General features: G+C 73.1%; 48 protein-coding genes (1 of these 48 running past the window's edge). 29 read left to right on the plus strand and 19 right to left on the minus strand.

Translation table 11 applies throughout. The annotated features are described in order from the left end of the window. A partial coding sequence (locus AC5L36_RS09115; protein WP_441214499.1) for an RICIN domain-containing protein occupies positions 1-589 on the minus strand: 589 nt, incomplete at its 3' end. A 244-nt stretch (positions 590-833) separates the two neighbouring features. On the opposite strand from AC5L36_RS09115, the gene AC5L36_RS09120 reads away from it, so the two are divergent. Continuing rightward, positions 834-1,490: a response regulator transcription factor gene (locus AC5L36_RS09120; protein ID WP_441214500.1), complete on the plus strand. Its 657-nt coding sequence runs from the start codon at positions 834-836 to the stop codon at positions 1,488-1,490. A 24-nt stretch (positions 1,491-1,514) separates the two neighbouring features. Further along, positions 1,515-2,942, plus strand: a complete 1,428-nt coding sequence (locus tag AC5L36_RS09125) for a sensor histidine kinase (protein WP_441214501.1) — start codon at positions 1,515-1,517, stop codon at positions 2,940-2,942. Here the strand turns inward: AC5L36_RS09125 and AC5L36_RS09130 are convergent. Further along, positions 2,932-3,843 (minus strand): TAXI family TRAP transporter solute-binding subunit, encoded by a 912-nt coding sequence (locus AC5L36_RS09130; protein WP_441214502.1) that lies wholly within the window; start codon positions 3,841-3,843, stop codon positions 2,932-2,934. The genes AC5L36_RS09125 and AC5L36_RS09130 overlap by 11 nt on opposite strands. Positions 3,844-4,023: 180 nt before the next feature. Here AC5L36_RS09130 and AC5L36_RS09135 point away from each other — a divergent pair, with 180 nt between their 5' ends. Beyond that, the gene (locus AC5L36_RS09135; RefSeq protein ID WP_441214503.1) at positions 4,024-4,686 is read left to right on the plus strand and encodes a hypothetical protein; all 663 of its coding nucleotides are present in this window, start codon (positions 4,024-4,026) and stop codon (positions 4,684-4,686) included. 373 nt (positions 4,687-5,059) lie between these two features. Beyond that, positions 5,060-5,380 (plus strand): antibiotic biosynthesis monooxygenase family protein, encoded by a 321-nt coding sequence (locus tag AC5L36_RS09140; RefSeq protein ID WP_441214504.1) that lies wholly within the window; start codon positions 5,060-5,062, stop codon positions 5,378-5,380. On the opposite strand, the gene AC5L36_RS09145 is transcribed toward AC5L36_RS09140, so the two are convergent. Genes AC5L36_RS09145 through AC5L36_RS09155 form a run of 3 tightly spaced genes read right to left on the minus strand, consistent with a single transcriptional unit; the run spans position 5,367 to position 7,398 of the window. Beyond that, positions 5,367-6,035, minus strand: a complete 669-nt coding sequence (locus AC5L36_RS09145; RefSeq protein WP_441214505.1) for a class I SAM-dependent methyltransferase — start codon at positions 6,033-6,035, stop codon at positions 5,367-5,369. The genes AC5L36_RS09140 and AC5L36_RS09145 overlap by 14 nt on opposite strands. Positions 6,036-6,080: 45 nt before the next feature. After that, complete coding sequence (locus AC5L36_RS09150) at positions 6,081-6,548, minus strand: ATP-binding protein (protein ID WP_441214506.1); 468 nt, start codon at positions 6,546-6,548, stop codon at positions 6,081-6,083. Continuing rightward, positions 6,535-7,398, minus strand: coding sequence for an MEDS domain-containing protein (locus tag AC5L36_RS09155; protein ID WP_441214507.1), 864 nt, complete (start codon positions 7,396-7,398; stop codon positions 6,535-6,537). Before AC5L36_RS09155 ends, AC5L36_RS09150 begins: the two co-directional genes overlap by 14 nt. A 166-nt stretch (positions 7,399-7,564) precedes the next feature. Here AC5L36_RS09155 and AC5L36_RS09160 point away from each other — a divergent pair, with 166 nt between their 5' ends. From AC5L36_RS09160 to AC5L36_RS09175, 4 genes are read left to right on the plus strand one after another with little or no spacing between them, the layout of a single operon-like run. Further along, positions 7,565-10,732, plus strand: a complete 3,168-nt coding sequence (locus AC5L36_RS09160) for a winged helix-turn-helix domain-containing protein (RefSeq protein ID WP_441214508.1) — start codon at positions 7,565-7,567, stop codon at positions 10,730-10,732. Between the two features lie 53 nt (positions 10,733-10,785). Continuing rightward, positions 10,786-11,472 carry an SDR family NAD(P)-dependent oxidoreductase gene (locus AC5L36_RS09165; protein WP_441214509.1) on the plus strand — a complete coding sequence of 229 codons (687 nt, stop codon included), beginning with the start codon at positions 10,786-10,788 and terminating at the stop codon, positions 11,470-11,472. Next, positions 11,469-13,151 (plus strand): MFS transporter, encoded by a 1,683-nt coding sequence (locus tag AC5L36_RS09170; protein ID WP_441214510.1) that lies wholly within the window; start codon positions 11,469-11,471, stop codon positions 13,149-13,151. The genes AC5L36_RS09165 and AC5L36_RS09170 overlap by 4 nt, the downstream gene beginning before the upstream one ends. Before the next feature lie 35 nt (positions 13,152-13,186). Then, on the plus strand, positions 13,187-13,738 hold the full coding sequence (locus tag AC5L36_RS09175; protein ID WP_441214511.1) for a DsbA family protein: 552 nt from the start codon (positions 13,187-13,189) through the stop codon (positions 13,736-13,738). A 245-nt stretch (positions 13,739-13,983) separates the two neighbouring features. Here AC5L36_RS09175 and AC5L36_RS09180 read toward each other — a convergent pair whose 3' ends face one another. The 3 genes from AC5L36_RS09180 to AC5L36_RS09190 all read right to left on the minus strand — a co-directional run bounded on the left by AC5L36_RS09180 (position 13,984) and on the right by AC5L36_RS09190 (position 18,240). Beyond that, a complete protein-coding gene (locus AC5L36_RS09180; RefSeq protein ID WP_441214512.1) occupies positions 13,984-14,541 on the minus strand; it encodes a hypothetical protein in 558 nt (185 codons plus the stop codon). Positions 14,542-14,567: 26 nt separating this feature from the next. Continuing rightward, positions 14,568-15,710: a S1 family peptidase gene (locus AC5L36_RS09185; protein ID WP_441214513.1), complete on the minus strand. Its 1,143-nt coding sequence runs from the start codon at positions 15,708-15,710 to the stop codon at positions 14,568-14,570. Positions 15,711-15,903: 193 nt separating this feature from the next. Continuing rightward, a complete protein-coding gene (locus AC5L36_RS09190; RefSeq protein ID WP_441214514.1) occupies positions 15,904-18,240 on the minus strand; it encodes a tetratricopeptide repeat protein in 2,337 nt (778 codons plus the stop codon). Positions 18,241-18,369: 129 nt separating this feature from the next. Between AC5L36_RS09190 and AC5L36_RS09195 the strand changes: the two genes are divergently transcribed. Further along, on the plus strand, positions 18,370-20,085 hold the full coding sequence (locus AC5L36_RS09195; RefSeq protein WP_441214515.1) for an IlvD/Edd family dehydratase: 1,716 nt from the start codon (positions 18,370-18,372) through the stop codon (positions 20,083-20,085). Between the two features lie 81 nt (positions 20,086-20,166). On the opposite strand, the gene AC5L36_RS09200 is transcribed toward AC5L36_RS09195, so the two are convergent. Both AC5L36_RS09200 and AC5L36_RS09205 read right to left on the minus strand, forming a co-directional pair. Next, the gene (locus AC5L36_RS09200; RefSeq protein WP_441214516.1) at positions 20,167-21,033 is read right to left on the minus strand and encodes a hypothetical protein; all 867 of its coding nucleotides are present in this window, start codon (positions 21,031-21,033) and stop codon (positions 20,167-20,169) included. Between the two features lie 85 nt (positions 21,034-21,118). Continuing rightward, entirely contained in the window at positions 21,119-22,090 is a 972-nt protein-coding gene (locus AC5L36_RS09205; RefSeq protein ID WP_441214517.1) for an acetylxylan esterase, read from the minus strand. A 76-nt stretch (positions 22,091-22,166) separates the two neighbouring features. Between AC5L36_RS09205 and AC5L36_RS09210 the strand changes: the two genes are divergently transcribed. From AC5L36_RS09210 to AC5L36_RS09220, 3 genes are all read left to right on the plus strand, one after another. Further along, on the plus strand, positions 22,167-22,937 hold the full coding sequence (locus tag AC5L36_RS09210; RefSeq protein ID WP_441214518.1) for a helix-turn-helix domain-containing protein: 771 nt from the start codon (positions 22,167-22,169) through the stop codon (positions 22,935-22,937). 130 nt (positions 22,938-23,067) lie between these two features. Next, positions 23,068-23,451 carry a VOC family protein gene (locus tag AC5L36_RS09215; RefSeq protein ID WP_441214519.1) on the plus strand — a complete coding sequence of 128 codons (384 nt, stop codon included), beginning with the start codon at positions 23,068-23,070 and terminating at the stop codon, positions 23,449-23,451. 53 nt (positions 23,452-23,504) lie between these two features. Continuing rightward, positions 23,505-24,467, plus strand: coding sequence for an AraC family transcriptional regulator (locus AC5L36_RS09220; RefSeq protein ID WP_441214520.1), 963 nt, complete (start codon positions 23,505-23,507; stop codon positions 24,465-24,467). Between the two features lie 108 nt (positions 24,468-24,575). Here the strand turns inward: AC5L36_RS09220 and AC5L36_RS09225 are convergent, their stop codons facing one another. Then, a complete protein-coding gene (locus AC5L36_RS09225) occupies positions 24,576-25,271 on the minus strand; it encodes an alpha/beta fold hydrolase (protein ID WP_441214521.1) in 696 nt (231 codons plus the stop codon). 1 nt (position 25,272) lies between these two features. Then, positions 25,273-25,761 carry a pyridoxamine 5'-phosphate oxidase family protein gene (locus AC5L36_RS09230; protein ID WP_441214522.1) on the minus strand — a complete coding sequence of 163 codons (489 nt, stop codon included), beginning with the start codon at positions 25,759-25,761 and terminating at the stop codon, positions 25,273-25,275. A gap of 57 nt (positions 25,762-25,818) precedes the next feature. Between AC5L36_RS09230 and AC5L36_RS09235 the strand changes: the two genes are divergently transcribed. From AC5L36_RS09235 to AC5L36_RS09250, 4 genes are all read left to right on the plus strand, one after another. After that, a complete protein-coding gene (locus AC5L36_RS09235) occupies positions 25,819-26,481 on the plus strand; it encodes a winged helix-turn-helix transcriptional regulator (protein WP_441214523.1) in 663 nt (220 codons plus the stop codon). A gap of 121 nt (positions 26,482-26,602) precedes the next feature. Next, positions 26,603-27,151: a hypothetical protein gene (locus AC5L36_RS09240; protein ID WP_441214524.1), complete on the plus strand. Its 549-nt coding sequence runs from the start codon at positions 26,603-26,605 to the stop codon at positions 27,149-27,151. 239 nt (positions 27,152-27,390) lie between these two features. After that, positions 27,391-28,401 (plus strand): MarR family transcriptional regulator, encoded by a 1,011-nt coding sequence (locus tag AC5L36_RS09245; protein ID WP_441214525.1) that lies wholly within the window; start codon positions 27,391-27,393, stop codon positions 28,399-28,401. Between the two features lie 9 nt (positions 28,402-28,410). Beyond that, positions 28,411-28,887 carry a peroxiredoxin gene (locus AC5L36_RS09250; protein WP_441214526.1) on the plus strand — a complete coding sequence of 159 codons (477 nt, stop codon included), beginning with the start codon at positions 28,411-28,413 and terminating at the stop codon, positions 28,885-28,887. Between the two features lie 25 nt (positions 28,888-28,912). Here AC5L36_RS09250 and dgoD read toward each other — a convergent pair whose 3' ends face one another. Genes dgoD through AC5L36_RS09265 form a run of 3 tightly spaced genes read right to left on the minus strand, consistent with a single transcriptional unit; the run spans position 28,913 to position 31,517 of the window. Beyond that, entirely contained in the window at positions 28,913-30,058 is a 1,146-nt protein-coding gene (gene dgoD / locus AC5L36_RS09255) for a galactonate dehydratase (RefSeq protein ID WP_441214527.1), read from the minus strand. After that, the gene (locus AC5L36_RS09260; RefSeq protein WP_441214528.1) at positions 30,055-30,759 is read right to left on the minus strand and encodes a FadR/GntR family transcriptional regulator; all 705 of its coding nucleotides are present in this window, start codon (positions 30,757-30,759) and stop codon (positions 30,055-30,057) included. The genes dgoD and AC5L36_RS09260 overlap by 4 nt, the downstream gene beginning before the upstream one ends. A gap of 17 nt (positions 30,760-30,776) precedes the next feature. Then, entirely contained in the window at positions 30,777-31,517 is a 741-nt protein-coding gene (locus AC5L36_RS09265; RefSeq protein WP_441214529.1) for an SDR family NAD(P)-dependent oxidoreductase, read from the minus strand. A 123-nt stretch (positions 31,518-31,640) separates the two neighbouring features. Here AC5L36_RS09265 and AC5L36_RS09270 point away from each other — a divergent pair, with 123 nt between their 5' ends. Genes AC5L36_RS09270 through AC5L36_RS09290 form a run of 5 tightly spaced genes read left to right on the plus strand, consistent with a single transcriptional unit; the run spans position 31,641 to position 37,999 of the window. Next, positions 31,641-32,921, plus strand: a complete 1,281-nt coding sequence (locus tag AC5L36_RS09270; protein WP_441214530.1) for an ABC transporter substrate-binding protein — start codon at positions 31,641-31,643, stop codon at positions 32,919-32,921. Further along, the gene (locus AC5L36_RS09275) at positions 32,918-33,814 is read left to right on the plus strand and encodes a carbohydrate ABC transporter permease (protein WP_441214531.1); all 897 of its coding nucleotides are present in this window, start codon (positions 32,918-32,920) and stop codon (positions 33,812-33,814) included. Before AC5L36_RS09270 ends, AC5L36_RS09275 begins: the two co-directional genes overlap by 4 nt. Next, positions 33,811-34,701 carry a carbohydrate ABC transporter permease gene (locus AC5L36_RS09280; protein WP_441214532.1) on the plus strand — a complete coding sequence of 297 codons (891 nt, stop codon included), beginning with the start codon at positions 33,811-33,813 and terminating at the stop codon, positions 34,699-34,701. The genes AC5L36_RS09275 and AC5L36_RS09280 overlap by 4 nt, the downstream gene beginning before the upstream one ends. Further along, positions 34,698-35,942: a cellulase-like family protein gene (locus tag AC5L36_RS09285; RefSeq protein WP_441214533.1), complete on the plus strand. Its 1,245-nt coding sequence runs from the start codon at positions 34,698-34,700 to the stop codon at positions 35,940-35,942. The genes AC5L36_RS09280 and AC5L36_RS09285 overlap by 4 nt, the downstream gene beginning before the upstream one ends. Continuing rightward, on the plus strand, positions 35,939-37,999 hold the full coding sequence (locus tag AC5L36_RS09290) for an alpha-galactosidase (protein ID WP_441214534.1): 2,061 nt from the start codon (positions 35,939-35,941) through the stop codon (positions 37,997-37,999). Before AC5L36_RS09285 ends, AC5L36_RS09290 begins: the two co-directional genes overlap by 4 nt. On the opposite strand, the gene AC5L36_RS09295 is transcribed toward AC5L36_RS09290, so the two are convergent. After that, complete coding sequence (locus AC5L36_RS09295) at positions 37,992-39,485, minus strand: serine/threonine-protein kinase (protein ID WP_441214535.1); 1,494 nt, start codon at positions 39,483-39,485, stop codon at positions 37,992-37,994. The genes AC5L36_RS09290 and AC5L36_RS09295 overlap by 8 nt on opposite strands. A 282-nt stretch (positions 39,486-39,767) precedes the next feature. Here AC5L36_RS09295 and AC5L36_RS09300 point away from each other — a divergent pair, with 282 nt between their 5' ends. The 6 genes from AC5L36_RS09300 to AC5L36_RS09325 all read left to right on the plus strand — a co-directional run bounded on the left by AC5L36_RS09300 (position 39,768) and on the right by AC5L36_RS09325 (position 51,175). Further along, positions 39,768-40,880 carry a serine hydrolase domain-containing protein gene (locus tag AC5L36_RS09300; RefSeq protein WP_441214945.1) on the plus strand — a complete coding sequence of 371 codons (1,113 nt, stop codon included), beginning with the start codon at positions 39,768-39,770 and terminating at the stop codon, positions 40,878-40,880. A 526-nt stretch (positions 40,881-41,406) separates the two neighbouring features. Further along, entirely contained in the window at positions 41,407-42,417 is a 1,011-nt protein-coding gene (locus tag AC5L36_RS09305; RefSeq protein ID WP_441214536.1) for a trypsin-like serine peptidase, read from the plus strand. A gap of 11 nt (positions 42,418-42,428) precedes the next feature. Continuing rightward, positions 42,429-44,441, plus strand: a complete 2,013-nt coding sequence (locus AC5L36_RS09310) for a serine protease (RefSeq protein WP_441214537.1) — start codon at positions 42,429-42,431, stop codon at positions 44,439-44,441. After that, on the plus strand, positions 44,431-47,511 hold the full coding sequence (locus AC5L36_RS09315) for an AAA family ATPase (RefSeq protein WP_441214538.1): 3,081 nt from the start codon (positions 44,431-44,433) through the stop codon (positions 47,509-47,511). Before AC5L36_RS09310 ends, AC5L36_RS09315 begins: the two co-directional genes overlap by 11 nt. A 40-nt stretch (positions 47,512-47,551) precedes the next feature. Beyond that, positions 47,552-49,294 (plus strand): cellulase family glycosylhydrolase, encoded by a 1,743-nt coding sequence (locus AC5L36_RS09320; RefSeq protein ID WP_441214539.1) that lies wholly within the window; start codon positions 47,552-47,554, stop codon positions 49,292-49,294. 723 nt (positions 49,295-50,017) lie between these two features. Then, positions 50,018-51,175, plus strand: coding sequence for an HNH endonuclease signature motif containing protein (locus AC5L36_RS09325; RefSeq protein WP_441214540.1), 1,158 nt, complete (start codon positions 50,018-50,020; stop codon positions 51,173-51,175). Between the two features lie 93 nt (positions 51,176-51,268). Here AC5L36_RS09325 and AC5L36_RS09330 read toward each other — a convergent pair whose 3' ends face one another. Next, on the minus strand, positions 51,269-51,958 hold the full coding sequence (locus AC5L36_RS09330) for a helix-turn-helix transcriptional regulator (protein WP_441214541.1): 690 nt from the start codon (positions 51,956-51,958) through the stop codon (positions 51,269-51,271). A gap of 247 nt (positions 51,959-52,205) precedes the next feature. Between AC5L36_RS09330 and AC5L36_RS09335 the strand changes: the two genes are divergently transcribed. Both AC5L36_RS09335 and AC5L36_RS09340 read left to right on the plus strand, forming a co-directional pair. Then, positions 52,206-52,622 carry an SSI family serine proteinase inhibitor gene (locus tag AC5L36_RS09335; RefSeq protein ID WP_441214542.1) on the plus strand — a complete coding sequence of 139 codons (417 nt, stop codon included), beginning with the start codon at positions 52,206-52,208 and terminating at the stop codon, positions 52,620-52,622. A gap of 246 nt (positions 52,623-52,868) precedes the next feature. Continuing rightward, positions 52,869-54,740 (plus strand): LamG-like jellyroll fold domain-containing protein, encoded by a 1,872-nt coding sequence (locus AC5L36_RS09340; protein WP_441214543.1) that lies wholly within the window; start codon positions 52,869-52,871, stop codon positions 54,738-54,740. Between the two features lie 66 nt (positions 54,741-54,806). On the opposite strand, the gene AC5L36_RS09345 is transcribed toward AC5L36_RS09340, so the two are convergent. Together AC5L36_RS09345 and AC5L36_RS09350 are read right to left on the minus strand one after the other, a co-directional pair. Further along, positions 54,807-55,976, minus strand: a complete 1,170-nt coding sequence (locus AC5L36_RS09345) for an alginate lyase family protein (RefSeq protein WP_441214544.1) — start codon at positions 55,974-55,976, stop codon at positions 54,807-54,809. A gap of 69 nt (positions 55,977-56,045) precedes the next feature. After that, positions 56,046-57,671 carry the 3' portion of an NACHT domain-containing protein gene (locus tag AC5L36_RS09350; RefSeq protein WP_441214545.1) on the minus strand. 1,032 nt of this gene lie beyond the right edge of the window, so only the last 1,626 of its 2,658 coding nucleotides appear in the window; the start codon falls outside the window, past its right edge — the gene reads right to left on this strand; its stop codon occupies positions 56,046-56,048.

Here is a 57,671-nt window from a genome sequence, read left to right on the forward strand (position 1 = left end):
TCGCCAAATAGTAATAACCGTTGTAATACTGCATCCACGGATCCGGACCACGCATCTTGATCGGGTTGGTGAACGTGCGCCCGCCCGTACCCCCGTCGGTGTACCCGGCCAGCCGCCACAGGCGCGCGGCGGTCGTGTCGCACGGCAGCTGGACGAGCCGGTTGTCCGACGCCGGCGCGACACACTTGTTGGAGTGCACCGCGATCACCTGGAAGGCGCCGGACGTCTGCGTCAGCCTGAACCGCTGGTTGTTGTTGCTGTGGCAGGCGTACTGGATGATCGTGGCGTTGTCCGCCGTGGAGGCGCCGAAGACGTCGACGCAGCTGCCGGACGTGAGCGTGTGGATGTTGTACGTCGCGGCCACGCCGGCCACCGGTGTGAACGTGAACGTCTGCCGCGCGCCGGCGCCGCACGCGGCCTGCGCGAGCTGGAGCGCGCTGGTCGAGGCGCCGCCGGGCACCTCGGCGCAGGTGGCCGCGCTGTGGTTGACGATCGTGGTGGTGAACGTGACCTCGGCGGACGCGGGGGCGGCCGGCACGACGATCCCGGTGACCAGGACCGCGAGGAAGATGACAGGCAAGCGGGGCACTCGACATCACATCCCATCCAGGATGGTGGATTGCCCGGCTAGTCGGCTGCACTGTATCCGATGCGGCGCCACCCGCGATAGTGGCCCGGCGTTACCTTCCCGTTACCGGACGGCCCGAGACCGGGACGTAGAGGTCGGCTAGCGTGGCGCTCGAGACGCAGGTCGGTACGCACCGCTCCGAAACATCCATGAGCTACATTCCGGCCGGATCGGATGGCGCATGACGGGCGATGGGCGGAAGCCGATGCGGATACTGCTCGTGGAGGACGACCGCCGGGTCACGGCGGTGATGACGTCGATGCTCCAGCGGCGCGGATACGAGGTGGAGCACGCCGCGACCGCCACCGCCGCGCTGGCCGCGGCGCCGTGCGACCTGGTGCTGCTCGACCTCAACCTGCCCGACGGCGACGGCGTCGACGTGTGCCGCACGCTGCGCGCGCGCAGCGAGCACCTCGGCATCATCGCGGTGACCGCGCGGGCCGAGGAGCGCGACCGGGTCACCGGGCTGCGGGTGGGCGCCGACGACTACGTGGTCAAGCCGTTCTCGATGGCCGAGCTCCAGGCCCGGATCGAGGCGCTACTGCGCCGCGCGGCCCGCCACGTCCCGCCGCGCGAGGTGGTCGAGGTCGGCCCGCTGCGGATCGACCACGCGGCCCGCACCGTGCTGCTGCGTGACCGGGCGGTCAGCCTGACCCGCAAGGAGTTCGACATCCTCGCCTCGCTGGCGCGCCAGCCCGGCGTGGCGGTCACCCGCGAGCGGATCCTGCTCGACGTCTGGCAGACCACCTGGTCCGGCCGCCACACGCTGGAGGTGCACGTGGCGTCGCTGCGGGCCAAGCTCGACGAGCCCAACCTCGTGCAGACCGTCCGTGGCGTCGGCTACCGTCTGCGCACCGACTAGAAGGACCGACGAAAAGGGAGGAAAGTGCGCCGGCGACTGGTCAGCACCTACGTACTGCTCCTCTGCATGGTCCTGCTCGCCCTCGAGGTGCCGCTCGCGGTGTCGCTCACCAACCGGGAGACGCAGCGTGTGCTGGCCGACCGCCTCGCCGACGCCACCCGCTTCGCCGCGCTGGCCGCGCCCGCCCTGCGCGGCAACGAGTTCGACACCGTCAAGGCCGAGCTGCGCCGCTACTACGACCTGTACGGCATCGGTTCCGTCCTGCTCGACCAGGACGCGCAGGTGAAGAGCGTCTTCGGTGGGCCGCTGCCCGGAGCGGAGCGGATGGACCCGGCGATCCGGGGCGCGCTCGCCGGCCGCCAGATGGGCTCGCCGACGACGCTGTGGCCGTGGCAGGCGCAGCCGCTGATCGTGGCCGTGCCGGTCAACGACGGCGGCGCCGTGCTCGGCACCGTCGTCACGATCTCACCGACCAGCCGCAACCGGCGCGTGGTGATCTCGTCGTGGCTGGAGCTGGGCCTGTTGGGCCTGCTCGCGGTCGTCGCCTGCGTGGTCACCGCGCTGCGCATGGCCGGCTGGGTGCTGCGGCCGGTCACCCGCCTCGACGCCGTCGCGCACGAGATCGCGGCCGGCGACAGCGGTGCGCGGGTGCAGCCCGAGCACGGCCCGCCCGAGTTGCGGCGGATGTCCGCCAGCTTCAACGAGATGGCCGACGCGGTCGCCGAGGCCCTGGAAAGGCAGCGCTCGTTCGTCGCGCACGCCAGCCACCAGCTGCGCAACCCGCTCACCGTGCTGCGCCTGCGCGTGGAAGACCTGGGCACCAAGCTCGTCGACGACGACTACGCCCGCGCCGACCACGAGATCGCGCTGGCCGAGACCGACCGCCTCGCCGACGTGCTCGACGGCCTCCTCGCGCTGGCCCGCGCCGAGCGCGGGCAGCGGCAGGTCGTGGTCGTCGACGCGGTCGAGGTCGCCCGCAACCGGTGGCTGGCCTGGCGCCCGATGATCGAACGTCGCGGCATCGACCTGGTCACCCTCGTCCCGGACCAGCCGTTGTACGCCCGCCACGTGGCCACCGCGCTCGACCAGTCGCTCGACGCGTTGATCGACAACGCGCTGAAGTTCACGCCGAGGGGCGGGCGGGTCGAGATCGAGGTCGCCGCGCACGACGGCGGCGTCCAGGTGACCGTGCGCGACAACGGCAGCGGCATGACCGAGGAGCAGTGCCGCCTCGCCACCGAACGCTTCTGGCGCGCGCCCGACGCGCAAAACGTGGAAGGCGCCGGCCTCGGCCTGCCGATCGTGATGGTGCTCGTGGAGGCGTCGGGCGGGCGGTTCACGCTCGGGCCGGCCGAGCCGAGCGGGCTGGAGGCGCGGATGTGGTTTCCGGCCGGGCCGGCGCCCGCTCCCGCACCCACGCCGGCGCCGGACGCGGCGAGCCTTACGGTTTGACCGACTTGAAGTACTCCGCGGCGCCCGGATGCAGCGGCACCGGGAGCGTGGCGACCGCCGAGCGGACGTCGAGGTTTTCCGCGGCGGGGTGCGCGGCGGCGAGCACGTCGCGCCGCTCCAGCAGCATCCGCGCCAGGTCGAACGCGAGGTCGTCGGCCATCTTGCTGGGCACGACGAGAAAGTTGGGCACCGCGATCGTGGCGACCGACTTGAGGTGGTACGCCGAGGCGGGCACGTCGCGCACCACGTACACGTCGCTGTACCTCTCGCGCATCAGCGCGACCGCCTTGGCGAGGTCGATGATCCGCTTGCCGTTGAGCTGCTTGATGCCGGCGACCGGCAGCCCGCCGGAGAAGAAGAACGCGTCGATGTCGCCGGCGGTCAGGGCGGTCAGCGAGTTGTCGAGGTTGAGCTTCTCCTGCCGCAGCACGCCGGGCGCGCTCAGCCCGGCGACCGCGAGCAGCCGCCCCACGGTCACCTCGGTGCCGGAGCCGGCCGCGCCCACCGACACCCGCTTGCCGCGCAGGTCGCGGAGCGCGTGGATGGCACTGTCCGCGCGCACCACAAGGTGGAGCAGGTCGTCGTACACCCGGGCGAGCGCGGCGATCCGCGGGTCGGGCGTGGCGCCGGCGACGAGGATGTCGGCCTGCGTGAAGCCGATCTCCGCCTTGCCGTTGATGATGAGCTGGACGTTTTCCGCCGACGCCGCGGTGACCAACGCGGTCGCGTCGGTGGAGGGCAGCTCCTGCGCGATGACGCCCGCGTACGCGGTGCCCACCGCGTAGTACACCGCCGTGCGGCTGCCGGTCGCGATGCGGACGTGACGCCGCTCCGGAGAGCCTCCCACGCAGCCGGCGAGCACGGCGGCCGGCAGGCCAGACAACAGAGCGCGGCGCGCCACGCGGCGACGCCGGAGCGGTGTCGTCTGGGAGGTCACCCCGTGTCCCGTCCCTCTCGACAGTGCGGCCTTGTGCGCTCGGCCCGGTCCGCGCAAGTTTCCCTCAAGTCCTCCCCGCCGGTGTACCGGCCGAACGGGCGGATCAGCCACGGTGATTGCGGCAAGCGGAAGAAGGGGACCACGATGACCGACGAACCGGCCCGCGCCGTCCTCCCCGCCCACGTGCTCTCCACCGCCTTCGAGGCCACCAGCCTCATCCAGTGCACCGAGACCAGCCGCACATCCGGCCGCCGCCGCCCCGAGTGGCGCGGCACACCGGCGATGGCGCCGCTGGGGTTGCCCGCACTGGCCGAGTTCGACGGCGGGGAGGCGGCCGCCCGCCTGGCCACGCTCCTCGGCGACCTCGGCTTCCCCGCCACCCTCGAGGTCACGATCGGCGGCGGCCGGCGCCGCTACCAGGTGCACCGCGTGGCCGTCCGCCCCGACCAGCGCGACGACGCCATCCGCCTGCTGGCCACCGCCTGGCGCCAGGGCCGCCGCACGCTGCTGGGCACCGACCCGATCGGCTCCTCCTCCCCCCGCAACGCCCAGCGCGCCACCCTCGCCCGCGCCGCGTGGCGCGCCGCCCTGCTGGCCGGCGGCCGTCGCCTGCGGACCGACTCGCTCGGCGTCCGCCTCGGCGACCAGGAGATGGCCGCCGTGCTGGTCCGCGCCGCCCGCCTGCTCGGCGTGACCGCCGGCGTCATGACCCGCCCCGGCTGCCTGCTCGTCACAGTATCCAATATGGACGAACGCACCCGCGTCCTGCGCACGCTGCACACCCCGCGCGTCCCGGCCCTCCTCTGACGCTTTCTCTCCGAACAGATTTGCCCACGTCCGCGTCAGCTGTAGACCGTATGCTCCCGCGGGCACCGCTCCCGGCCGGCGGCTCGCAGCGCTCGCCGAAACCCCCGGCCGTCCACTGCCGGCTCCGCGGCACAAACCCTCCTCGCGACAGGTTTCCCTTGATCGAGGTAACGAAGGCGGGTGACGCTGGCGATCGTGGTACACAACTGACCCTGGAGGGGCAGTAAACGTCCACGATCTGTTCGCCGGGCGGCGCCATATACGATTCCACAATGGACGGGCGGCGCGGCGCAGCGCATAGCCGGGGCCGGGTCCCGGGCCGGACCGCGGCCCCGACCTTGGCTTGCGCGGCCGGCTCGGCCAGACTCCAACCATGATCGTGCGCACCTGGTCCGCCCGTGCCACCCCGGCCGGCGCCGCGGACTACCACGCCTACTTCGAGGGCACGCTGCTCCCCGAGCTACGCGCCCTGGCCGGTTTCGCCGGCGCGTACCTGCTCTCCCGCACGGACGGCGCGACGGTCGAGCTGACCGCACACACCTTGTGGGAGTCGCTCGCCTCGATCCAGGCCTTCGCCGGTGACGACATCACCCGCGCGGTCGTCGAGCCCGAGGCCCGCGCCGTCCTGCTGGACATCGACGAGACCGTCACCCACCGCGACGTCCTGGTGGACGCCCGCGCTACCCGGGCTTGACCGCGAGCAGGCCGAGCACGTCGGCCACTCCCCCGGGCCCGCTCTCGGCCGCGCGGACGAAGCGCAACCCCGCGGCCGTCACCGCGTTGAGGAGGTCGGCCAGCGGGACGTGCCAGGCGCCGACCCGGGCGCGCACGCCCGACGGGTCCCAGGCCTCGGTCGTGTAGGAGCGGTCGGCGTAGCGCTCGTCGACGAAGACGCGCGGGCGGTCGCTCCAGTCGGCGAACGCGCCCACGAAGCACGGGTGCACTCCCACGTGGACGAACCGCCCGCCGGGCCGCAACACCCGCGCCACCTCGCGTACCACCGCGGGGTAGTCGGGCAGGTCGGTGTGCGCGAGCACGCAGGCGACCGCGGGCAGTGACCCGGTCGCGACCGGGAGGGCGGCCGCGTCGGCGTGGGCGACCGGGAGGCGGGCGGTGGCGTGGCGGAGCTGGCCGCGGGAGAGGTCGACGCCGAGCGGGGTCCAGCCGAGGGCGCCGATCGTGGCCGCGCGCACGCCGGTGCCGCAGCACAGGTCGAGGCAGGCGCCGGCGCCGGCGCCGAGCAGGTCGGCGAGCAGCTCGCCGCTGCGCCGCGTGTACGGCGCGGCCTTGCCGGAGACGTAGTCCTCGTACCAGTCGGCGTAGGCGTCGTACGCGGCGATCAGCGGCATCCCCGGATCGTATGGCCGGGCGCGGCCGGCCGGCAGGCCTGAACGCTACGAGCGAACGAGCAGCGCCGCGGTGATCGTCGCGCCCTTGGGGCCGGTGCGGACGTCCACCTGATGCGACATCTGCCGCACCACCCACAGGCCGCGCCCGCCGTACGCGGTGATCGGCACCAGCTCGCGGTCCAGCTCGCTCTCGTCCAGGCCCGGTCCGGCGTCGCTGACCTCGCAGTGGATCAGCTCGCCGGCGCGCCAGAGGCGCAGGCGGCCGGCGCCGCCGCCGTGGCGGATCGCGTTGCTGGCCAGCTCGTTCGCGACCATGACGAGCTCCTCGACCACCTCGTCGCCGGCGCCGAGGTCGGCGGCGTGCGCGGCGACGGCGGCGCGCAGGGAGTAGAGGCCGTTGGTGTCGAAGGGCTGGTCGAGCGCGACGTCGCCGTTCGGGGCGGCGGTGAGGGGCGCGCCGTCGGCCTGGGCCGCGTCGTCCGTCGGGAAGGGACCGTGGTCACGGTCGGCCATCAGCCAGCCTTACCCGAATCGCGGGCTGATCAGTCACGCCAACCAGATCCAGCACCTTGTGTACCGCCCGGCGGCACACGACGGCCATCAGGCGGCCCGGCTGGAGGCTGAGCGCCGCCTGACCGATCGACGCCGCGGCGGCCGCGTCCATGAAGGTCAGCTGCGTGAGGTTGACGTGGATGTCGCCGCCGAGCCGCAGCGCCTCGGCGAGGGCCTGGTTGAGCTCGGGCACCCGCCGGTAGTCGATCTCGCCGGCCAGCCGGATGCCGGGCGGCGCGTGCTGCCGGCAGATGCGCAGCAGCGGGTCCTCGTAGTACACGGCGGCGGCGACCGCCCGCGAGTGCGCCTTCGCCGCGAACGCCAGCGTCACCTGGTCGAAGCTCTGCCGGTCGTACTGGCAGACGGCGGTCAGCCGCCCGTCGCCGAACAGGCCGGCCACCCGCGTCTCGAAGACCAGCAGCTCGTCGACGGCCGCGACCGGGCGGGTGGCCCAGCACATGTCAGCGGTGACCCGCAGCCCGGCGAACCCGTCGCGGTGGGCCGCCGCCAGCTCGCCGGAGAGCATCTCGATCATATTGGTGGCCGAGACCCGCCCGCCGGACAGCCACGCGGCGTCGTTGTCCCGGATCGCGAGCTGGCCGCCGTTGGTGGTCTTGACGTCCCGTTCGGCCAGCTCGCCGGCGAAGTCGGGCTCGGTCGACGGTTCGGTGAAGCAGATGACCCGCTGGCCGGCGCCGAGGCCGTCGCGGACGAACGCGGCGACGATGTCGAGGCGCTCCTCCGCGTCCGAATAGGTCAGACACGCGTGGTCGCCCGGACGTAGATCATCAACAGATGCAGCAGCCGCCATCGCGCCTCACCCTAGACGACCTTGTCCGGACCCGCGGGCTGGCCGGAGAGTTGCCGCCGAGGGAGCCGAACGCACAAACGGGGTGATTCGCGGATGGCGGACAAAAACCATAAGCCCGCCCTGGTACGCGAAACGGTCCCCTAGCGTCATCACGGGGGTGCGACGGATGCATGAATGGCACGTCGGGACCGAGCAGCACGCCATCCCCCTGCTGGCGTCGAAGCTATCGGTCCCACCGCCGCCGGAAGTCCCGCTCGCCCGCCCGCGCCTGACCCGGCTGATCGATGCCGGGGCGCGCGGGCCGGTGACGCTGGTGGCCGCTCCGGCGGGGTGGGGAAAGACAGTACTGCTGGGCGCGTGGGCGCGGACCCACCCGGACCAGCCAGTGGCCTGGTACACGGTCGAGGCGGGTGACGGCCCGAGATTCTGGGCCTACGTGGGCGCGGCGCTGGCCCGCGGCGGCCTCGCCGTGCCCGAGGACGCCGACGTGGAACGCCTCGCCGCGGCCATCGCACGGCTGCCACGGCCGGCCGTGCTGCTCGTCGACGACCTGCACCTGGCCGGCGACGAGACCGTGGCGAACGGCCTCGACTACCTGGTGCGGCACGCCGACCGGCGCCTGCACCTGGTCGCCGCCTCGCGCACCGAGCCGCCGCTCGGGCTGCACCGGTGGCGCCTCGAGGGCGGGCTCACCGAGGTCTCCGCGCACGACCTGGCGTTCACCCGGGAGGAGACGGCCGAGCTGCTCTCCCGCCACCGGGTGCCGGCGAGCGCGCGGCGGGTGGAGGACCTGCACCTGCGTACCGAGGGATGGCCGGCGGGGTTGCGCTTCGCGGCCCGCTCGCTCTACGCGCACCCGGACCCGGACAGGTTCATCGCCGGGTACGGCGGGGAGCACCCGAGCGTGGCCGGTTACCTGGTCGACGAGGTGCTCGCCGGGCAGCCCGCCGACGCGCGGGACGTGCTGCTGCGCACCTCGATCGCCGAGCCGGTGAGCGGCGAGCTGGCCGACGCGCTGACCGGGCGGGAGGACGCCGCTCAAGTGCTGGCCGAGCTGGAGCGCACGAACGGCTTCGTGGTCCCGGTCAAGGGCCGGCCGGGCGCGTACCGCTACCACCGGATGTTCGGCGAGCTGCTCCGCGCCGAGCTGCGCCGCCGCTCGCCGGACCAGCTCACCGACCTGCACCGGCGGGCCGCCGCCTGGCACGCCGACCGGCACATGCCGCCGGACGCGCTGCGGCACGCGCTCGCCGGCCGCGACTGGACCCGGGCGACCGAGCTACTGGTGCTGCACTGGCCGGAGCTGATCCCGTACGGCGCGGAGAACGACCAGCCGCCCGCGCCACCGATCCCACCGCCGCCGGCCAGCGCGCTGCGTGCGGACCCGGCGCTGGCGCTGGCGTACGCGGCCGCGTTCCTCGACGCGCAGGACCGCGCGTCGGCGACCGCCTTCATGCGGCTGGCGCAGCGCCACCGCGACCGCATGCCACAGGGGCAACGGGCCAGGTACGCGCTGGTCGCGGCCGCGTTGCGGCTGGCCGAGGCCCAGCTCTACGGCGACCAGGCGGCCGTCATGCCGGCCGCCCGCCAGCTCCTCGACCTGTCCGCGACCGCCGCCGTGGGCCGGCCGGTCGCCGCCGCGGCGACCGGCGCCCGGCCGGCGGGCACAGGCGCGGTGGTCGCACGCAACGGTGGCCAGGGCACAACGCCGGCCACCGCCGGGACCGGTGCCGCACCGCTGAGCCGAAGCATCGGCCCGGCCGGTGCCCCGTCGCCGAGCCGGACCACCGGCGCGGCCGGCAGCTCACCGCTGAGCCAGAGCGCCGGCGGTTTGCCGGGCCGCGACGCCGGGCCCGCGGCTGGCTCGCCGGTGGACCGCAACGCCGGGCCGGTCGACGGCTCGCCGCTGGGGCGCAACGCCGGCCCGCTCGCGCCGGGCGCCACCGGCGAGCGCAACGCCGGACCGGTCGCCCCGGGCGCCACCGGCGAGCGCAACGCCGGCCCGCTCGCGCGCGACCCCCAAAAGGGCAGCCCTGTGGGGCGTGAATTCCCAGAAGGGGTCCCGGCTACCCCTCCAGGCGGTGAGAGGGCTGCCCTCTTGGCGACGGAGCTGTCGCCGTTCGGGCGGGGCGGCGAGGGCCCAGCGAACGCCGGGGAGCGTGCCTTTCGGGCCGCCGACCCGGCCACCCGCGCGGTCGCGCTCGCCGCGGTCGGCGTGTCCGAGCTGGAGACCGGCGACCTGACGGCGGCCGGGTTGGCGCTCGCCGCCGGCCTGGCCGAGGCGCGCACCGCCGGCCTCACCCGTCCCGCCTCCGCCTGCGCCGGGCGCCTCGCGGTCGTCCACGCCATCCGCGGCGAGCTGCGGGAAGCCACCGAGGCCGCGCGAGCGTACCCGGGAGGCTCTCCGGCGGACCGCGCCCACGCGCACCTGGCGCTCGCGCTCGTGGCCCTGCACCGCGACCAGCTCGCGGAGACCGCCGCGCACCTGGACCGCGCCGCGCCGCCCGGCCCCACCGGTGGCGGTGTGCCCGAGGGGGACCGTGCCGGCGCCGCGTTCCCGGCGCTGGTGGCGGTGGCCCGCGCGGGCCTGCTGGAGGCCCGCGGCGACCTGGCCGGGGCGCACCGCGCGCTCTCCGCCGCGCGGGCCGACCGGGAGCTGCCGCCGCTGGTCGAACGCTGGCTGGCCGTCGCCGAGGCCGACCTGCACACCGCGCGTGGCGACGCCTCCGGCGCGCGCACGCTGCTCGGGGCGTCGGCGAAAGAGGCATCCGGCGCGGTCGCCCTCGCACGGGCCTACCTGCGCGCCGGCGACGCGGCCGCCGCCATGCGCGCGCTGCCGGCGTGGGACGACCTGGAGGTCGACGTGCCGCTCGCGGTCCGGGTGGACGCGGGCCTGCTCGCCGCCATCGCCGCCCGCCGCGACGGCGACCACCGCCGGGCCGCGCGCGACCTGGAGACGGTGCTGGGGTGGGCCGGGCCGGATGGGTTCCGGCGGGCCTTCACGCGGGCTGGGACGGACGCGCGCGACCTGCTCGCCGCCCACCTCGACGCGGGCACCGCGTACTGGCCGCTCGTCGCCGACCTGGTGGCCGCCATGCCACCGCCGGCGGCGGCCGACCCGCCGCCGTCACCGGAGACGGGCGAGACGCTCACCGAACGGGAGCTGACCGTCCTGCGCTACCTGCAAAGCATGCTGTCCACTGTGGAGATAGCGGGCGAGCTGTCGCTGTCGGTCAACACCGTCAAGACGCACGTGCGCAACATCTACCGCAAGCTCTCCGCGACCCGCCGCCGCGAGGCGGTGCGCAGAGGCCGGGAGCTGCGGCTGATCTGAGTCACCCGCGCCGCGTGATCCGGGCTCACCCGCACGGCACCCACTCTGGGCCGGTGAAGACGTTCGTAGTGATCGGCGGCACGAGCGGGCTCGGGCTCGAAGTGGCCCGCCTCCTCGCGGCCGAGCACCGGGTCGTGGTCATGGGCGACCGGGTCGACGAGGTGAAGAATGTCGCCGCCGACCTCGGCTGCGACGGGATGACCTGCGACGTGTCGCGGGCCGACCAGGTGGAGCGCGCGTTCGACGAGATCGCGATGCGCGGGGCCGTGCACGGCCTGGCGCACTGCGCCGCGATGTGGGTCGGCGGTGGCCTGAACGACCTGGCGCCCGAGACGATCCGCCGCGCGGTGGAGGTCAACGTGCTGGGCCCCACCTACGTGCTCCGCGAGGCGCTGCGCCACATGCGGGCCCAGGGGCACGGCAACGTGGTGTACGTCGGCGCGATCGCGGTCGACGCGGCCCGCCCCGGCATCCCCGTGTACCGGGCCACCAAGAGCTACGGCAAGAGCCTGGTGGAGTCGCTCGCCCAGGCCACCGGCAGCAACCGGGTGAAGCTGATGCAGGTGCACCCGGGCCCGATGCCCACCCGCCTACAGGAACGCGTGGGCGACTCGTTCCTCGACACGGTCTACACCCCGCCGGCCGCGGTGGCGCGGGAGATCGTGCGGCTGCTCCTGCTCGCGCCGGAGGACCCGTACGTCTCCGACCTGAGGGTGCTCCAGGCCGACGGCAGGTGGTGAGCGCCGAGGGCCAGGCACAGGCGTGGGCGCCGCTGCGCATCGCGGCGTACCGCAACCTGTGGCTGGCGTTGCTCGCCGCCAACATCGGCACCTGGATGCAGACGGTGGGTGCCCAGTGGCTGCTGGTCACCCACTCGCACGCGGAGACGCTCGTCGCGGCCGTGCAGACGGCCAGCATGCTGCCGATCCTGCTCTTCGCGCTGCCCGCCGGCGTGCTCGCGGACGCGTTCGACCGGCGGCACCTGCTGATCGCCGTGCAGGGCTTCCTGGCCGCGGTCGGCGTGCTGATGACGGTGCTCACCGCCGTCGGCCACATGCGGCCGCCGCTGCTGCTCACGCTGACGTTCGCCCTGGGTACCGGCCAGGCGCTGACGCTGCCGGCGTGGGCGGCGGTGATCCCCCAGCTGGTGCCCCGCGAACAGATCCGGTCCGCGTCGGCGCTCGGCGCTATCAGCGTGAACGTGGCCCGCGCGATCGGCCCCGCCGTCGCCGGCGTGCTCGTCGCCGAGGCCGGGGTGTCGGTGGTCTTCGGCATCAACGCGGCGACGTTCGTGCTCTTCGCCGCCACGCTGCTGCACTGGCGGCCGGAGAGCGCGCGGCCGACCGAGTCGCCGGAACGCTTCACCGCCGCGCTGAAGGCCGGCGGCCGCTACGTGCGCTACTCCCCCACGCTCCGCCGCCTGCTGATGCGGATCGTGCTGTTCATCCTGCCCGGCAGCGCGCTGTGGGCCTTGCTGCCGCTGGTGGCCAGCGAGCGGATCGGCACCGGTCCGCACGGGTACGGCGTGCTGCTCGCCGCGCTCGGCGTCGGCGCGATCGCGGGCGGCGTCGCGCTGCCCCGGCTCCGCGCGCGGATGTCGGCGAGCAAGCTGCTGGGCATCGCCGGCATCCTCTTCGGACTCGTGCTGCTCGACGTGGCCGCCCTCAACGACCTGGCCGCCGTCGCGGTCGCCCTCACCCCGGCCGGCGCGGCGTGGGTGATCGTCCTGGCCAACCTGAACGCCGAGATCCAGCTCTTCCTGCCCAACTGGGTACGCGCCCGCGGGCTCGCCGTGTACCAGGTGGTGTTCGCCGGCGGGCAGGCGATCGGCGCGCTGGCCTGGGGCGGCATCGCGCAGGTGGTGGGGCTGGAGGTGACGTTCCTGCTCGCGGCGGCGCTGATGTTCTTCGACGCGGTGGCGCTGACCATGTGGCCGCTGCCCGACCTGCGCGAGGTCGACCGCGAACCGGCCGTCATCTGGCCCGAGGTGTCGCTGGCCGTCCATCCCGACCCGCAGGCCGGTCCGGTGCTGGTCACCTCCGCGTACCACGTGCGGCCGGAGCGGGAGAAGGAGTTCATGGAGGCGATGCGCCTGGTGCGCGGCACCCGGCTGCGTACCGGCGCGCTGAGATGGGGCCTGTTCCGGGTGGGCGAGGAGCCGCAGCGGTTCGTCGAGGTGTACCAGCTCGCCACCTGGGACGAGCACGTGCGCCAGCACGACAACCGCTTCACCAGCGCCGACAAGGAGTCCGAGGACCGCGCCAAGGAGATCGCCGACGAGGGCCCGGACGCGCAGCACCTGCTGCCCGCCGACACGAGGGCGGGCGACCCGGGAGCCGGCGCCGTCGACGTGGGCGCGACGCCGACCGACGCCGGCGGCCCCGGGGTGAGCGCCGATACGGTCACCCGGCGGGCGTGACGCGGCGTCACCCGGCCACTGGCGATCATGCCGACATGAATGATCCTTTCCGCTTGACGATGAGCCGGCTCCGCGGGCCGGTCACCGAGGAGGACCATCTCCTCGGCAGCTCGTACGCCCCGGTCACCCTCGTCGAGTACGGGGACTACCAGTGCCCCGGCTCGGCCGTCGCGCACACGGTGGTCCGGGAGGTCCTGCGCCAGCGCCCCACCAAGGTGGCCTACGTCTACCGGCACTTCCCGCTGACGGACGTGCACCCGTACTCGGAGATCGCCGCCGAGGCCGCCGAGGCCGCCGCCGCCCGCGGCCGCTTCTGGCAGATGCACGACTGGCTCTTCGCCCACCAGGACCAGCTCAAGCCGCTCCAGCTGGCGCTCGCCGTCGACCGTCTGGGCCTGGACATCGAGCGGGTCGGCCGGGCCATGGGCGGCCACCACTACCTGGCCCGCATCCGCCGCGACTTCGGCAGCGGCGTACGCAGCGGCGTGGCCGGCACGCCCACCTTCTTCGTCAACGGCATCCGCCACGACGCCCCGCACTCGCTCGAAGCCCTGCTGTCCGCGGTCGACGACGCGATCGACACCTAGCCGATCTATCCACACCTTCGTGAATCTTCGCCGCTTGCGGCGCCGGGCAAGAGAGCCGAGTGGGGTCGTGAAGCGCGGAGGGTGAGGCCGCGGGAGCAGCGGTCCGGACCACCGCGGACATCGCGGTAGCTCAAATTTCCATACAGATCGTCTAGGGCCGACACGGGGCCGGCGGTCGCCGCCAGCCCCGCCCCCGTCCAGTCGTTCCGGCCTGGTCCCAGGTTGGGCCTAGTTCCAGGTTCGGCCTAGCGGAAGAACGTGCACTGGAAGGCCATGTCGTCGACCCGCACCGGACCGCTGCCACCGAGCAGGGAGATCCGCATGAACACCTGGGTCGGACCGTCCCGGTAGGTCGCCACGTCGTGCCGGCGCCAGGCGGTGTCCGTGACCCGGACCGTGCGCAGCGCGAGGTACGTCCAGCTCACCGGGTCGATCACCTCGACGTTGAGCACCGCCGGCCCGCCCAGCGGCCGGACGAAGAAGCCGCCGCCGCACGTGGTGGAGTGCCCGGCGGTGCGGGGCCGTACGGTGAGCAGCTTGCCGACGCCGGACCAGCCGCCCGCCGAGGTGGTGAGGATCGCGTTGTTCTGGCCGTTGTGCGCCGTCCCCGCGCCGATCTCGAAGGCGCCGCTCCCGGCACCGGAACGGTGGAACTCCCACACCGCCGCCGGGTCACCCTCGAACCCGTCGGTGTGCTGGAAGAGGTCGGCGTACGCCGGGCTCGCGGCCACGCCGAGCGTCACCGCCGTGGTCGCCACGGCCGCGACGGCGAGGCGGACGAACTTCGCGTAGGTGGATCTCATGCCGGTCTCCTTCTCGTTCGTGGCCGTCACGGCGCGCCGTAGATGACTACCTGGTACGTGTTGATGGGCTCGGACACCGGCTGGTGCCAGGTCTTGGGGCTGGAGTTGCACACGCTGCCGTTCCGGTTGGCGTGCGAGTTCAGCCCGTACCCGATGTGGCTGGCGAACAGCGGCCCGCCGCTGTCGCCGCCGAGCGTGCAGATGTTGGTCTCGATCATCTGGCGCACGGTGCCGCCGGCGCCGTTGACCGTCACGTTGGTCTTGAGGACGCGACCGCACCGCAGCCCGGTCGTCCGGCCGGAGTTGCAGACCGAGAGCCCGCTCACCGCCGTGGCCCAGCCGTGGATGCCTTGGCTGCCCGGCCAGAGGTTGAACACGCCGGTCGGCCAGACCGACGGGCCGTTCATCCAGATCAGCCCGAAGTCGTTCTCCGGGTAGTGGCTCTCCAGCGTCGGCCCGACGTCGGACCCGTCGGGCAGCGTCCAATGTGGGAAGCCCTGCGTGCAGTGCCCGGCGGTGATGATGTAGTTGAAGCTGCCGTCGGTGGCGGTGAAGCCGGCCGAGCAGCTGCCCAGCGGGTCCCCGCTGGAGATGCCGACGTTGGGCTGGATCGCGCCGTCCTCGGTCTCGAAGCGCACGGCCGAGCCGAAGCGCCGCGCGGCCGTCCGCTGCGCGGCGTTCTTCGCCCCCGCCGCGGGCAGGCCCACCACGACCTGGTTGGCCTGCGGGTCGATACCCCAGGACGTGTTCGGCTCGCTCGGCGCGGCTTCCAGCGTCCGCTGGATCGCCTCGAGCTGACGCTGGCCGCGCGTGACGATCCGCGCCTTCGCGCCGGCTGCGGTCACCTTCGCGGCGGCCGCGGCGTCGGTGACCGTGACGACGACGGTGCCGCCGGCCAGGTACGCGCCGCCGCTCTTCGCGCCCAGCGCGGTGGTCAGCCGGTTGGCGAGGTCGACGCTGGCGTTCTCGGCACGCAGCAGCTTCTCCGCGGCGTCCCGGCTGATGCCGCGCTGCCGGGCGATCGCGCCGGCGACGTCCGCGCCGCCGGCCGCCCGGTCTGTGGTGACGGCCGTGCCGCTCGTCGGTGCCGGCTGGTCGCCCGGCTTCGCAGTCGCGGCGGTCGGGACGAAGGCGACCGGTGCCACGACGGCGATCGCCGCCGCGAGCACGGTTCGCCGGCTTGGCCTTCTCGCGCGCGGGTGTCTTGCACGTTCTGACATTCCCGTTCCCTTCACCAGAGGACTGGTGCAAACGGGTCCGGAGCCTGATGGCCGGACCGAGCGGCCATCGTCGCAATCGAACGAGGCCGATGGGCCGGACGTCGGACACGGTCGGAATCCGCTGGACGTCGCTGGACACGCCTCAATCCCCGTCGGCCAGCTCCTTGACCTTCGCCCGGACCTCGGCGGCCTCGGAGCGGCCGAGGTCCTCGAAGATGGCCACGGCCGCACGCCAGGCCGCCAGGGCGGCCGGCCGGTCGGCCATGGCCAGGCGGGTGTCGCCGACGTGGACCAGGGTGTCCGCCTCGTAGTAGCGGTCACCCAGCTCGCGGAACGTCTCCAGTGCGCGGTCGTAGCAGGCCAGCGCCTCGCGGTGCTCGCCGAGGTGGTGGTGGGCGTACCCGACGCTGTCCCACGCCGTCGCCTCGCCGAGCCGGTCGCCCACCTCGGCGAGCAGGGTCACCGCCTGCCGGCAGTTGTCCAGCGCCCGCGCGTAGTCGCCGACCAGCGCGTGGTACCAGCCGACCGAGTTGTACGCGTACGCCTTGCCCGGCTGGTCGTCGGTGCGCAGCAGCAGGTCGCGGCTGCGGCGGGCGTGCTCCAGCGCGTCGGCGTAGCGGCCCTGCCGTTCGAACATCAGGCACATGCCGCGGTGCGCGCGGGACAGGCCGACGTCGTCGGCGAGGGCGCCGTAGAGCTCCAGCGCCCGCTCGAAGTGCGCCTGGCTGTCCGCGTAGCGGTCGAGGCTGGCGTACGCGTACGCCACCTCCCGGTGCAGCCGTGCCCGCCACAGCGGATCGGCCAGCCGGTACGCGGCCGGCAGCGCGGCCTCCTGGAGGGCGGCCCAGTCGGTCCAGTACACGCGCAGCCGGCAGAACGCGCCGAGCACCCAGGCGAGCTGGCACGCGAGCTCGTCCAGCCCGGTGTCCAGGGCCAGCGCCACGGCGTCCCGCAGCGCCGGGTACTCCGCCGTCAGCCAGGACACGGCCGCCCGCGCGTCGGGAAGCTCCTGCGTGGCGGCGCCCGGCTCCGGGTCCCACGCCGGGAGCAGCTCGCGGCTGGGGTCGATCAGCGCGTTGGCCGCCCACACCGCGCGGACGCAGAAGTCCAGCAGCCGGCGCACGGCGGCGCGCCGCGGCTCCTCGCCGTCGAGGGTGCGGCTCTGCTCCATCGCGTACGCGCGCAGCAGGTCGTGCAGCCGGTACCGACCGGGCGCGTGCTCCACGACCAGGTGCGCGTGGGCCAGCTCCGCCAGCCGCCGCCGCGCGTCGTCGGGTGGCTCGCCGGCGAGGCTGGCCGCGGCCGGTACGCCGATCTCCTGTCCGGGGTGCAGGCCGAGCAGCCGGAACATCCGCGCCGTCGCGGGCCGCAGCGCGCGGTACGACCAGGAGAAGACGGCGCGCACGTCGGCCGCGTCGTCGCCCGCGTTGAGCGTGTCCAGGCGCCGGTCCGCCTCGGCCAGGTCGTCGGCGAGGGCGGCGAGCGTGAGGCGCCGGTCGGTGACCGCGTGGGCGGCGGTGATCGCCAGCGCCAGCGGCAGCCCGGCACACCGCTCGATGATCTTCTCGGTGGCGCCCGGCTCGGCCGTCAGCCGCTCGGTGCCCAGCCGCCGCCCCAGCAGGTCCCACGCCTCGACCGGGGTCAGCACGCCGACCGCGACCGGGTACGCGCCGGCGGTGGCGACCAGCGCCGCGAGCTGGGTGCGGCTGGTCACCACCGCGGCGCACGACGCGCCCGGCAGCAGCGGCCGCACCTGCGCCGCGTCCCGCGCGTTGTCGAGCACGACGAGCATCCGCCGCTGCGCGAGCAGGGCACGGTACAGCGCCGCCTGCTCGTCGGGGTCGGCCGGGACCTGGTGGGCCGGCACGTCCATCGCGTTGAGGAAGCCGCGCACCGCGTCGGCGGGCCTCATCGGGGACGCCACCGGATCGAACCCGCGCAGGTCCACGTAGAGCTGCCCGCCGGGGAACTCGTGCGCCACCCGGTGCGCCCAGTGCACCACCAGCGCGGTCTTGCCCACGCCGGCCGAACCGGAGACGGTGGCCAGCCGCGCCGCCCGCCCGCTCTCGGGCAGCAGCGCGTCCAGCTCGCCGAGCTGGGCGACCCGGCCGGCGAACCCGTACACCTCCGCGGGCAGCAGGTTGACCGGGGCCGGCGGCGGTGTGGCGGTCACGGCCGGCGCGGGCGGTGCCTTGACCTGCCGCCGCTCCGCGACCCGGTCCCGGGCCGTGGCCAGGGCACCCTGCTCGACGGCGTTGGCACCGAGCAGCGCGGTCAGGATGTCGAAGCGGTCGGTCGGCGGCAGGATCTTCCCGGTGAAGTAGGCCCCGATGATGCTCACCGACCAGCCGGTCTTCGCGGCCAGCTCGCGGTAGGTGAGCTCGGGCTGCCCCTGGCGGCGGGCCTCCCGCCGGCGAAGCTGGCGTAACGCCCGGGCCAGGTCTTCCAGGGTGGCGATCCCACCGTGAGCAGCACTCATGATTGCCTATCTGTACGAGCATCCGTCCGCAACAAATGATAGAAGTCCGCGCATAGGACGCCGCTGTCCATGATGGACACATTTGACCGCCCCGTCCGCCGGCGCACCCGGCGCGCGTAGGCTCGGGTCGTGACGGATCTTCGCAGCGCCCAGTGGTACGGCGGTGACGACCGCAACGCCTACATCCACCGCGCCTGGATGCGGCGCGGGCTGCCGGACGGCGCCTTCTCCGGGCGGCCGCACATCGCGATCGCCAACACCGCCTCCGACCTCACCCCCTGCAACATGCACCTGAACGACGTGGCGGAGAGCGTCAAGGCGGGCGTGTGGGAGGCCGGCGGGGTCCCGCTCAACCTACCGGTCATCTCGATCGGTGAGACGCAGGTGCGGCCCACGGCCATGCTGTGGCGCAACCTCGCCGCGATGGCCATCGAGGAGATGCTGCGCGCCAACCCGATCGACGGCGTGGTGCTGCTCGGCGGCTGCGACAAGACCATCCCCGCGCTGCTGATGGCCGCCGCCTCGGTCGACCTGCCCGCCGTGGTCGTGCCCGGCGGCCCGATGCTCACCGGCCACTTCCGCGGCACCCCGCTCGGCTGTGGCACCGACGTGTGGCGCCTGTCCGAGGAGGTACGGGCCGGCACCCTGTCGCAGGAGGCGTTCATGCGCTCGGAGTCCGCGATGATCCGCAGCCGCGGCCACTGCAACACGATGGGCACCGCCTCCACGATGGCGAGCATGGCCGAGGCGCTCGGCATGACCCTGCCCGGCATCGCCGGCACGCCCGCGCCCGACAGCCGGCTGCTCGCCCTCTCCCACGAGACCGGCAGGCTCGCCGTGGAGCTCGTCGCGGCCGGCCGCCGCCCGAGCGACATCCTGACAAAAGCCTCGTTCCACAACGCGATCGTCACGCTCGCCGCGATCGGCGGCTCCACCAACGCCGTGGTACACCTGCTCGCCATCGCCGGCCGCGCCGGCGTCGACCTGACCCTGGACGACTTCGACGAGGTCGGTTCCGGCGTACCCCTGCTGGTCGACCTCCAGCCCGCCGGCCGCCACCTCATGGACGACCTCTACCGCGCCGGCGGCCTCCACGCCGTCCTCAACGAGGTCGGCGACCTGCTCGACCCCGACGCCATCACGGTCACCGGCCGCCCGCTGGTCACGCATCTGGCCGGCGCCGAGATCTGGGACGAAGAGGTCATCCGCCGCCGCAACAAGCCATTGCTGGACGACGCCGGCATCGCGGTCCTGCGCGGCAATCTCGCCCCCGACGGCGCCGTCATCAAACCCGCCGCCGCCTCACCCGAACTCCTGCGGCACCGCGGCCGCGCGGTCGTCTTCGAAAGCGTCGAAGACCTGCACGCCCGCCTCGACTCCCCCGACCTCGACGTCTCCGCCGACTCGGTGCTGATCCTGCGCGGCTGCGGCCCCAAGGGCTACCCCGGCATGCCGGAGGTCGGCAACCTCCCGCTGCCCGCCAAGCTGCTCGCCAAGGGCGTCCGCGACATGGTCCGCGTCAGCGACGCCCGGATGAGCGGCACCGCCTACGGCACGGTGGTGCTGCACGCCGCCCCCGAGGCGGCTGTCGGCGGCCCGCTGGCCCTGGTGCGGACGGGCGACCCGATCGTGCTCGACGTGCCCTCCCGCCGGCTCGACATCGACCTGCCGATCGAGGAGCTGGCCACCCGCGAGCCCACCGAGGCGAGCACCGCCGCGTACGCGTCGCCGACCCGCGGCTGGGAACGCCTCTACGTCGATCACGTCATGCAGGCCGACAAGGGCGCCGACCTGGACTTCCTCACCGGCGCCAGCGGCCACTCCGTATCCCGCGAGTCCCATTAGGACGGTCGACCGGGACGCGACGCCACGGGCTCGCCCGGGTGAGCGGACTCGTCACCCGGGCGAGCTCCGGTAGGGCACCGGTCAGGACGCGCAGATCCCGTGGGCGGCGGAGAACCACCCGGCCGTGGTCGAGTCGTTCTCGAACGCCTTGACCGTCGCGGTGAGCAGCACCAACGACGCCGGGGTCATGTCCTCGATCACGACCTGCCCGGTCGCACCGCTGGAGACGACGCCGGGGCCGTGCAGCTTGGTGCCGGTCGGGCAGCCGACGTCCTCCTCCTTCGGCGAGGTGGAGTCGTTGGCGAAGTCGGACTGGGTCTGCGCCACGTGCGTCGCGGCCTGCGGTCCGCAGATCGCGAAGGCCTCGACACCCCACACCAGACCGTTGTTGTTGTCGGTCACGGCGCGCACGTTCCAGGCGAGCAGGTTGGAGTTACCGAACGACCAGGTCATGAACACCTGGCCGTAGCCGAGCGGGAAGATGAAGCCGCCGCCGTACACCTTCCGCCCACCCGTGCACGGGACCGTCGCGCTCTTGTCCGTGCTGCTCGAGTTGGGGACGATCACCCGTTCCCGCTTCAGGTTCGAGTTCGGCGGGCCGCAGATCGCCTCGGCGGTCACGCTCCAGCTGCTGGTGATGCCGCTGTCGGTCTCGTTCGCCTCGACGAACACCTCGGTGAGGGCCTCGTTGGGCAGAAGCGTGTTGACCGCCACCTTGCCCAGGCCGTCCGTGACCCGGTACGAGGCGCCGTACACCTGCTCGCCGAAGTCGCAGCGGGCGGTGGCGTTCTTGAAGTTGGTCGAGCTGTACGCGCTGGTGCCTTGCTCGAACTCGGGCGAGGCGACCGCCTGGCTCGGCGTCGGCAGCAGCGCGACGGCGGCGACGCCGGCGACCAGTGCCGTCGTGGCCCCGAGAATTCTCCGGCCCACCCGTCGTCGAATGTTCATAGGTAGATCCCTTCGTCGGTGACGCGAACGTCACCGGCGAGGATGCCGAGGCGCCTTCATGGAACCCGCACCGAAATCTTCATCGCTACGGCTTCAGCAGCGATCCCAGGTAGGCGATCTGCTCGGCCTTCTGGAAGTTCTGGCCGCCCTCGTGCCCGTTGTACGACCAGATGCGGATGTCCTTCTCCGCGGCCCAGTGGTTGTACGCGGCGTACACTGTGGACGGTGGGCAGACGTCGTCCATCAGCGCGACCGAGAAGAGCGCCGGCGCCGTCGCGTGCGCGGCGAAGTTGACGCCGTCGAAGTAGCGCAGCGTCTCGAAGACCCGCTCGACGTGGTCGCGGTGCGTCTTGCAGTACGTGGTGAGCTCGAAGTACGGCGCCTTGTCGGTGATCTCGGTGGCCCGGCGGTAGTGGCACAGGAACGGCACGTCCGGCATCACCGCGGCCAGCCCCTCGACCAGGCCGCCCACGGCGAGGGCGATGCCGCCGCCCTGGCTGCCGCCGGCCACGGCGACGCGGGTCGGGTCGACGAGGGGGTGTTCGCGGGCGGTCTCGACGGCGCGCACCGCGTCGGTGAAGAGGCGGCGGTAGTAGTACTTCTCCGGGTCGAGGATGCCGCTGGTCATGAAGCCCGGCGTCTGCGGCCCGCCGGCTCCCTCCGGGTCCGGCGTGTCGCCCGGCAGCCAGCCGCCGCTGCCCTGGCCGCGGGTGTCCATGACCAGGTGCGCGTAGCCGGCGGAGCTCCAGGCCAGCCAGTCGAGCGGGAGGCCGCGGCCGCCGCCGTACCCGATGTACTCGACCACGCAGGGCAGCGGGCCCTCGGCGCCGCGCGGCGCGAGGAACCAGCCCTTGATCGGGTGCCCTCCGTAGCCGCTGAACGTCACGTCGTGGACGTCCACCGTGGACAGGCCGCTGTCGTGCGGCGTGAACGTGGGCGGCGTGGCGGCGGCGCGCGCGGCGTCGAGCGTGCCGTCCCAGAACGCGCGGTAGTCGGCGGGCTCGTCGCGCTCCGGGCGGTAGGCGCGCAGCTGGTCGAGGGGCAGGTCGACGAACACCTGGGCACTCCTTAATGATCATCCGTGGGTCGTTTCACCCTAACCGCGGGTGCCCGCTCCTCGATAGAGTCGAGGCGTGCGGCCGGCGCTGGCACCCTTCATCGCCTCGATGGGATACCTCGAGGGGCGGTTTCCGCACGGCCGCGAGCGCGTGCTGCCCACCGGCACGGTGCAGCTGCTGGTCAACCTCGACCGCGACGCCCTCCACTCCGCCCCCGACGGCCTGCCGCCGGTCCGCACAGGTGGCGCCGCCCTCCAGGGGGCGACGGCACGCCCGGCCGTGGTCGACACCGCCGACCAGCGGGCGATCGTGTGGGTGGCGTTCCGCCCGGGTGGGGCGGCGCCGTTCTTCCCCGGGCTGGCGGAGGCGTGCGACCAGCTCGTTCCGCTCGACGCGCTGTGGGGTCGCCGCGCGGCGGCGCTGCGCGAGCGGCTGCTCGCCGCCGGTTCCCCGGACGAGATGCGGGAGGTGGTCGAGGCCGCACTGCTCGCCGCGGCCGACCCACCGCAACCCGACCCCGCACTCACCGCGGCGGTGGCCGCCCTCCACGGCGGCGCGTCCGTCGCGGAGGCCGCGGACCGCCTGGGCTGGACCACCAAGAGGCTCGTGCGCCTGTTCAGCGCACGGGTCGGTCTCGCTCCCAAGAGATTCGCCCGGGTACGTCGCTTCCAACGCCTTCTGTCCGCAGCCACCGGACGCCCGGACGGCGACTGGGCACGCCTCGCCGCCGACTGCGGCTACCACGACCAGGCACACATGATCCACGACTTCCGCGCACTAGCCGGCCAGAGCCCGACGCAGTGGACCCCCCGTTCGTCCGCCGAGCCCAACCACGTCCCCCTCTAGAGTCCTTTCAGGCCCCCGCGGGCTTGCGGCGCGGACCTGGCAGCGCGGGTCGGGGATCTCGGCGAGCGCCAGCGCGCCGCCGGCCCGTTTTTACAAGGCGAGGCCCCAAGGCCTTGGACATGATCGGGGCATGAGTGACATGTACCCGCGCCTGGTGGTGATCGGCGCCGCCAAGGCCATCGACTTTTACGTTTCCGCGCTCGGGGCGACCGAAATCGCCCGCTACACCGACGAGGCCACCGGCCGCATCCACCACGCGGCGCTGGAGCTGGCCGGCGTGACGTTCGCGGTCAAGGACGAGGGCGACGGCGACCCGGCCCCGCCCACGCTCGGCGGCAGTCCGGTCGTGATGGCGCTGTACGTCGACGACGCCGACGCCGTCGGGCGGCGCATGGAGGAGCATGGCGCCACCGTGGTGTTCCCGATCGCGGACCAGCCCTACGGCGAGCGGGGCGGGCGCCTCGCCGACCCGTTCGGCCACCTCTGGATGATCGCCCAACACGTTGGGACATAAGCGGGACCGGCTGTCCTACGCCACCCCGGCCGGCAGCCGGCATACTCCGAAAGATGCCGGCACTGAAGTCCTACGCCAGCGGGAGTGTCGACGAGTCCCGCGAGGTGGTGAAGGAGCATTTCTACGCCATCGCCATGGACGTGCACGGCCCCGCCGAGAGGTTCGCGTTCGGTATGGACGTGGTCCGGTTCGGGCCGCTGACCATGGCGGATCTGCGCTTCGGCGCGGAAATCGGGTTGGAGATCGACCGGATGCCCACGTACCACATGGACCTGCCCCTGGCCGGCCACGCGGTGACCCGCCAGGGCGGCATCGAGGTCGTCGTCTCGCCGGAGCACGCGAACCTGTACCGCCCGGAGGCGGGGCCGGTCGACGTGCCGGGGATCAGCGCCGACTGCCGACTGCTCAGCACGAAGATCGAGCCGGCCGGCCTGGAGGCGGAGCTGGAGGGGCTGCTCGGCCACCCGGTGCGCGCGCCGCTGCGGATCTCGCGCGGTTTCGACCTGACCGGGGGCCCGGGGCGCAGCCTTGCCCGCCTGGTGCGGCTGGTCGGCGCCGAGCTGCACGACGACGGCGGCCTGATCCACCACCCGCTGGTCGCCGGCCGGCTGTGGCACGGCATCCTGACCGGGTTGCTGCTGGCGGCCGACCACCCGTACCGCGACGAGCTTGCCGGCGGCGCCGCGCCCAGCCGCCCCCGCCACGTCAAGCGGGCGATCGACGTGATGGAGGCCGACCCGGGCCTGCCGGTCACCGTCCAGGACCTCGCGCGGATCTCCGGCGTGGGCGTGCGCGCGTTGCAGGAGGGCTTCCGCCGCAACGTGGGCGTGTCGCCGATGGCCTACCTGCGGCGGTTGCGCCTGGCCCGCGCGCACGAGGAGCTCCGCGCCGCCAGCCGCGGCCAGGCGACGGTGGCGAGCGTCGCCAGCCGGTGGGGCTTCGTGCACCTGGGCCGCTTCGCCGCCGCCTACCGCCGCACCTACGGCGTCTCCCCCGCGACGACGCTCGACCGCTAGTTTGTCCCGCGCCCGAACCTTCACCGGGTCAGGGGCGGCCTTGCGCCGCCGCTCATCAGGGCCGGCGAAGCCGGCCAACGTTTGTGGCCACCGCACTAGCGGGCGTGATCAGGCCAGGCCGGCCTCGGTGCGATAGCGCTCCAGCCGCTCCGCCAGCTCGGCCGGGCGGCTGAGCGCCACAAGATGGCCGCCCGGCATCACGTCGATCTCGATGCCGAGCCGCTCGCGGGCCTGCCGCCGCTGGAACTCCAGCGGAAACAGCCGGTCGTCGCGTGCCTGGAGGAGCCGCGTCGGCACGTCCGGCCACGCGTCCAGCGGCCACGGCTTTTCGAACGGCGTCCCCGACTGCGACGGCTCACCCCGCGCGAGCACCGCCGCCGTCACCTCGGCCGGCACGTCGTGGAAGAACCACGTCTCCAGGTCGAACTCCGCCGACCGCCCCTCCCGCGCCGCCATCTCCGCGGACGCCGCGGCCTGCCCGGTGTTTTCCCACCACTCGCCGCCGGACTCGCCCGGCCGCGGGATCATCGCGTTGAGCAGGACCATCAGATCCACCGGAACGCGCGCGGCCACCAGTGGCGCGCTCAGCCCGCCCATCGACTGGCCGACGAGCACGATTCCTCCGGTGCGGCCGCCGATCGCCTCGACCACCACGTCCGCGTACTCCTCCAGGCCGGCGGCGTCGTCCCCGGCGGGCAGGTCGACGGCGACCACGTCGTGGCCGCCGCCGCGCAGCAGCGGCGCGACGCGGTGCCAGTAGAAGGCCGCGCCGCCGGCGCCCGGGACCAGCACGTACCTCGCCACGTCAGGCGCCGCTTCCGGACAGCACCTTGGGCATCCGGGACTGGAAGTCGACCAGCCCGACCCAGGTGGGGCGGAGGGAGATGCGGGCCATCCGCAGGCCCGGCCGGTCGATGCCGGCGATGTTGCGGGCGCCCTGCTCGGGGCCGTAGTAGTGGTGGTGGATCCACACGTACTCGGGCACCAGACCCTCGACGTCGGTGACCTCGACGGGCCCGCGCAGCAGCAGGATCTCGGACGGTGGCCCGGGCCGGTCGATGGTGATGGCGACGTCGGGCCGGGCGCGCAGCGCGCGGATCTTCTGGGCGCCGGCGAACGTCGCGAAGACGAGCTCCTCACCGTTCCAGTGGAACTGCATCGGGAACACCCGCGGCGTGCCGTCCTTCGCCACGTACGCCATACGGGCCAGCTCGGTCGAGGTGAGCAGGTCGCGGGCCAGGTCGGCGCCGAGCAGCCGCACGTCGCCCTGCGGCAGTTTCATCAGGTCGGTCATGCTCCTAATTTAGGAGTGAGTACCACTGTTGCGCAAGTGCCCGCTAAGATTTTCGTCGTGAGTGGTAAACGGACGTACGCCGACCCGTGCGGCGTGGCGCGCGCCCTCGGCGCGGTGGGTGAGCGGTGGGCGCTCCTGGTGGTGCGCGAGCTGCTCTTCGGGCCGAAGCGCTTCAGCGACCTCAGCCGCGGCCTGCCCGGCATGAGCCAAAATGTGCTGTCCCAGCGCCTGCGCGAGCTGGAGGAGGCCGGCGTGGTGCGGCGCGGACGGCTGGGTCCGCCGGCGAGCATCCAGGTCTACGAGCTGACCGAGCGCGGCCAGCGCCTCGAGCCGGTGCTGCTCGCCCTCTCCGCGTGGGGCAGCCGGCTGCCGCTGCCCGAGGGGGGCCAGCTGAGCGTCGACGCGCTGATGCTCGCGCTCCGCTCCACGTTCGACCCCGCGGCCGCCGGCGATTTGGCGGCGCGGGTCGAGCTGCGGCTGGGCGACGACCGCTTCCGGGTCGAGGTGGCCGGCGGCGAGCTGAGTCTGGCCCGCGGCGCGTTTCCGACCCCGCCCGACGCCATCCTGACCACGGGCCCGGCGACGCTGCGCGGGCTTGTCTTCGCCGGCCGCAAGACCGCCGACGCCCTGCGCAGGGGCGACCTGCACATCGACGGCGACCGCAAGGTGGCCGACCGGCTGCTCCGCTCGTTCCCCCGCCCCGCGGCAGACGAGACCTAAGAACGAGCCGGCCGCGTGATTACGCAGCCTTGGACACGAATCGGCGACTGCTCATGACTGTCCGGTCGACGCCTGCTTGCATGATGACGCAGTTGACGACACGGGACGGGGAGGCAGTTCGATGACGGGTTTCCGTCGCACGAGGTTGGCGTTGATCGGGGCGACCTGCCTGCTGGCGCTGGGGGTGCCGGCCGGTCCGGCGCTGGCGGTGCCGAGCGAGCAATGGTCGCCAGTCTCGTGTGCCACCGGCGCGATCACCGGCTTCGGCGTGCGCGTGGACGAGGGCCGGACCCTTCTCGGGCTCTCCGGATGGGTCCAGCCGTGCCTACCGGCCGAGCCGGCGAACGGGTTCGCGGTGATCGTCTACCGCGGGATGGGCGCCGGGATCGGCACGCCCATACTGCCCTACGGCTCGCCGGCCGGGCCGACGGAGTTCACTGTGGACGTCGCGCTGGTCGGCAGCGGCGACACGGTCGGCAACGAGCTACTGGCCGCGTGCCTCGCCTACGCCCCGTACGGGCGCCTGGCCTGCCTCGGCATCGACGAGGGCAGCCGGGAGGCGCCGCCGGTCGTCGCACCGCTCCCGGTGGACGCCCCGGCGGTGCTGGGGATGGTCGTCGACACCGGCGGTCCGGTCCGCCGAAATCCGGTGTGCGGCACCTGCCTGTGACGGGAAATGCCGACACCGCTGCGCGAACGCGCAGCCTTGGATACGAATCGGCAACGGCTCGTGACTGTCCGGTCGACGCTTGGTTGCATGATGACGCAGGCGGCTGAGTCCTGGGGAGGCGACTCGATGGCTGGTTACTTCCGCGCGGTCTTCGGGGCGTCGTGTCCCGTCGTAGCCATGGCCGCGCCCACACCGGCGGCCGCGGCACGGGTGCCGCACCCGCCCAGCGGGAGGTACCGGTGACCGCGTCCACGGAGCCGGTGCCGTCGCTGATCGGCTGGGGCGCGTCGCCCGACGCCGACCTCGTCTACCGGCGGCTCTCCACCTTCGGCCGGGCCACCGCCCGCGAGCTGTTCCGCGAGCTGGGGATGCCGCGCCAGCGGGTCAACCAGGCCCTCGACAAGCTGGCCGCCCTCGGCCTCGCCGTCGCGCGCCGGTCGCCGGGCCAGACCGGCCTGGTCTGGGTACCCCGCTCCACCGCGAGCGTGCGCCGCGAGCCGCCGCCCCCGCCGCCGGCCGACGCCGTGCGGCGGGAGCCCTTGCCGGAGGTGGTCGCGCAGGCCACGCAGCTGGGCGAGGGGCTGCGGCACCTGCGCACGCGGGCCGCGAGCCGCGCCCGGCTCGGCGAGCTCGTCGCGATCGCGCGGCACGAGCACCTGGCCATGCACCCCGAGCCGAGCTTCGACGCCGAGGCCGCGAAGCCGGCCGTGGCCATGGACCGGACCCTCCTCGAACGCGGCGTGTCCATGCGGGTGCTGGGCGTACAGCCCGCCACACCCGACCCGATGTCGCCGTACGGGCGCACGCCCGCCGACCCGCAGCCGGCGTACCGGGAGATGCCGGCCGTACCCATGAAGCTCTTCGTGGTGGATCGAAAGGTCGCCCTGTTTCCGGTGACGCCGACCGACGTCAACCGGGGCTACCTGGAGGTTACCCAGCCGCCCGTCGTGGCCGCGCTGGTGGCTCTCTTCGAGCGGCACTGGGCGGCCGGCCGAGCCATACAGGAGAACCCGATGTCACGGATAGAACTCGACCCCCGCGAACACATGCTCATCGGGCTGCTGGCGCAGGGGCACACCGACGCCTCCGCCGCCACTGAGCTGCGGGTCAGCGCGCGCACCGTCTCCACGATCATCCGTTCCCTGATGGACCGGCTGGGCGTGGAAAACCGCTTCCAGCTCGGCGTGGCTCTCGGCGCGCGGCATCTCGTCGCGCCACCGGAGCCCGACGCCGGCGGCGAGCCGGCGTAGCCTTGCGCCATGGGTTCTGGTGTGGACAAGGGGGACCTGGTCCCGGACTTCGAGCTGCCCGACCAGACCGGCACGCCACGGCGGCTCAGTGAGCTGCTCACGGGTGGGCCGGTCGTCCTGTTCTTCTACCCGGCCGCGTTGAGCCGGGGCTGCACCGCCGAGAGCTGCCACTTCCGCGACCTGGCGCGGGAGTTCAAGGCGGCCGGCGCGCAGCGCGTCGGTATCAGTCGCGACAGCGTGCGGCGGCAGCACGAGTTCGCCGAAAAGCACGGCTTCGACTACCCGCTGCTGTCAGATAGCGACGGTGAGGTGGCCGAGGCCTTCGGCGTCAAGCGAAAGCTGCCGCTCGGGCCGATGAGCATGAAGCGGATGACGTTCGTGATCGGCACCGACCGGCGGATCGTGGCGGTCATCCACAGCGAGCTGAGCATGGAGCAGCACGCCGACCGCGCGCTGGAGGTGCTGCGCACCGGCCGGACGGTCTAGCCCGCCGTCACCGTCCACCGTGGATCTACCATTCGGCGAACGAGCCGTCGTCCTGCCGCCACACCGGGTTGCGCCACGCGTGGCCGGTGCGGTCGGCGCGGCGCACCGCCTCCTCGTCCACGTCGATGCCGAGACCGGGCGCATCCAGGCGGGCGATGTGGCCGTCGACGATCCGCAGCGGCGCCGGGTCGACGAGGTAGTCGAGCAGCTCGGTGCCGCCGTTGTAGTGGATGCCGATGCTCTGCTCCTGGATGAGGAAGTTGGGCGTGGCGAGCGCGACCTGGAGGCTCGCCGCGAGCGAGATCGGCCCCAGTGGACAGTGCGGGGCGAGCAGCGCCCCGTGCGTCTCGGCGAGCGCGGCGATCCGGCGCACCTCGGAGATGCCGCCGGCGTGCGACGGGTCGGGCTGCACGACGCTGACCCCGGCCTGGAGCGCGGGCAGGAAGTCGGCCCGGCCGTACAGGCGCTCACCGGTCGCCACCGGCACCGGCGCGCAGGCGACGAGCTCGGCGAGGCGGTGGCCGTGCTCGGGCACGAGCGGCTCTTCCACCAGCAGCGGGTGCAGGCCGGCGACGGCGGGCAGGATGAGGCGGGCGGCCGGGTAGGTGGCCCGCCCATGCAGGTCGAGCGCCACGTCGCGGTGCGGGCCGAGCACTTCGCGGGCGGCGGCGAGGCGGCGCACCACATCGTCCACATCGGCCAGTGTCGGCACCGGGGCGAGGCGGCCGGAGGCGTTCATCTTGACGGCGGTCATGCCGGCCTCGACGTGCGCGGCCACCGCCTCGGCGATCTCGGCGGGGTCGTCGCCGCCCACCCACGCGTACACCCGGACCCGGTCGCGGACCGGGCCGCCGAGCAGTGCGTGCACCGGTGCGCCGTACGCCTTGCCGGCGATGTCCCACAGCGCCTGGTCGAGCCCGGCGACGGCGCTGGAGAGCACCGGCCCGCCACGGTAGAAACCACCCTTGGTCAGCACCTGCCAGTGGTGCTCGACGCGGAGCGGGTCTTCGCCGACGAGGTACTCGGCCAGCACGTCCACCGCCGCCCGCACCACCTCGGCACGCCCCTCGACCACCGGCTCGCCCCAGCCGACGACGCCCTCGTCGGTGGAGATCCGGCAGAAGAGCCAGCGGGGCGGGACGAGAAACGTCTCCACGCGGTCGATCTTCATGACGGTGCCTCGCCCAGCCGGGCCACGTCGTCGAAGGCCTTGCGGAGCAGCTGCCGCATCGCGTCGGCGGCCGCTGCCGGCTCGTGGGCGCGGATCGCGTCGACGACCGCCCGGTGCGACGGGACCGGATCGTCGGTGCCGAGCGCGCCGTGCACCATCCGGTCGCGCTCGGCGAGGCCGGTCTCGATCACGACCTCCATGCGTACCAGCAGCTCGTTGTGCGTCGCGGCGAGCAGCGCGCGGTGAAACGCGAGGTCGGCGGCGACGGCGGCCGAGGCGTCCGGGCCCGCCGCGGCCATGGCCGCGAGCGCGGCGTCGAGGGCCTCGACGTCGGCGTCGGTGGCGCGTGCCGCGGCGAGGCTCGCGGCGCCCGGCTCGACGATGCTCCGCAACTCGTGCAGGTCCTCGAAGAGGCTCGGCTGGGCCGCCCGCGCGAACTGCCACCGCAGCACGTCGCCGTCGAGCAGGCTCCAGTCGGCGCGCGGGCGGACGAACGTGCCGCGCTTGGGGCGCGCGTCGACCATTCCCTTGGCGGCGAGCACCTTGAGCGCCTCGCGGACCACGGTCAGGCTGACGTCGAACTCCGCCTGGAGCGCCACGATGTCCAGTGTGGAGCCTTCGGCGAAGTGGCCGGTGAGGATGCGCTGTGCGATGACCTCCACGGTCTGGCCGTGCACCCCGCGCGCCGCGTACTGCTGCATCTGCCTACCTTCGGTTTTCAGGATGACGACTTCACCGCGGTCCAGCCGCCGTCGACGACGAGGCTGGCACCGGTGACGTAGCTGGCGTCCGGCGACGCGAGGAACGCTACCGCCGCCGCCACCTCGTCGGGGGTACCCAGGCGGCGGGCCACCGTCACGGACGCGGTGAACGCGCGGTCCTCGGACGAGATCCGATCCCACGCCGGTGTGAGGATCGGGCCGGGCAGCACGCTGTTGACCCGCACCTCGGGCCCGTACTCGACGGCCAGCTGCCGGGCGAGCGCGACGAGCCCGCCCTTCGCGGCGGCGTACGCCGGGCGGCCGGGCAGCCCGACCAGCGCGTGCACGGAGGACACCACCACGACGCTGCCGCCGGTCGCGCGCAGGTCGGGCAGGCACGCGCGGACCCCGAGGAACGTGCCGGTGAGGCTCACGCCGATCTGGTGGTCCCAGGACGCGCGGGTGGTCGCGTCGGCGGGCGCGATCTCGACGGCGACCGCGTTGGAGACGAGGATGCCGACCGGGCCGAAGCGCTCGCGGGCCGCCGCCACGGCCGCCGTCCAGTCTCCTTCGTCGGACGCGTCGGCGCGGATCACCAGGGTGTCGCCCTCGATGGACGCCGCCACGTCATCGGCGGGGCGGATGTCGGCGAGCACCACGGACGCGCCCTCGGCCGCGAGGCGGCGCGCACAGGCCGCGCCAATGCCCGACGCAGCGCCCGTGACCAGGGCATTCTTGCCCGTGAGCCGTCCAGCCACTGACCACTCCCGCCAACTAACCATTAATTACGAAGATATCTTGACAGCCGCCCAGGGCTGTTGCAACCTTTCGGAAACACACCGCTTACACACACACGGGGCTTCGCTCGCAGGAGGACAACGATGGTTCACAGCGAACTCGGCCGCCGCAAGTTCCTTGCTGGCATCGGCGGCCTGGGCGCCGCCGCCCTCCTCGGCGGCTGCGCGACCGGCAGCTCCGACAGTGGCGGCGGATCCTCGGCCACCCTCACCCTCCAGTCCTCGCTCTCCGACCCGTCTCCCAAGGCCGCGCTCACCAAGGTTGTCGAGGGGTACACGAAGACCAAGGTCACCCTCAACACGATCGCGATCGAGACCTTCCGGGCCCAGCTGCCGACGTACCTCAACTCGGCCACACCACCGGACGTGCTGACCTGGTACGCCGGCTCGGTGGCCCGCGACTACGCCAGCAAGGGCTTCCTGCTCGACGTCTCCGACCTGTGGACCGGCAGCGGCGCCTGCGCCGGCTTCTCCCCCGCGCTCAAGGAGCTGTCCACCGGCGCGGACGGCAAGCAGATCTTCGTACCGACGAACTACTACTGGTGGGGCGTCTTCTACCGCAAGAGCGCGTTCCAGGAGTGGGGCGTGCAGCCGGCGACCACGTGGGACGAGTTCATCGCGCTGTGCAAGGCCATCAAGGCCAAGGGCGTCGCCCCGCTGAGCATGGGCACCGGCTCCACCCCGTGGGTCGCGTCCGGCTGGTTCGACTACCTCGACCTGCGGATCAACGGGGCGCAGTTCCACCGCGACCTGCTCGCCGGCAAGCACTCCTTCGACGGCCCCGAGGTCAAGGCGGTCATGGAGCACTACCGCGAGCTGCTGCCGTACATCGACCCGAAGGGCCGCTCGTACTCCTGGCAGGACGCGGTCACGCCGCTGGCCAGCAAGAAGGCCGGCATGTACCTGATCGGCGCGTTCCTCACCCAGTCGCTGCCGAAGGACGTCGTCGACGACATCGACTTCTTCCGGGTGCCGATCATCGACCCGAGCGTGCCGGTGGCCGAAGAAGCGCCGACCGACGGCTACTTCGCCAGCGCCAAGTCGAAGAACGTGGCCGGCGCCAAGGAGCTGCTCTCGTACCTCGCGTCGGCGCCGGCCCAGGAGCTGTTCATCAAGGAGTCGGCCTCGTCCAACCTGCCCACCTCGCCGCAGGTGAGCACGACCGGGTTCTCGCCGCTCGTGCAGAAGGGCATCACGCTGCTCAACGAGAGCGCCGCGATCACGCAGTTCTTCAACCGCGACTCCAGCGACGAGCTCCAGAGCACCGCGGACACCGCGCTCACGAAGTTTCTCGACTCGCCCGGTGACGTCGACTCGATTCTCGCCAGCTGGCAGTCGTCGGCCCAGAAGGTACTCAACTCGTGACGGTTGCCGCCGCCCGAAGAAGAAGGCAGCGCCACCTCTCGCCGGTGGTCTGGCTCTTCCTGCTCGTACCCGCTGCCATCGAGATCGGGCTGGTCTTCTGGCCCGCCCTCAACAGCTTCTACCTCTCGCTCACGAAGTGGAACGGGCTGGGCGCGCCTGAGCAGGTGGGCCTTTCGAACTACCGCGACCTGTTCTCGGACGACGTCTTCCGGGAAGCGCTGGGCAACAACGTGATCTGGGCCGTCGGCTTCGGAGGACTCTCCGTGGCCGGCGGCCTCGCCCTCGCCGTGGCGCTCAACAAGCCGCGCCGCGGCGTCGGCATCTACCGAAGCGCGATCTACCTGCCGATGGTGTTCTCGCTCGCGGTCACCGGCCTGTTCTGGCGGGTGCAGTACCAGCCGGACGGCACCGTCAACACGCTGCTCGGCGCGGTCGGCCTGGAAAGCCTCGAACGGCAATGGCTCGCCGACCCGAAGACCGCCCTCTACGCGGTGCTCGTCGCGGCCGTGTGGCGGCAGGTCGGCTACGTGATGGTGCTCTACCTCGCCGGCCTCAAGGGCACCGACCCCTCCCTCGACGACGCGTCCGCTGTGGACGGTGCCGGCCCGTGGCAGCGCTTCTGGTACGTCACCTGGCCACAGCTGCGCGGCGTCAACACGGTCGTCTTCGCGGTGACGGTCATCGACTCGCTGCGCACGTTCGACATCGTGTGGGCGATGACGCAGGGCGGGCCGTACCACTCGTCGGAGCTGCTGAGCACCTACATGTTCCAGCAGGGCTTCACGTTCTTGAACCTCGGCTACGCCTCGGCCATCGCCGTCGTCATCTTCGCGCTCGCGCTGCTGTTCATCATCACGTACCTGGTCCGGACCCTGAAAGAAGAGGTCTCATGAGCGCACCGGCCGTCGCCACGCCGGCGCCGCCGGCGACATCACCCTCCACTTCGCACGATCGTCATCGGGTACGGCGGAAGGGTTGGGTCTTCCACGCCGTCATGGCGCCGCTGACGCTGCTGTGGGTGGCGCCGATGGTGTTCGTGGTGCTGATCTCGATCCGCTCCTTCGACGACATCGCCGCGCGGGGCACCGCCGCGCTGCCGGACAGCTTCACGTTCGACGGCTTCCGCACCGCGTTCGGCGAAGGGTCGATGGGCGAGGCGCTGTGGACCAGCGTCCAGGTGACCGTGCCGGCGGTCGTCCTCAGCCTGCTGCTGTCGTCGATGGCCGCGTTCGCGCTGAGCCGGTACGCGATCCCGGGGCGGCGCGCGATCCTGCTCGTCATGCTGGCCGGCAACCTGCTGCCGCCGCAGATCCTGCTGATCCCGGTCTCCCGGATCACCGAGTCGCTCGGCATCTACGACACGCTGATCGGCCTGATCGCGATCCACGTCGGCTTCGGGCTCGGCTTCTACACGTTCGTGCTGCACGGTTTCATGCGGTCGATCCCGTCCGAGGTGACCGAGGCGGCGCGGATCGACGGCGCGGGCGCGTTCTCCGTGTACGCGCGGATCATCATGCCCCTGTGCCGCCCGTCCCTCGCGGCGCTCGGCGCGCTCGCCACGACCTGGATCTTCAACGACCTGATCTGGTCGATCACCGTGCTCCGCACGCAGGCCAAGTTTCCGGTGACGGCGGCGCTGCTCAACCTCCAGGGCGGCTACGTCAGCAACTGGAACGTGGTCGCGGCGGCGTCCATCATGGCCGCGGTACCGACGGCCGTCGTCTTCTTCGCGTTCCAGCGCCACTTCGTGTCCGGTCTACTGATGGGGTCTACCAAGTGACTGACCGCCTCACCATTACCCTTTGGGACTTCACCTGGTACACGCGCACCGGGCCCGGAGAGCCGTTCGAGGATCTCGACGAGGCGTTCCGGCAGGCGGCCGAGCGCGGCTACAACGCGATCCGGATCTGCGCGATGCCGCTGCTGCTGTTCGGCAGCGGGCTCGACACGAGCCGGCTGACACTCAGCGGGCTGGGCGGCGACTACGGCCAGCGCACCCGGTGGTACGACGTGCGGCACACCACCACGGTGGACGGCCGGGCGCAGCTCCTGGCGCTCTTCCGCGGCGCGGCCCGGTACGACTTCAAGGTGATCGTCTCCAGCTGGGAGTACCAGCAGAGCCCGTCGTTCCTCGCCGACGACTCGTGGCACCGGGCGGTCACCGCGATCCCGCCGGCCGACCGGGCGAACGCGCTCGCCGACGCGCTCGCCGCCCTCGTCGACCTGCTGAAGGCCGAGGGGCTGGACGACCGGGTGGCGTTCGTCGAGCTGCACAACGAGGTGCAGATCGGCCGGCTCGCCGACGTCACCGGCACCCGTGGCGAGGCGGCGATCGTGCCCCTCCAGCCGTACCTGGAGGGCGGCATCGACCGCTTCCGGGGCCGCCACCCGGGGGTGCCGGTCACCACCAACTACGCCCGCGTGCCGGTCGGGTACATGCGCGGCCTGCCCCGCAACGCCGGCGTCGCCGTCTTCCACCCGTACGTGTACGGCGTGCTCGAACAGCTCGTGGACGAGTTCGCGCTCCGCGACGGCAGCCGGCCGTATCCGCAGGAGCGGGCCTACGCCGAGCTGCTCCGCGACGGCGCGCCCGCGCTCGACGACTGGCAGCCGCCGGCGGCCGACCGGTGGCGGCTCGACGCGACCGCGGTGCGGCACCGGGAGATGTACACCCACGACTGGTGCGACCCGGTCAAGTGGGACCGCTGGCTCTACGACCGGTACGGCGAGCACCGCCGCGCGATGCGCTCCACACTGGACACCTGGATCGACGTGGCCGCTGACTGGGCCGCCGAGCACTCGGTGCCGCTGGTCTTCGGGGAGGGCTGGGTCGGCTACACGCCCCTGTACGGCACCTTCGAGGAGGGCCCGGTCGGCGCCGAGATCTGCGCGCACGCGGTCCGCCGCTCGTCCGAGGTCGGCGCCTGGGGCACGCTGGTCTGCTCCAACGCCGCCCCGCACCATCCGATGTGGGCCGACGTCGCGCTCCAGCGGCGGCTCAACGAGGGATTTCTCAAGTGAGTCGCGAGTGGACGCTCACCGGTGCCACCACGGAGTACACCGTCGGGCTGCCGGAGCACGGCGGCTGGCTGGAGCTGCGCGCCTGGGGGCCGCACGGGGTCGGCGCCGGCCCTTCTCCACTGGCCTGGGAGGGCAAGGCGCAGTACATGACGCCAGGCGACGTCGCCGCGGTCGAGTACGCGCCGGACGGCGCCCGCCCGTTCGCCGGCCCGGATCTCGTGGTGCGGCCGGCGCGGGCGCTGTCCTGGTCGTTCGACGGCGCCGCCCAGCACGGTGACTCGCTCCGGGTCGACTTCGCCGACGCGGCGACCGGGCTGCGTGCCGCCCTGCACTACCGGCTCGCCGCTGACTCCGACGTCGTGGAGCGCTGGGTCGAGCTGACCAACACCGGCGACGCGCCGCTCCAACTCGTCGAGATCGGGTCGGCCGCCTTCTCCGTACCCACCCCGCACGGCGCCCGCCTCACCTACCTCAGTGGACAGTGGGCGCGCGAGTTCACGCCGGCCAACACCGACCTGTGGCGGGGCCGGTTCGAGATCGGCAGCACGCTGGGTGTGACCGGCCACCAGTTCTCGCCGTACCTGGCGGTGCGCGACGTCCGCGACGCCGCCCAGGCCTGGGGGGTGGCGCTGGCCTGGACCGGGTCGTGGCGGATCGCCGCCGAGCGGGACGCCGCCGGCCTCACCCGGGTCCGCGCCGGCCGGGTCGCCGTCGACGGCCCGCTGGCGCTCGCGCCCGACGCCACGCTCGTCACGCCGGTGGCCGCCGGCGCCTACAGCGCGGACGGCGTCGAGGGGCTGGCCCGGGTCTGGCACGCGTACGAGCGGAGCCTGGCCGGCGACCGGCTCACCCGCACCCGCAAGGTCGTCTACAACTCGTGGGAGGCCACCTACTTCGACGTCACCGCCGCCGGCCAGCTCGCGCTCGCCGAGGTCGCGGCGGAGCTGGGCGTGGAGACGTTCGTGGTCGACGACGGGTGGTTCGTCGGGCGCGGCGACGACACCGGCGGACTCGGCGACTGGACACCCGACCCGGCGAAGTTTCCGGACGGGTTCGACGCGTTCGTCGACCAGGTGCGCAAGCTGGGCCTGGAGTTCGGCCTGTGGGTCGAGCCGGAAATGGTCAACCCGCGCTCGGCACTCTACGCGGCCCACCCCGACTGGGTGTACCAGGTGGACGGCCGCCCCCGCACCACGATCCGCAACCAGTACCTGCTCGACCTGGGCCGGCCCGAGGTCGAGGACTTCGTCCACTCCACACTGGACGGTCTGCTGCGCGGGTACGACATCACGTACCTGAAATGGGACTTCAACCGCCCGCGTACCGAGCCCGGCCGCGCCGGTGTACCCGACGACGGGCTCGACCTCGACGGCGCGCACGTGGCGGCGCTGTACCGGATCCTGGACGCGCTGCGCCGCGACCATCTACACGTGACGGTCGAGGGGTGCGCGGCCGGCGGCGCGCGCGTCGACCTGGCGATGGCGTCCAGAGTGGACGTGGTGTGGCCGAGCGACAACACGGCGCCGATCGACCGGCTGCGGATCCAGGACGGCTACCTGCGCGCGCACGCGCCACACCTGATGAGCTCGTGGGTGACCGACGCGACCGGCCTATTCGACACCCGGCCGCGGTCGCTCGCGTTCCGGTTCGTGCTGGCCAGCGCCGGCGTGCTCGGCATCGGCGCGGACATCCGCCGCTGGAGCCCGGCCGAGCGGGCCGAAGCGGCGCGCTGGGTGGCCCGCTACAAGGCGGTCCGCGACGTGGTCACCCGCGGTGAGGTGCACCGGATCGGCGGCCCCGACGAGGAGCGCTGCGCCGTCCAGTACACGTTGGACGGCCGGGTCGTGGTCCTGGCCTGGAACCCGGGCCCGCTGGACGGCCTCGACACCGTGCCCGCCCGGCCGGTGCGACTGCCCCTGCGCGGCCTCGACCCCGCCGCGAGGTACGAGGCGGCCGGCACCGTCTACTCCGGCGCCCACCTGACGTCGGTCGGCCTCCCGGTGCGCTGGACGGCCTCGTACGACGCCGACGTGTTCGCGCTCACCCGGGTCAGCTGACCGAGCTCGGCACGCCGCTCTTGCACTGGATCTTCATGTGGACCCGCTCCGGGCCCTCGAACCAGACGTGCACCGTGCCGGCCGGGCCGGGCTCCGTCTTGCCGACCGTGTAGCCGTCGGCCGCCGACCAGCTGAGCGCGTGCGCCAGGCGGCCCTCGCAGCGGACCTCGACGGTGCCGCCGGCGGAGGCGAGCGTGCGGGTGGTGCCGTCGGGCGTCGGGTCGGGTGACTGCTCGACCGTGGGCGAGGACCCGGGCGTGGTCGGTGGCCCCCCGGTCGGCACGCCGGTGATCGGCGCCGCCGGGCCGGACGTCACGCCGCCGGTCGTCGCCGCGGGTCCCGCCGGCTGGCCGGGCCCGCCGGTGGACGGGTCGCCGCCGCCGGGCGGCGTGACCGCGCCGGGCGTGCCGGTGGCCTCGACGTCCGGCACCTGCTCGGCGAGCGCGCCGGTCGGGTCGCCGCCCGCGCCGGCGATCAGGACGGCCACCACCGCGGTCGCGACCACCGTGGCGGTGACGACCCCGACCGCGAGCATGCGCTGGCGGCGCCGGACGGCGGCCGGCTCCACAGTCGGCTGGTCGTCGGGCGCGGGGCCCGCCTCGGCGGCGTCGAGGACCGGTGCCGCCGCGTGCCGGCCGGAGGTCTCCCCCGGCAGCAGCACCATGCCGGCGGCCGCCGCCAGCACCTCGGCGACCTCGGTGGCCGTCGGCCGGTCGGCCGGGTCTTTGGCCAGGCACCGCCCGCACAGGTCGGCCACCTCGGCCGGCACACCGCTGACCGGCGGCAGCGGCTCGGGCTCCGCGTAGGTGTGCGCGCGCAGCATCTGCGTGGTCGTCTCCGCCGCCCAGGGGAGCTTGCCGACCAGGACGTAGTGCAGGAGCAGGCCCAGCGCGTACACGTCGGAGGCGGGCACGACCTGGTCGCCGGTGAGCCGCTCCGGCGCCAGGTAGGCGGGCGTGCCGATCATCCGGTCGTCCTGGTCGAGGTCTTCGAGCGGGCCGGCCGCGGCGGCGATGCCGAAGTCGACCACCTTCGCCCCGCGGGTGGTCAGGATCACGTTGGCCGGCTTGATGTCGCGGTGCACCAGGCCGGCGTCGTGCGCGGCGGCGATGCCGCTGGCCACCTCGGCGCAGACCCGCATCGCCAGCTGCGCGGGCAGCGGCCCGTCGGCGATCCGCTGGCTCAGCGTCGGCCCACGCAGCAGCTCCATCACCACGAACGGCTCCGGCCGGCCGGACTCGTCGACGGACTCGCCGAAGTCGTACACCCCGCAGACGTGCGGGTGGGAGAGGCGGGCGGCGGCGCGGGCCTCGGACTGGATGCGCAGGCGGGCGCCCGGGTCGGCGGCGAGGCGGCCGGCCAGCACCTTTACCGCTACGGGCCGGCGCAGCACCTCGTCGGTGGCCCGCCAGACCACCGACATGCCGCCGGAACCGATCTGGTCCTCCAGCCGGTAGCGGCCACCCAGTAGTCGGAGCGCTTCCACGCGGCACAGTCTGCCCCAATTGACATTGATGAGAAAGCCCGCCAACCGGACGACGGATGTCCGACCACTTCGCCACGTATCACCGTTGCGGTGATCTCCTCCCACTCCGGACGGACCCCCGCCTCCCGCCGTGGGGTGACGCGCCCGCCGGATCGGTCACCGACGATGGGCCGCATGAGGAAACGACAGATGGTACGCGCCGTCGCGGCCGTGGCCGTGGCTCTCGTGGCGGTCGCCGGCCTGCCCGCATCCGCCTCGTCCGCGCCCGCCGCACCGATCTCCCTGAGCCGGGCACTCGCCGCCCTGCACGCCTCCGGGGTGCCCGCCGCCTTCGCCGAGGTCCGCGACGGTCGCCGCACCTGGTCCGGCGCCTCCGGCGTCGCCGACCTGTCCACCGCCCGCCCGGCGCGGCCCGACATGCGGCACCGGGTCGGCAGCATCACCAAGAGCTTCGTCGCCGCCACCGTGCTCCAGCTCGTCGCCGAGGGAAAGGTCGGGCTGGACGACCCGGTCGGCCGGTGGCTGCCGGAGCTCGTCCCCGGTGAGGTGGGCCAGCGGGTCACGGTGCGGATGCTGCTCAACCACACGAGCGGCATCGGCAACTACACCGAGGCGATCCTCGATTCCTACGCCGAAGTGACCAGCGTGGGGCAGACCCGCTTCACCCCAGAGGAACTCGTCCAAATCGGACTGTCGCTGCCGCGCACCGGCGCGCCCGGCGACCACTACTCGTACTCCAACACCGGGTACATCATCATCGGCCTGCTGATCGAGAAGGTCACCGGCAACGCCGCGTCCGCCGAGGTGACCCGCCGGGTGATCCGCCCGCTGCGCCTCGACGACACCTACTTCCCGGGCGCCGACCGGACCATCCGCGGGCGGCACGCCGGGGCGCACTTCGCGCTGTTCGGCGTGCGCGACTTCGCCACCTACGACATGTCGTGGGCCTGGACGGCCGGCGAGCTGATCTCGACGCCCTCCGACCTGGACACCTTCTACCGGGCGCTGCTCGGCGGCCGGCTCCTGCCGCCCGCCCAGCTCGCGCAGATGCGCACGACGGTGCCGATGGACCCGGCGCGGCCCGACGACGGCGGATACGGGCTGGGCCTCTTCTGGTTGCCCACGCCGTGCGGCGCGGCGTGGGGCCACGACGGCGGCGTGATCGGGCAGATCACGGTGTCGCTGCACGCGCCCGACGGCGGGCGGCAGATGTCCCTCGCCACCAACCTCAGCCACTACAACCTCGGCGTCATCCCGGAGGTCCACCCGATCGACGCCGCCTTGGCGGACGCCGTCATGGCCGGTGTCTGTCCGAACGCGACGGCACAGCGCGCGGCGGCGGGCACGACCATGCGCCTTCCCCTTCCGGGCGCGATCGCGATCCCGCTGCGCTGATACGTCGCAGTTCCGACAACACACGGCCGGGTACCGCCTCGCCTTGTGCGAAAGCACAGGAGACCCGAGGCGGTACCCCCCGTCGTCTAGACGGCGTTAAACGCATTAACGCGTCTCGGTCGGCGGCGCTCCGACCGCCCAGCCCCGCGCCGACCTCGGCCTCCAAGCGGGACCGGCACCTCGGTTCGCGGATCGCACGTGCGGGTGGCAAATCAACGACTTTGCCTTTTGGCCGGCGCCGAAAAGACGAGAATAGGCGCTGAGACCTTCGGATGAATGGGGCGGGGATACGTCACATCGACCGGGAGCCTCTGTGCGGGGGTGACCGATGCCAACGACAATTGGCGCTTTGCGGGAGGCGACGGTAATTGTGCCGGGGGCTCCCATTGAAGAATGGGCCCGATTCGCGCTCATCCTCGCCTGGCCGCCGCGGTGGTCAGCCCACGCCTGCGCGACCAGCTGCGGCTGCGCGCCGGCGGCGGTCAGGGCGACGAGCTGGATCTCACGGTAGTTCAGGAGGGGCGACATGGACGTTCGGCAGGTATTCGCGGACTCAGCGGTCAAGCAGGAGTTCCTCGACCGCTTCGACGAGCTCGCCGAGCACGCACAGGACCAGTTGGGCGGCCTGGAGGGCCTGGAAGGCGGGCCCGGCGTCGACGACGCCGCCGCCGTCGCCGACGGGATGGCCGAGGGCACCTACGAGCCGGGCGCCGAGCCGGGCCTCGAAGCGATCATCGAACGCTTCACCCGGCCGGTCTACCTGGTACAGCGGTCGACGTTCGAGGCGCCGCCGGACGACTTCCCGGAGAGCGAGCTGATCCGCGAGCGGCTGGCGACGGCACGGGCCGCGGTCGAGTCGATCATCGGCAGCGCGGGGCGCATCGACCTGAGCAACCACCGGCTCGACTGGGTCGGCACCGGCTGGATGGTCGGCGACGGCATCGTGGTGACCAACCGGCACGTGGCCCGGGAGTTCGCCACCGCGGTCGACGGCGGGTTCGCCTTCCGGGCCAACTTCGGCGCGCCTCCCGTTCGCGCCTCCGTCGACTGGCGGCACGAGCACCAGCAGACGGAGGAGTCCCGCTTCCGGGTCCGCGAGATCCTGTGGATCGAGCCGGAAGACTCGCTCGACGTCGCCCTGCTGCGCGTCGACGCGCAGGGCGCGGACGGCGAGCCCCTGCCCCGCACGATCGACCTCATGTCCGGCGAGGAGATCGCCGCCGCGGGCGTCGGGTCCTGGGTCGCGGTGATCGGATACCCCGCCCACGACAGCCGCAACGACGCCGCCGACCAGCAGCGCATCTTCGACGGCGTCTACAACGTCAAGCGGCTGGCGCCGGGGCAGGTCACCGCCGTCGTGGCCAAGGACCTGCTGCACCACGACGCGACGACGCTGGGCGGCAACTCCGGGTCCGTCGTGCTCGACCTCGACAGCGGCAAGGCGCTCGGCCTGCACTTCGGTGGCATCCAGGGCGACCGCAACGAGGCCGTGCAGGCCTCGCGCGTACACGAGATCCTGCAACGGGTCCTGCACTGAGGGGGCGCATGATGTCCGGTCCGCCCGCACCCTGGTGGGACGATCCGCGGACCGACTGGTCCGCCGGGGAGCCGGGACGCGTGGTCGACGTGCTGACCTACGCGTACGAAGACCTCGCCGCGATCCAGGCGATCGCCGAGTCGGTCGGGCTCGACTGGCACACCGGGCCGGCGGCGGCCTCGGCCCGTGCCCGGTGGCAATGGGCGCTGACCGAGGCCGCCGGGCGGGGTCGGGCGCTCGACCTGGCCGCCGAGGTGCTGCACGACCCGGGCAGCGAGGCGTTCCACCCGCCGCTGCGCAAGCTGCTGGGCGACCGGCTCGCCCCGGCGTACGCCCGCCTGGCCGCCCGCCACGGGCTTCCGCCCCCGCCGACCGAGGGCACCGACCCGGTCGTCACCAGCCTCGTCGAGTCGATGGAGGAGCCCGGTGACCAGCCGGTCGGTGGTCTCGAGGCGATCACCTCGGTCACCGCCGGCCTCGACGACCCGCGTTCGCTGGTCCAGGCGATCCTCGACGCGATGGCCCGGACGGCGATGATCGAGGTGGCCGGACAGCCCCGGGGCACGGGTTTCCTGGTCGGTCCCGACCTGCTGCTGACCGCCGCCCACGTCGTCGGCGCGTCGCCGGTGCTGCCGGCGGACATGGTGGCCCGGTTCGACTACAGCGACATCCCGGGCCGCAGCCTCGCCGAGACCGGCACCGGGATCCCGGTGGTGGAGCTGCTCGCGGCGAGCCAGCCGACCGACGCGGAAGGCACCGGCCGGGTCCGCGACTGGAACGCGCCGGCCGACCGCCTCGACTTCGCGCTGGTCAAGCTCGGCTTCCCGGTCCCGCTGGCACGCGAGGTGACGCCGCGCGGCATGTACCCGCTCGAGGAGACCGCCTACGACTTCAGGTCCAGCCCGCTGCTGTTCATCACCCAGCACCCGCTGGGCCAGACGCAGCGGGTGACCTGGATCCGCACGCCGCCCGAGTGCAACCAGCTCGGCACCCGCATCCGCTACCGGGGCAACACGCTCAACGGCTCCTCCGGTTCGCCGGTCGTCGACATCCGCGGCCGGCTTGTCGCGCTGCACCACTACTCGCAGGGCGGCGACAACCAGGCCGTTCCCATCTCGTGTATCGCCAAGGCGATCTGCGACGGGCCGTACGCGAGCCTGCTGTCGGCGGCCGCACCGGTCTCGCCGGCCGTCGTGGCGCCCACGCCGCCCGCGCCGGTGGACATCGATCCGCTGCGGACGACGTCGGTCGGCGGCCGACCCCTGGTCAACCGCGGCGGCCTCCGCGACCGGGTCCGCACCATGACGGCGAAGGAGCCGGCCAACCGGGTCCTGGCGATCACCGGGGAGAGCGGCAGCGGCGTCTCCTACTCCTTCCAGTTCCTCCAGCACGTGGCGGAACGGGCGAAGCTCAGCGCGCCGATCCGGAAGGCGGCGCCGGACGGTCTGGTGGCCATCCAGATCAACCTCAGCAACTACATCGGCCTGGGGATCGACACCCGCCGCGAACGCATCATCGACGACCTGCTCATCGGCCTGGAGCTGCCGTACCCCAAGGAGCAGCTGGCACAGGACGCGCGGACGATCAGCACGCTCCAGATGTGGCTCACCACGAAGCTGCGCGACTCGCCGCGGCAGTGGTGGATCTTCATCGACAGCGTCAACGACACGACCGCCGCGAAGCAGGGCGGCCTCGACGAGCTGATCCACGCGCTCGTCACGGTGGCGGACGACCCGCGGGTCCCGCTCCGGCTGGTACTGGCCGGCCGCGACGCCGAGCGGTTCGCCCTCGAACACTCCCAGTGGCTGGAGCAGGACACCGCGATCGGGCTGGCCCGCAGCGAGGTGGAGGCCTGGTTCCGGGCCAGGGCGGTCGAGGAGGGCGGCAGCCTCGACGAGGCGAGCCTGGCCACCCAGCTGGACACGTTGTTTCCCGTCGGCGGTCCGCTCCCCGAGCCGCGCAAGCTGGCGCCGCGGCTGCCCGCGCTCCTGTTCGACGTGCTGGGGGCCCGGGATGGATCCTGAGCAGGCACTGTCGTTTGTGGACGCGGCCGAGGCGGAGGAGCGGCTGGCCGCCGACCCGGCGGTCGAGCGGCTGGCCGTGCTCGGCACGTTCGACCCCGGCGCGCTCCGCGCCACGAGTGAGGGGGCGAGCCTGGAGCACCTGCTGTGCCGGCCGCTGCCCGCCCGCGGCGGCCGCCCGGAGGTGGTGCTCTTCGAGCGGCGGCGGATCGACGCCCTGGCCGCGATGCTCCGCCGGGGCGGGCAGGCGGAGCTCGCCCGGATCCGGCGCGAGGTCCGGCCCGAGCACGACACGCCTTTGCAACGGGTACTCGACGACTTCGTCCTCGCGACCGGGCGGCCGGTCACGGCACTGAGCGAAGACGAGCTGGTGGTCGCCCTCGACGTGTGGCGGTGGGCGACCGAGGCGGTGGCCCGCGCGGGGCTGGCGGGCACTGTCAAGGTCACGCCGAGCCGCGCCGAGATCGAGGGGCGCCTGGCCCTCCTCGAGGTCGTCCGCAGCGTCCGCAAGCTCGCCGACGCGGGCTGCCTGGGCCGCGAGCACGAGGTCGCCAGGCTGCACGCGTACCGCACGGCCGCCCCGGTCCCCGGCGGGCTGGCCGCCGACCCGGCGATGGTGGTGTACGGCGTCGGCGGCGTCGGAAAGTCCACTTTGGTCGCCCGCTTCGTCATGGACATGTACGAGTCGTGCGGCCCCGCCGACCGCTGGGCGTGGGCCTACCTGGACTTCGACCGGCCGACGCTGTCCGCCTGCGAGCCCACGGCCGTGCTCAACGACGTCATCCGGCAGGTCGGCGCGCAGTTCCCGGAGTACCGCCGGGAGCTGGAGCACGACGAGGACGTCGCGCACCGCCGGGGTAAGGGCGCCGGCCTCGAAGCGGCCGACACGGCGACCTCCTACCGCGAACGGGCGGCCGGCTTCGCCCGCGGAAAGTCCATGGTGGACACCGCCCTCGTCGTCGTCCTCGACACCTTCGAGGAGGTGGAGCGCACCCGGCCCGACCGGGCGGCGGACCTCTTCGACCTGTTCGCCACACTGGCCGGTGAGCTGCGCTCGTTCCGGCTGGTCGTGTCCGGCCGCGGCCCTGCCTCGGTCTTCCTCGCCCCCGGCCGGCACGACCGGCAGCTGCACGTCCTGCCGCTGGGCGAGGAGGCCGCCGCCGACCTGCTGCGCTACATCGTCCGCCAGGAGGCCGGGGCCGCCGCTCCCCCGATCGACGACGCGCTGGCCCGCGAGATCATCGGGCTGGTCGGCGGCATCCCGCTCACGGTACGGCTGGCGGCGCAGGTGCTGGTGCGGGAGGGCTCGGCCGCCGTGGAAGACGCGGCGGCCCGGGCCCGGGCACTCGACCGGGTCCGCGTCGAGTTCGTGCGGGGCTTCCTCTACCAGCGGATCCTCAACCACGTCTCGGTGCCCGACGAGCGCACGACGGATGAGCTGCGGCGGGTCGCCCAGGCCAGCCTCGTCCTCCGGCGGATCTCCGTCGACCTCGTCGAGCGGGTCCTGGTACCGGCGCTCTGGCCGCCGCCGACGCTGCCGCCGGCCGAGCTCTTCGGCGGCCTCGCCAGCCAGCTGACGATGGCCGAACGGGACGGCGACGTGCTGCGGCTGCGCGAGGAGCTGCGCGGGCCGGCGCTCGCGGCGCTCAAGCTGCACGACCCGAAGCTCGTCTCCCGGGTGGGCGACCTGGCGGTGGGCTTCTACGAAGGCGAGCCCCGGTCGGACGACACCGACCTGGAGCTGACCTATCACCGGCTGGCCCAGGGCGACCTGACCGCACCCGTCGACGCCGACACCATCCGCCGCCTCGGGCTGTCGGTCGCCGACTTCCCGCCGTCGTCCGCGCGGCTGATCCACGCTCCGCACGCGCTCGCCGTCTCCGACGACCTCGCCAACTGGGAACGCCGCACCGCGCCGGCGGTCGACGTCGCCCTCCGCAAAGGTGACCTGTCCGAGGCCCGGAGGCTCCTGACCGGGCGGCCGGAACGCATGCCCGGCACGGAGCTGCACCGGCTCGAGTCGCGGGTGGCGGAGGCCGGCGGCGACCTGCGGCTGGCCGCCGAGGCGTCCCGGAAGGACGTGCGCGCCGCCCAAGAGGCGGGGGACGCCACCAGGACCGCGGCCGCCGTCGTCCGGCTCGCCCGGCTGGAGGAGCGGCTCGGCGAGTCCGAGGCGGCACAGGGCGAGCTCCAGAAGGGCGCCGACCTGCCGCTGCTGGCCGGCCATCCCGAGCTCCGGCTGGAGCTGCTGCTCAACCGGATGAACATGCTCGAACGCGGCCGCCTCGGCGACGGCGACCTGCGCTGGTCGCTCGGGCTCGGCGTGCGCGGGCTGATCCAGCGGTACGGCCCGCGGAATGTCACCCACAGCACCGCCCTCGTCCGCCTGCTCGCCGCCGCGCTGGGCCAGGAGGAGCCCGACCGCCTCAAGGAGGCGGTGCGGCTCGTCGGCCTGGGCCACGAGGAGGACCTGCGGCGGGTACGCGCCATCGTGTCCGCGATCGCCGACTGGGACCTCGCGCGGGAGGATCCGGGCCGGTTGGCCAGGCAGTTGGGGTTGCGGCCCCTGACGTCCGACCGGGAGGGGCTCGAAGCCGCCTGGCGGACGCTCACCGGGCTGGGCACCGACGCGGGGCTCCTGCTCGACCGCCTGTGGCGGCTGGAGTTTCCCCCGGAGCCGGTCCGGGAGGCCATCCGGGCGCTCTACCTGTGGTGGGCCGTCGACTCCGGCACGGAGCAGCGCCCCGCCAGCGCGACGCACTTCCTCGCGGAGACCCCGCTCGACTGGTCGCGCCAGGAGACCCGCGAGCTGGAGGACATCCTGCTGACCGTCTACTCCACGAGCACCGACAGCCGCATGCTCGCCTCCGCGGCCGGCCTCGACATGACCCTGATCAGCTGGTCGGGGTCGGCGCGGCGGGTCACCCGCGAGCTCATCGGCACGGCGAGCCGCGGCGGCCGGCTCGACGCCCTGGTCCGCGCGGTGCTGGCCGACCCGGCGAGCGGCGCGGTGCGGGACCGGCTGCGTTCACTCGTGGGCGACGCGTGGCTGTCGGAGCACGGCCGGCCCTGACCATTGCCGTATCCATCGATCACCGTTAGCATCCGTGCCTATGGCGGTGACGCGAAGGATATTCACATTCTCGGTGGTCGTGCTGCTCGGGGTGACCGCCGGCGCGGCGGCGCCGGCGGCGGCGCCCCTCCCCACGACGCAGGGCGTCTACGGCGCGGTCTTCCGCGACGACCGGGGCCGCGAGATCGTGCTGCGCGGCTTCAACGTCGCGGGCAGCGCCAAGCTCACCGAGAACGGCCTGCTGCCGTTCCGGAGCCGCGCCGACGCCGCCACCTCCGCGCAGGCCATGCGCGACCTCACCGGCGCCAACGCGATCCGCTTCCTGATCAGCTGGGAGGGCGTGCAGCCCGCGCGGCACACGATCGACTATGGATACCTCGACCGCGCGATCGAGCAGATCCGCGAGTTCACCGACCGGGGCATCCACGTGCTCGTCGACTACCACCAGGACCTCTACTCGGCGCACCTGTTCGACGACGACAGCTGGTACGACGGCGACGGCGCGCCGAAGTGGGTGATCGACGCCGGCGACTACCCGGACGAGTTCTGCGGCATCTGCTTCCTCTGGGGGCAGAACATGCAGAACAACGCCGCCGTCCGCGAGGCCATGTACGACTTCTGGCGCAACGAGTACGGCGTGCAGGACGCCTTCCTCGACCAGGCCGGCGCCACGATGCGCTACCTGCGCCAGCGGCTGCCCGCCGCCGCGTTCGACCGGATCGTGGGCTTCGACCCGTTCAACGAGCCCTTCGACGGCGGGCTCGACGGCGGCACCGGCGCCGAGTGGGAGCGGCGCTGGCTGCTGCCGTTCTACCAGCGCTTCCGCGCGCGCATGGACGAGGCCGGCTGGGCCGCCAAGCCGGCGTACGTCGAGCCGCTCGTCTTCTGGAACACCGGCTTCTTCGAGCAGGGCGGCCTCTCGACCATCGCGCCGCTCGGCACGCGGTACGTGTTCAACTCCCACTACTACGACGGCGCCCGCATCACCCTCGACCCGACCCCGGCCGGCGACGGCACCTACGCCGCCGCCATGAACCGCGTCCGTGACCGCGCCCGCACCCTCGCCACCGCGCCGTTCGTCTCCGAGTTCGGCAACTCGCTCCACAGTGACCGGACACCGTGGATGGTGCGCGCCATGTACCAGGGAATGGACGCGGGCGTGCCCGGCGCCAGCTGGTGGGGCGCGCCCGCGTCCGGCGGCACCGTGCTGTCCAACACGATGTGGCACTGGGACATCTACAGTGGACGGCACGCCGAGCCCGGCGACGGCTGGAACGGCGAAGACCACTCGGTGGTCGCCGTCGACGCCGCCGGCACGGTGGTCCCCCGCCTCGACCGCCGGGTGCTCGACCGCCTCTTCCCCACCGCGGTCGCCGGCAGCACACTGGCGTTCGCGTACGAGGACCTGGCCCGCTCCGGCTACGGCGGCGCCGGCCAGCAGCAGGCCTGGCTCGCGGCGCCGCAGAGCCTGCCCGCGATCCGCGCGCTGACGGCCGGCCGGCAGTACGGCGTCCTGGTGTGGCGCGGCACCGCGGGCACGACCGAGCTGCACCTGCCCGCGTCGTTCGCGCCCGCGACCACCACCGTGGTCACCGACGTGACGGCGGTCACCACGGCCCTGGAGGAAGGATCGGCGACCGCGCGGCGCCTACTGCTGGACGCCGGCGCCGGCGTGCACGCGGCCCTGGTGGTCAACACGACCGGCGGCACGGTGACCGCCGCCCAGCTCGCCGCGGCTCAGCGCGAGCTGGCGACGTGGCGCACCCGGCACTTCCCGTCCTGAACCCCCCGCGCCGTTGGGTCGGGCCCGCGGCAGGGCGCGCTCGGCCGCAGAGCCCGTTGAACAAGCCGCCTGGGTTTGTGGCATGTCTCGCTGGCCGCTGGGCAAGGCGGCCGCACCGGCGCGGCACAGCACCTACCGGCCAGCCGCGTCCGCCGGGAGCCGTTCGGACACCGGCTATCCGGACGCCGTGCCGGCCTACGACCTAACCGGGCCCACGACAGCGGTGTCTGGCGGCTCTGGCCGCGCCGGTGCTCGGCGGTCGAAGACAGCTCCACCAGACAGGCTGGCCCGACGCCGCTCGGACGCGATCGGCCGGCGGGCGGCGATCTGCGTTCGGGCCTCTGGCGGCTGGACATCGCGGCCGCCGCCCAGGGTTCTATCTGAAGTTGGGTTTCCGGCCGACCGGCGAGCACAGTGGTGGCCAGACCGTCGGCGTCCTGGACCTTTTGAAGATCCCGGCCGGACCCCCATTGACGGGACATCGAAGCAATGGGGCAGCAGTCCCGACGGAACCGGCCCGTGCTGCCGGCGCCGCTCGATTCGTCAATGCCACGATATCGTGGCGTTAATTGCCTTGTCGGCGTGGAAGGGCTGGTGGTCTTGGTGGTGGCACGGGACGATTAGTGGGTGTTAGTGGATGCGTCTGCCCAGCTCAAGGCCCTCGCGGGCGAGTGTGCTGACGCGCCTACCTGGTCGCTTTCCGACACCGCTCTTGTCGATTGTTTGGACACCATTCACCAGGCCGCGGCCGCTATTACCGCGGCCGAGTCGCACCTGGTTCGGGAAATCGACGGCCGCGGTCTGCCCGTCGCGCAGCACGCGTCCAGCACCGCCGTGTGGCTGCGTGAGCATCTGCGGATCAGCATCCACGCGGCAAAGCGGATGCTCGACCTGGCCGCGGCGCTCGACCAGCGACCGGCCCTCGACGCGGCGCTGGTCGCGGGTGTGGTCAACGCCGAGCAGGCCGCTGTGGTCGTGTCCGCGGTCCAGGAGTTGCCCGCCGATCTCGGCACCGATCTGGTCGATCAGGCCGAGGCGGTGTTGATCGGTCAGGCCGGGCAGTTCGAGCCGACGATCCTGCGTAAGGCCGGACAGCGGATCCTCGCCCACGTCGCACCGCGGATCGCCGACGCCGCCGATACGGCCGCGTTGCGGCGGATGGAGCAGCGCGCCCATCACGGCCGCGCGTTCCACCTGACCCGGCAAGGTGATGGCCGGGTCCGGTTGACCGGCTGGCTGGACGAGGCCGGCGCCGCCACCGTCAACGCCGCCCTGGACCCGCTGTGCGCGCCCCGCCACGACCACGGTGAGCCGCGCACCCCCGCCCAGCGCCGCGCCGACGCCCTGGTCGCGGTGTGTGAGCTGGCCACCCGCACCGAGCAGCTGCCGGACAACGGCGGGCAGCGGCCACACGTGACGGTCACCGTGCCGTTCGACCCGCTGGGCCAAAAGCTCGGCATCGGCACGCTGGACACCGGCGGACGGCTCAGCCCCGAGCAGGTCCGCCAACTCGCGTGCGACGCCCAGCTGATCCCCGCCGTGCTCGGCGGTAACGGACAGGTCCTGGACGTCGGCCGCGGCCGCCGGCTGATCAGCGGAGGGCTGCGGGCGGCGTTGGAGCTACGCGACCGCGGGTGCGCGTTCCCCGGCTGTGACCGGCCACCACGCTGGTGTGACGGGCACCACATCCGCGCCTGGATCGAGGGCGGCCCGACCAGCCTGGACAACAGCGTCCTACTCTGCGGCCACCACCACCGGATCATCCACCGCGGACACTGGACCGTCCGCCTCGCCGCCGACCGGCTACCGGAGTTCATCCCACCCACCTACGTGGACCCGCGGCAGGCACCCCGACGCAACCTCTACCACCACCGGACGTGACATGCGCTGGCCGGCGTGAGAGTCGGCGGGCTTAACAGGGCAGCCTCGTATCGGCCGCCTTGTCAGGGTCTCGCGGAGGGCCGGCGGTCGGGCTCAGGCGCACTCGTCGTGGTGGGGTGGGCGGATGGCGTAGCGCGCGCCCAGGGTGAGGCCGAGCTGAAACCTGTTGGCGACGCCGAGGCGGTCCATCATGTCGCGCAGGATGTAGGAGACGGTGCGCCGGCTGATCCCCAGCTCGCGTGCGGCGCGGACCTCCGTGTGGCCGGCGGCCAGCAAGGCGATCAACGCGCGCTCGCGGGGCTGGAGCGGCGCAGGGCCCGCGGTGGGCGCCGGCTCGCGCGGCTGGAGCGGCGCGGGGCCCGCGGTGGGAGCCGGCTCGCGCGGCTGGAGCGGCGCGGGGCCCGCGGCAGGTGCCGGCTCGCGCGGCTGGAGCGGCGTGAGGCCCGCAGCGGGTGCTGGCTGGTGTGCCGGGTGGAGGTGCCGCGCCATGAGGCCGACCAGCGCGGCGACGAGCGGGGCCCGCGCGGTGCCGGCGTGGGTCCGCCGCCCGTACGCGACCTCGGCCGCCGGCCGTGGTGTCCACGTCGGTGCCCGGCTCGGCACCGTGGCCTCCGGCGCGACGGCGCCCGCCGAGGCCAGCTCGTCGAGTGCCCGGCCGACGCGGCGCAGCGCCATGCCGAGGTCGGTGGCCAGGTCCGCGGCGGTCCGCGGTCCGAAGTTGACCAACGTGCGGTACAGGAGGTCCGCGTCCGGAGACTGTCCTAATCGGACCAGTGAGGCCACCGGCGGACCTGTGCCGACTGTCGCGTGAGCACGATGAGATCGAGTCACTGAACACCCCCGTGTCGCCTTCGTTCCTAACACGCCCAGCGGCGCCGTGAGGTTGGCAGATCGAGGACAGTCCGCGATCGCGTTGCACTGTTGCGCATTTCCTGCTTCTCAATACGGAAATGTCGGGCTGTGGCCTTGACCGTCCGACCCGGCGTCAACAGGATCCGGGCATCGCTCACGTGCGAAAGGGGAACGGGGAATGCGCACGTACGTCAGGATCTTCACCGCGGTCGCCGCGCTCGCGCTCGGCGGCGCGGTCACGGCCGCGGGCACCGGGGCGGCGGCGGCCGCGGCACCGCCGGCCACCGAGCTCACGATCACCTATCTCGCGACGCCGGCGTCCCAGGTCGTCGTCTGGCAGCTTGTGTGCGACCCGGCGGGTGGCACCCACCCCGACCCGGTCGGCGCCTGCGAGCTGCTGGAGAAGGCGACCGCCGACCCGTTCAAGCCGGTGCCGCCCGGCACGATCTGCCTGCCGTTCTCGGACGGCCCGGAGACGGCGCACATCACCGGGCGGTGGCGCGACCAGCCGGTCGACGCGTCGTTCAACCGGGTGCACTCGTGCGAGATCGCCAGGTGGGACAACCTCGTGCCGGTGCTGCCGAAACACAAGTAGCCACCGTCCACACGGTCGTCGGCCGCGCCCAGCCTCCAAGCCGGCGCGGCCGGCGCGACCTCGCGTTCACCGAAGGGACCGGCGGGAGCATCTCCGCCCCGGCGCGCACGTTCTGGGCGGCCGGTCTGGGCGGCCGGGTCGGTCTACCAAGATCGCGGAGTCTTCGGGCGGCGTTGGAGCCCGCGCTACCACCCCGTCACCCGAGGCGGCCAGAGTCACGCCGGTATCGGGTGATCGGGAGGCTTGATGGACAACGACGGAAGGGCGCCCGGCGTCGGGCGCCGGACGCTGCTCGCCACGCCGGCCGCGGCCGCGCTGCTGGCCACGCCGGTCGCCGGCCTGCTCGCGGCGGGCGAGCCCGCGGCGGCGCATGACAAGGAAGGCGGGTTCGACTGGCGCAGCCCGCGGTTCGCGCTCGCCGTGCTGCCCGACACGCAGTACCTCTTCGACGAGGACAGCTCGGACCCCGCGCCGCTGGAGGCGACCTTCCGCTACCTGAAGCAGGAGCGGGCCGAGGCGAACATCGCCTTCATGACCCACCTCGGCGACGTCACCGAGCACGGCAGCGACCACGAGATCGGGCTGGCCGACAAGGCGTTCCGGTTGATCGACGGGAAGGTGCCGTACAGCGTTCTCGCCGGCAACCACGACATCCGCGGCGGCGACGACCAGCGGGGCGACTCCGCCTACCTGCGCGCGTTCGGGCCGCGGCGCTTCGCCGGCACGCCCACGTTCGGCGGTGCCTCGCCGGACGGGTACAACAGCTACCACCTGCTGGCCGCCGGCGGCCGCGAGTGGATCGTGCTCGCGCTCGACTGGCGCATCTCCGACCGCGGGCTGGAGTGGGCGCAGGGCGTGATCGACGCGCACCCGCGTACCCCCGTCATCCTCACCACCCACGACCTGGCCTGGGCCGAGGACGGCGGCGAGGCGCACCTGAGCGGCAACGGGCAGCGACTGTGGGACCGCCTGATCCGCCGCAACGACCAGGTGTTCCTCACGCTCAACGGCCACTACTGGCCGCCCGGCCGCACCACGCTGACCAACGACGCCGGCCACGACGTCCACGTGCACATTACGAACTACCAGGACCGCTACTACGGCGGCGCCGCCATGATCCGGCTGTACCACTTCGACATGGTGCGCGGCGTGATCGACGTGGAGACGTTCGCGCCGTGGTTCCTGGCGCGCGACCCGGCCAAGCGCTCGCCGCTCGAATCCGAGACGATCGAGCTGACCGGGCCGGTCGACAGGTTCACCGTGGACATCGACTTCGCCGCCCGGTTCCAGGGTTTCGCGCCGGTCGCCCCGCCCGCGCCGCGCCCGGCCGCCGCGGTCACGTCCCGCTCCACGGTCGCGTACTGGCGCTTCGACCGTTCCGGCATCGACGGTGCGGGGACGCCGGGCACGCCGCTGGCCGCCGGCGCCGTCGCCCGTGACCTCACCGGCAACGGGAACGACCTCACCCTCCAGCGCCTGCACGCCAGCGCGCCCGAAGTCGTGACGTGGTCGGGCGAGCACCACCCCGGCCAGCCGGCGCACGCCAGCCTCCGCTTCGACGGCGGCAAGGGCCCGGACCGCGGCGCCATCCTGCGGGCCGCGGACCGCGCGCCGATCAACACCATGACCTTCCGCGACGGGTACACCATCGAGGTCTTCGTCAAGCTGCCGGACCCGTTCGTGGGTGACCACGCGTGGATGGGAATCCTCAGCTGGGAAGGGCGCAACGGCGACGCGGGCAAGACCACCGGCTGGTCGCCGCTCGAACCCACGTGCAGCCTCAACATCTCGCCGGAACGCTTCCTCCAGTTCGTGGTGTACCCGTCGGTGCAGGACGCGGACCCGACGTCGTGGAGCCACGCGCTGCCGGTCGGGCGGTGGATGCACCTCGCGGTGGTCAACGACTCCCGTCGCACGGTCGTGTACGTGGACGGCTCGAAGATCGCCCGCAACCCCACCCAGCCGTCCATCGGCATCTGCACGATGGGCAAGCCGTTCGTGGTGGGCGCGAACTCCTTCGACCTCAGGTACGGGCAGGGCTTCTACGGCTGGATCGGCGACATCCGCATCTCGTCGAAGGCGCTGCGCCCGGCGCAGTTCTTGAACCCCTACGCGTGACGGCACCCCTACGCGTGAACAAAGGGCGGGCGGCGGCTTCCCACGGCGGGCCGCCGCCCGCCCGACTCAGGCCGGGTTGCGCGCGTGCGTCAGCGTCTCCCAGGCCACGAAGAGCGAGTTGGTGCCCGCCGGGCGGCCCTGCTCGGTGAGCCGCTGGGTGTTGCTCATCCCGATGCCGAGCCGGCCGTGCAGCGCGTTGAAGCCCACCTCGGTCACCGGCCCCAGCCCCCGCGTGAGGGTGCCGCCGCACAGCCAGGCGGGCGGGGCCTCACCGAGCTGGTAACGCGCGTGGAAGCCGAGCGCGTGGCGCAGCCGCTCCCCCACCTCGGGGTACACGTCCTGCCCCTGGATCCGGGTGGTCTCGGCGACGTGCGCGATCGCGGCGATGCCGTACCCGGTGTGGGTGAAGTCGCGGCAGGTCTCCTGCGACAGCCCGTCGACGAACGTGCTCTGCCCGTGCCAGTACGCGACGATCTCGGCGCGGGTGTCGATGCCGCTACCGGCCGGCCCGCGCGGGAGCGCGCCGTCGCCGGTGAGGTAGATGTACGCGGGCACCCGCGCCCGGAAGATGGCCAGCGCCCGGTCGTAGGCCGCCCGGTCCTCCAGGAAGACCGCGATGCCGAGCGCGGCCTCCATCATGGACAGTTCCCAGTTGCCGTTGGTGCTGGCCCGTCCGGCGGCCACCTCCGGCAGGTACACGGTGCGGAGCATGGTGGCGAAGCGGTTGACGTTCGGCCAGGCCGTGTACGTGTACCGGATGATCTCGGCGGCCCGCGGCCAGCTGGAGCCGGCCCACGCGGCCTGGAGCGGCGCGTTGCTGTTGGTGTGGTCGGTGATGACCGCGGACCAGGCGTCCATGATGGAGATCGCCTTGGTGGCGTAGCGCGCGTCGCGGGTGATGTACCAGGCGAGCGCGAGCGTGTAGGCGGCGAGCGCGTCCTGCCGCTCGTCGGTGCAGCCGAGGTTGGGGTTGGAGTAGGAGCCGCACTCCACCACCGCGCGGGGGCGCGGCGTGCGGGACAGCGAGGCGTAGGCGCTGGCCATCATCTGGTCGTAGGCCGCCCGCCACGGCTGGGCGCCGGCATTGACCTGGGTACGGACGAAGTCGAGCTGGGCCCGGCTGACCAGCACGCCCGGGTGGGTGAACGTGGGCGGCGCGGCGGCGGCCCGGTGGACACCCACGCCGGTGAGCAGGACGGCCACGACGGCGGCGGCGAGCAGCCGGACTCTTCCCATCGGAAACACTCCGTACTCGAATGTAAACATTCTTAAGAGTTCCAATGAGACCATCGATGATCGCCGCTGTCAACGCAGCCAGTGCCGGCTCCGCGGGTCGTCATACATGTCGATGTACGGGTTCGGCCTGTAGAGGTGGAGTCGGGTGCCCTCGGAGAAGAGCGCGAGGAACGGGACCCAGTAGACGAAGAACGGCATGGCTGTGGCCAGGACCAGGAAGCCGGTCAGCGACCACGTCGCGAGCGGCGCCGCCGCGACGGCGTAGGCCAATGGGACGAGCAGGATGACGAAGACGATGAGAAACGCGTTGGGAAACCGTTCCGCGGCCGTGGAGACGGCGTGGCCGGATCTCACCTTGGTGTCGGCCTCGTCCAGGTAGCGCCGCCAACTGCCCTCGCGCCCCTTCTCCCCCCAGAGAATGATGCCGATGGCGAGACCGAACGCGGCCACCGCTGGCGCCAGATGCAGCAGCGGCGACCACCAGCCGAAGGGGCGGATCAGCGCGCGCCACTCGAACACCGCGACGTTGACCGTCCCGGCCAGCGCGGCGACGGCTCCGACCGCGTTCACGACACGGGCGGGCCAGAAGAGGGAGACGGTGACCGTCCGCGACCGGTCGACCTCGACCCGGGCCAGGCGCCCCTCCGCCTTCGCCTGGTAGAAGCGGTTGAGCGTGTCCGGTGCCACCTCCAGGTACTCCGCCCAGGCCAGCAGCGTCACGAGGTTGCTGTCGAGAGGCAGCCCTTCCTTGAACGGGTAGGCCTTCTGCCGGACGGCCGCCGTCAGGAAGGGCCGGTCGTAGCGTTCCTGCCGGTCGAGCGCCGCCTTCCCGTCCGGCTCCATCACCAGCTCCAGCAGCCGGGCGACGAGGGTCTTCGCCGCCGGCAGCCTATCGATGCCGGGTGCGGTCAGGCAGCGCCACAGCGGTTCCACCAGGCGAGGGTCGTCCGGTATGCGGTCGATGACGCGCGGGACCAGTGCGGCGATCCGGGCGGCGTTGGTGCCGGCTAGGGCGTTCAGCAGCGGGAGCACGCCGTCGATGTCGCCGCTCAGGGCCGCCAGGCTGGCGTTCGGATCGGTGATCGTCTTCTCCAGCCGCTGCACCGCCATCTCCTGCACCGTGGCCCGCGGCGACATCGCGGCCGCCACCAGGGCGGAGAGGTCGCGGTCGCGCGCATCCGGACGCAGGCTGTCCAGAATGTCGGCGGCCACGTCGTCGGAGGCGCGCGCCCGCCCGAGGCAATGCGCGGCGAAGGAGCGGTCGGCGAGCCTCGGCAGGAACTCGTTCGCCGCCCGCTGGTCCAGGCCGGCGGCGTAGAAGAGCACCACCTGGCGCCACTGGCTGTCGGCGGCCTTGTCCAGCAGCAGGTCGGCGCCGTCCGGCAGCTTGCGCAGCTCCTCCGCGGCGAGATGCTCCTGGATCGACCGGTGCGCGAAGACGAACCGGCCCGTCTCGGTCACGTCGGTCAGCAGGCCCGAACGGCCGATGACCTCGTCGACCAGCGCCCGGGGCTCGGGCGGCGCGTCGAGGTCGGGCGCCAGCGCGGTGGCGAAGTCGACGAGCGCGCGCCGGTCGAACTCGTCGAACCCGGCCGGCGAGCGCGCGGTGGCCAGTGCGAACTCGCGCAGCAGGCGGTACTTGTCGCCGACCGGGAAGCGCAGCGCGCCGCCGCCGGGGTCGCGCTTGAACCGGTG

The organism is Phytohabitans sp. LZ39 (assembly GCF_059359075.1).

What these genes read in the sequence shown, in the direction of transcription:
- AC5L36_RS09120 (WP_441214500.1), top strand. Translation starts at nt 834, where the DNA reads ATGCGGATACTGCTCGTGGAGGACGACCGCCGGGTCACGGCGGTGATG.
- AC5L36_RS09135 (WP_441214503.1), top strand. Translation starts at nt 4,024, where the DNA reads ATGACCGACGAACCGGCCCGCGCCGTCCTCCCCGCCCACGTGCTCTCC.
- AC5L36_RS09140 (WP_441214504.1), top strand. Translation starts at nt 5,060, where the DNA reads ATGATCGTGCGCACCTGGTCCGCCCGTGCCACCCCGGCCGGCGCCGCG.
- AC5L36_RS09145 (WP_441214505.1), bottom strand. Translation starts at nt 6,035, where the DNA reads ATGCCGCTGATCGCCGCGTACGACGCCTACGCCGACTGGTACGAGGAC.
- AC5L36_RS09150 (WP_441214506.1), bottom strand. Translation starts at nt 6,548, where the DNA reads ATGGCCGACCGTGACCACGGTCCCTTCCCGACGGACGACGCGGCCCAG.
- AC5L36_RS09155 (WP_441214507.1), bottom strand. Translation starts at nt 7,398, where the DNA reads ATGGCGGCTGCTGCATCTGTTGATGATCTACGTCCGGGCGACCACGCG.
- AC5L36_RS09160 (WP_441214508.1), top strand. Translation starts at nt 7,565, where the DNA reads ATGCATGAATGGCACGTCGGGACCGAGCAGCACGCCATCCCCCTGCTG.
- AC5L36_RS09175 (WP_441214511.1), top strand. Translation starts at nt 13,187, where the DNA reads ATGAATGATCCTTTCCGCTTGACGATGAGCCGGCTCCGCGGGCCGGTC.
- AC5L36_RS09180 (WP_441214512.1), bottom strand. Translation starts at nt 14,541, where the DNA reads ATGAGATCCACCTACGCGAAGTTCGTCCGCCTCGCCGTCGCGGCCGTG.
- AC5L36_RS09190 (WP_441214514.1), bottom strand. Translation starts at nt 18,240, where the DNA reads ATGAGTGCTGCTCACGGTGGGATCGCCACCCTGGAAGACCTGGCCCGG.
- AC5L36_RS09200 (WP_441214516.1), bottom strand. Translation starts at nt 21,033, where the DNA reads ATGAACATTCGACGACGGGTGGGCCGGAGAATTCTCGGGGCCACGACG.
- AC5L36_RS09215 (WP_441214519.1), top strand. Translation starts at nt 23,068, where the DNA reads ATGAGTGACATGTACCCGCGCCTGGTGGTGATCGGCGCCGCCAAGGCC.
- AC5L36_RS09220 (WP_441214520.1), top strand. Translation starts at nt 23,505, where the DNA reads ATGCCGGCACTGAAGTCCTACGCCAGCGGGAGTGTCGACGAGTCCCGC.
- AC5L36_RS09230 (WP_441214522.1), bottom strand. Translation starts at nt 25,761, where the DNA reads ATGACCGACCTGATGAAACTGCCGCAGGGCGACGTGCGGCTGCTCGGC.
- AC5L36_RS09240 (WP_441214524.1), top strand. Translation starts at nt 26,603, where the DNA reads ATGACGGGTTTCCGTCGCACGAGGTTGGCGTTGATCGGGGCGACCTGC.
- AC5L36_RS09250 (WP_441214526.1), top strand. Translation starts at nt 28,411, where the DNA reads ATGGGTTCTGGTGTGGACAAGGGGGACCTGGTCCCGGACTTCGAGCTG.
- dgoD (WP_441214527.1), bottom strand. Translation starts at nt 30,058, where the DNA reads ATGAAGATCGACCGCGTGGAGACGTTTCTCGTCCCGCCCCGCTGGCTC.
- AC5L36_RS09260 (WP_441214528.1), bottom strand. Translation starts at nt 30,759, where the DNA reads ATGCAGCAGTACGCGGCGCGCGGGGTGCACGGCCAGACCGTGGAGGTC.
- AC5L36_RS09270 (WP_441214530.1), top strand. Translation starts at nt 31,641, where the DNA reads ATGGTTCACAGCGAACTCGGCCGCCGCAAGTTCCTTGCTGGCATCGGC.
- AC5L36_RS09280 (WP_441214532.1), top strand. Translation starts at nt 33,811, where the DNA reads ATGAGCGCACCGGCCGTCGCCACGCCGGCGCCGCCGGCGACATCACCC.
- AC5L36_RS09305 (WP_441214536.1), top strand. Translation starts at nt 41,407, where the DNA reads ATGGACGTTCGGCAGGTATTCGCGGACTCAGCGGTCAAGCAGGAGTTC.
- AC5L36_RS09310 (WP_441214537.1), top strand. Translation starts at nt 42,429, where the DNA reads ATGTCCGGTCCGCCCGCACCCTGGTGGGACGATCCGCGGACCGACTGG.
- AC5L36_RS09315 (WP_441214538.1), top strand. Translation starts at nt 44,431, where the DNA reads ATGGATCCTGAGCAGGCACTGTCGTTTGTGGACGCGGCCGAGGCGGAG.
- AC5L36_RS09320 (WP_441214539.1), top strand. Translation starts at nt 47,552, where the DNA reads ATGGCGGTGACGCGAAGGATATTCACATTCTCGGTGGTCGTGCTGCTC.
- AC5L36_RS09335 (WP_441214542.1), top strand. Translation starts at nt 52,206, where the DNA reads ATGCGCACGTACGTCAGGATCTTCACCGCGGTCGCCGCGCTCGCGCTC.
- AC5L36_RS09340 (WP_441214543.1), top strand. Translation starts at nt 52,869, where the DNA reads ATGGACAACGACGGAAGGGCGCCCGGCGTCGGGCGCCGGACGCTGCTC.
- AC5L36_RS09345 (WP_441214544.1), bottom strand. Translation starts at nt 55,976, where the DNA reads ATGGGAAGAGTCCGGCTGCTCGCCGCCGCCGTCGTGGCCGTCCTGCTC.